Raw genomic sequence first — 57,671 nt, 5'->3', positions numbered from 1 at the left:
CCGGGTCGGAGAGTTTGCCCTGTTCGGCCAGTTTGTACAGTTCGTCGTCGGGCATCGAACTCCACAGGAAGTAGCTCAGTCGGGATGCAAGCTCATAGTTATTAAGTGTGCGCTGCACTTTCAAGTCGGTTGGACGTTCGTCAAGCTCTAATCGAAAGAGGAAGCTTGGTGAAACCAAGACAGCCTGCACCGCGAGCTGAATGCCTTTCTCGAACGGCGCTCCATCACGCTTCGTCATATCGACAAATCGGGTCAGTCGTTCAACCTCTGCTGTTGTCGCCGGTCTTCGCCAGGCTCGAGACGCGAAACGGTTGAGTATCTGAGTTGCGGCTTCTTTCTCCTTGCCGGGAGTGGGCTGCACAAAGATGAGCCGTCGGTGGCTTTCGGGGATCGGCTTCATGTCCTCAATGGGGCCAATGATCTCCAAAGACGCCACATAGAGGTTTCGATCCCGGTTCTTGGGGTCGGGGTCCTGCGGCTGGTAATAGTCGTTGATGAACTCCGCAGAAATCTTGACCTTCCCGGCCTTCATTTCAAGCGGCAATTCATAGGTTGAGGGATTAGCGGGAGTGGCCTTAACGTCGAAAACCGTCAGGCGTTGATTGCCCAGTTTGACCGCCATCTTTGCAGGCTCTGGTCCGGCCTGGTCTCCAAACGCCACGATCTTGATCTTGTACGTGCCCGCTTTCTTAAAGTCGTGATCCGCCGTCACCGAACCAGCTGAATACATCCCGGCAATGGTTTCGCGGACGATGTTCACGCCGCTGGAGGCTGCCAACTCATCGCCCGAATAGCGTCGAGTTTGGACGGGCTGAACGACAATCGCCTTCTCGGTGATCTTCTCCGCCGCGTCTAAGTACTTCTCCATCAGGAGCGGGGAAATAGAAAGGACATCGGCGATGTTGTCGAAGCCGTAGCCGACGTCGTCGGCAGGGAAGTCGTCAGCGGGCGTGAACGGAACTCCAAGCAAGTCGCGGATGGTGTTGTTGTATTCGGTGCGATTGAGGCGTCGGATCGTGACCCGGCCCGGATCGCGTACCACGCAATCGCGAGACAGGAGCTTGTCGATGTATTCGACGATCTTTTGGCGTTCGACCTTGGTGGGTTGGGCAGAGCCCATCGGCGGCATATGACCGGAGCTGACATTGCGGCTGACCTTCTCCCAAGCATCTTTGCCTTTGAGTACTTGAGCTTCTGTTTTGAAACTCGCAAGGTTTAGACCCGCGGCTGGCGTGGCCCCCGTATGACACTTCACGCAGAGCTTGGTGATAAGCGGTTGGATCTCCTTTTCGAAGGAAGGACCTGTCGGGGCTGTCGGTTGCTTTTGTTGAGCTGGTGACTGTAGGGCGAACAGAGTGGCGGAGAGAAGCAGCAGACCTGTGGGCCAGTGTCGGAAAAACTTGAGCGCGGGAAATGTCATCGGCGAAACCACTCGCCCCGGTCGGGGAGACACCCTATTCTACGACAATTCGCTTTATGGAGCCAGAAAGTGAATCCGTACAAAACACAACAAGGGAATAGCCTGTCAAAGATGTCAGTCTTCGCCGTTGCCCAATCCTCCGATTACAATAAGACATGACTGCCAGGGCGCTGATTGTTGCGCTTATCTTGTCTCAGGCTCCGGGCTCCTTTCAGGAGTTGGAGAGGTCTTACGGTGTGTCGGTCGAGGTCTCGCAAGAGGCTTTTTCGACCACTCCGGCGAAATACACCGTGGCGGGGAAGCCCGCTTCGGAGGACCAGGTCAAGAAGTACATGCCGCTCTTCACCAAGGAGTGGAGTCTTTACCCTCATAGTCTTATGAAGAAGGCGAAGGTGACGCGCATTATCATCTGTCGCGATCTCTCGGTGAACGGGCAAGCCCGAGCCGCCGTGCCCGCATTCGAGATTGACACGATGTACTATGATGCCGAGCTGGGCAGCTATGCGCCCAAGTATCAGCGCACCGTGGTCCATCACGAGTTCTTTCACATGATGGATCAGCGGATGGGTGTGATGCGAAAAGACCCCGAATGGTCGGCGTTAAACGCCAAGGATTTTGGCTATGGAACGGGCGGTAAGAACATGCGCAACGGAGATGCAGGCGCGTTGCGTGAAGACCTGCCGGGGTTCCTAACCCAATACGGCACGGCTGCGGTTGAGGAGGATAAGGCGGAGCTATTTGCCCACCTGATCGTGAGCGCCAAATTTGTAGCGGATCGTGCCGCCAAGGATCCAATTTTAGCGAACAAGATCAAGCTGCTTAAGAAGCGATTGGAAAAGTTCGACCCGGAAATGGGGGAGAAGTTTTGGGTGAAGGTTGGAAAGTGATTGCAGATTACCAGCACCTGACTTCTTCTATCTACTCACGATTCACGACTCACGACTCACTACTCACTACTCACTACTCACTACTCACTACTCACTACTTCACCACATTCACCGGACTCCCGTCCAGAAACGCTTGCAAGTTATTCACCGCGGTCTGTAAGAGCCGGGATCGGGCTGTCCTCGCTGCCCATGCAATATGCGGTGTGATGATGCAGTTCTTTGCGGTGAGCAGGGGATTGTCGGCAGGGGGTGGCTCGACAGAAAGCACGTCCAATGCTGCACCGGCAATCTTGCCCGCATTAAGCGCCGAGGCCAGATCGTTTTGGTCAATCAGTGGTCCTCGACTGGTATTGATGAGCAGAGCGCTTGGCTTCATGAAGGCGATGCGCTCGACGTTGATCATGCCCTTATTGCTTTCGGTCAGCGGGCAATGGAGACTGATGACATCCGATTCGTGAAGTAGCTTCTCAAACGAGACGTGTTCGGCGGGAAAGTCAAGACCACTTGCGACTGTCCGCGATGAGTAGGTGACGGTCATCCCAAAAGCGTGCCCCATCCGCCCAACTGCAGAGCCAATCCTTCCCATCCCTATGACCCCCAAAGTGAGGCCGCTTAACTCAAGGATCGGACCATCGTAGTAGCACCAATCTTCAGAATTTGCCCATCTCCCATCTCGTACTGTTTGACTATAGTAACCCACCCGGTTCGTAAGTTCGAGAATCAGGGCAAAGGTCGCCTGAGCGACCGCGTGCGTGCCGTATTCGGGGACATTGGTGACGGGAATCCCCCTCGCTCGGGCTGCCTGAACATCCACGACGTTATAGCCTGTGGCAAGGACGCCAATATATTTGAGCTTGGGGAGCAGCGCGAGGGTCTCGGACGTGAGTGGAGTCTTGTTTGTGAACAGAACATCGGCTTCCAAGGATCGCTCTAAGATCGCATCGGCGGGGGTGCGGTCGTGGACGGTGAGGCTGCCAAGCTGGGAAAGACCTTTCCAAGAAAGGTCGCCGGGGTTCAGTGTATATCCGTCCAAAACTACGATGTTCATGTTCTATTTGGCAATCAGCATTCAGCGATCGGCGATCTGCTATCGGTGGTGAGTTGTTAGATCATTCCAGACGGAGGCGAGGGATTGCCAGGAAAGTTGGTTTGTTCCACCACGAGAACTATGGAAGAGTTCAAGCCCTGGCCACACGCGTAAGCAGATATCCATAGCCCGTTACGATGACACCTCCAACAACCTCAGACCCAACTCCCGAGCTGACCGCCGCATATTATCCTTCGCATTCTTCAACGAATGCTCAAGCGATTCCCCTGGTGTATTGATCGACTGTATTTCAGCAAAAGGCAACTCCGAGGAGCCAGACTGCACTACACCTGCCAGAAGATAGCAAGGCACTCCTGACTGTCTACAGTGCTCCGCCACAACCATTGGCAGCTTGCCCATCCCCGATTGCGCATCGAACGAACCTTCGCCAGTGATGCAGACATCGCATTTCGTGAGGCGAATCGGAAAGTTCACAAGCTTCATCACGATCTCCGCGCCTGACCGAGTTTCGCCACCAAGGAACATCAGCCCAAAGCCTAATCCGCCCGCCGCGCCAGCGCCGGCCGCAAGCGAGTAATCGAATCCGGTGGCCTCGTGCATCTTCTCGGCGAAGTGGCGCAATCCTGCATCAAGCCGCTCGATCATCGCGTCGTCGGCACCCTTTTGTCTTGCGAAAACGTAGGCAGCTCCCTGGGGACCACAGAGAGGATTCGTGACATCAGAGGCCACTGTGATTGGCGTGGATAGAAGTGGACCTTTCTCAATCTTTGCGATCTTATGCAGCGTAGCGCCGGTCGGCACAAAGGTCTTTCCATCCTCATCGAAGAATTGCCACCCCAACGCAGCCAGCATCCCCGCTCCTCCATCGTTGGTTGCCGATCCACCTATACCCATCAGGATCATCGTGCAGGGCTTTTGATCGCAGTATTGGATGAGCTGCCCGACGCCGTAAGTGGTTGTCAGTTCCGGGTTTCTTTCCTCCGGAGAAAGAAGAGATAAACCACACGCGTGAGCCGACTCAATGATGGCCTTCGGGCCAGGATCTGCGAAGAAAACCCTTGCCACTACCGGGTCGCGCTGCGGCCCCAGAACCTTGACAGTCTCCAATGACCCCTCGCAGGCCACGGCCACGGTTTCGACGAAGCCGTCTCCACCATCCGATAGAGGGCACTGAATCGACTCTATCCCGACCTCCGCAAGCCCTTCCGCGGCGGCTTGACACGCTTCGATGGCGGTCATCGATCCGCGGAATTTGTCGAAGGCGAGAAGGAATCGCATTTTGGATTTTAGATTGCCGATTTTGGATTTTGAATTGCCGGATGCAGGTTACTGATCGCGATTCACAGATCCCTCACCAGATTCATCAGTCATCAATCCAGACACGCTTTCCCATGATCACGCTCTTGTAATTCGTGTGCGGATAGTCAAACTCCCCTACGATCTCAAACCCCCAAGCGTTATACATCGCAATCAGATTGTGAGCATGCTCGGGCGTGTCCAGCCCAATCTCTTTGGCCCCGTTAGCCTGAGCGTACTTTTCGCAAGCATCATAGAGCCGTTTGCCAATCCCTTGCCCCCGATACTCCGGCAGCACTCCAAATTGACCGAAGCTCCAGGCATCCGAGCGGCGGTAGTACTCGACGCGATCATCGGGTTTGAGTGGTCGGATCGTCGCCGTACCGACGATCTTGGATTCTAAGTCGGCGACGACGCAGTGCCCTTGCTGAACGCGCTCTCGGGTGACCTCTACATCTTGATGAGTGGCGAAGAACCGAAACCCCTCCTCCAGGCGAATCGCATACGCTTGGTGAAGCAGCTGGGTGAGTTGTTCCAAACAATCGGAATCCAAGATGGGGCGGATTACGACGCTCGTGTGGGGCATGGCCGTAGTTTATTCAACGCGAAAACCCGGTATCTCAACCTCGCGGAAATTGTCTGAGAACGTTACAATAGGAGGACCTCGTCTTTGATTCTTGTGGGATAACGATGTCCATGAAAAAAACCATGCTTTTCGGCGCGCTCATCGCGCTGTCCCTATCCTCAAGCGTAGCCAGTGCGGCTGTCGTCCATCTTCGATTTCTTGAATCTTGTTCGCATTCATCGGAACTGCGTCAACAGTTCAGACAGGGTGCAAAAAAGCCGATCCCGCCCACACCCCCAAAACTCGCGGCGGCATCGGATACCGATGTTCTGCATTGCTTTCTCGACATTGACGTAACGCTCTCGACAAAGACGATCATCGGCTCGAACACGATGACAATTCGCTCGAACGTTGACAATCTCACGACCTTCGAGTTTCGACTGATCAACAATTATTCGATCTCTTCGATCCTTGTCGATGGCGTTTCCAACGCATTTACAAGGTTGGATGTGAATACCGTTCGCTTGACGATCAGCTCACGGATCGTCAATAGCAACGACACCTTCACCGTTAAGATCAACTACGGCGGAGTCGCGCCAAGCGGGTCAGGTTTTGGCTCTATCGTCTTTGGCACACGGTCTAGCGGTGCGGCCTATGTTTCGACGCTTTCTGAGCCTTGGCATTCGCACACATGGTGGCCAGTCAAGGATGAAAACAGCGATAAGGCGACGTTTGATATTTGGGTTACGGTTCCAAGCCCCCTCGTCGTTGCCGCAAACGGAGTTCGCCAAGGTATCGACGCGATGCCTGGCAGCAAGCTACGCTATCGCTATCGCACGGGCTATCCCATGGCACCCTATCTGTTGTGTTTCGCTGCAACGAATTACAACACCTGGACCAACAGCTATACGCACACAGGCGGCACAATGCCGCTCGAATTCTTTATCTATCCCGAGAACGACACCTCTAGCAATCGGACGGCATGGAATCAAACGGTGCAAATGCTTGCCACGTTCAAGCCGCTCTTTGGGCTGTATCCGTTTATCAACGAGAAGTACGGCATTTATCAGTTCACGTTTGGTGGCGGTATGGAGCACCAGACAATGACCGGGCAGGGAACATTTAGCGAGTCGGTGACGGCCCACGAACTGGGCCACCAATGGTGGGGCGACATGGTGACGTGCAAGACTTGGCACGACATCTGGCTCAACGAAGGTTTTGCAACGTACAGCGAAGCGCTTTGGCTTGAGAACAAGCCCGGATCAAGCGGGTTTGCCGCGCTCAAGAGCGCGATGCAGGCGCGAAAACCAAGCAGCGTCAACGGAAGCGTCTATTGCTACGACATCACCAGCGAAAGCCGAATCTTTAGTACAAGCTTTTCCTACCGCAAGGGTGGCTGGGTGCTGCACATGCTCCGCAAGATTCTCGGTGATTCCGCATTCTTTGCCGCACTTGCGAACTATCGCAACCGATTCGAGTACGACTCCGCCATCACCGATGACTTCATTCAAGCTGTCGAGGATTCCTACGGGCAAGACTTGGATTGGTTCTTCCAGCCTTGGGTTTTTCAGAACGGTGCTGCGGCTTACCAATACGGCACTAAAGTTGTGTTGGTGGACACCGTTCCCTACCTGCTTGTGAAGCTCGTGCAAAACCAAAGCGCTAGCTATCCGACTTACACGATGCCAGTGGACTTCCGATACACCGTCAATTCACAGACTTTCACACGATCGTTATGGAACACGGCAAGGACACAGTGGTATGCATTTCAACTGCCAGCAAACGTAACGCCAACCGGAATGGGTGTTGATCCTGATGGTTGGATTTTGACGACCTCGACCGGAACAACCTCCTACACTGAGGGGCCTCCTAAGATCGTCGATATCAGCGTAGAGAATCAGATCGGTCAGAAGAAGATTACGATGAAGATTTTGAAGGCAATTTCGCCGACAAGGGCAGACTTCAAAATATTGTTCAACGGCGAAGAGATGGGCTTCAAACTCAAGTACGACGAAGTTGGAGGTGTATTGCAGATGACCGTTCCGTATTTTGGACCGGCCAATATCGAGATCACGGCTTATGACTCCCTAATCGCGACCGACAACGGGATGGCGCTCGACGGCGAGTACACCGGATCGTTCCCCTCGGGTGACGGATTGCCAGGTGGAAACCTGGTCTTTCATTTGAGCTCCCCGTAGAGTTTTTGAGAAAGACTAAACACTTTGGACCACTCATGACACTGTCTTTGTAGTGGTGAAAATTATGAGGAGATTGGGAAACTTGGGAAGTCGGGTCGTTGCTTGTCATGCAGGGCTCGCGTTGGTTCTGATGGCGGGTCTGGGTTTGCAGTCCAAGCCATCGAAGGACCACTTCATGCGAGTGGCTAACTATCGAGTTGGCTCATTAATGGACGATCCAAATGCGGCGGGTGGGTATGGAAAGTCGGACAATTACGCCATAGCTGGTGTGCCCCCGAATGTGGGTCCTGGGGCAAGAAATCGCCGCCTGTTCCGGATCGTCGCCTCTCGCGACGACAAAGCTGGAAGCTACATCTATCTCATTAGCAAGTCGAGTCAAGTGCTGAGTTTTGACGCTTTCGACAGCGCGCTGAATATGGTGCTGGAGGCCAAGACCGCTGACGGAGAATGGCTTCCTGTAGAGTTTCGGCATCGTATCACCTGTGGCAATAGCCGCCATCAAGTCTTCCTTGCCGGACTTTCCTACTGGAGAATGCCGCTCATCGGGTTTGACTCAGGTCCAACAAAGACGCAGATGCGTGTCCGCATGCTTGTTCCCGACCCGGATATCAAGGACCCTGTAACCTTGAAGCCGGTCTACTCGAACGTGTTCGAAGGCTTTGTTCATCCGGAATCGTTTACGCTTTCTCCTGAAGATGCCAAGGTCTACAAACTTCAGAAAGAGAACGGTTGGTGGGATGTCGTGTGGCGAGGCGCTGCTGACAGCAGCTAAGCAAGTCGGCGACAGCGGATTTCACCTTACACCTCTTGGTTCAGGAATTCTCGGACCAGACGCTCATAACCTAAGGCAAGCCTTTCTGCGAGAGCTGGGTAGGAAGGCTTTAGCCAGCGCGTAAAGCTTTGATTCGAGAGCATCTCTCCCCGATCTGCCTGACGGCAAACACGCTCAACTCCAACCTCAAGCTCCCCGATGTCGACAAGGATGATCCGCGGACCGGTAGGTGAGGGAAGGAATCCGTAGTTGTCGGCAAAGTTGAAGGTGTTCTCCGTGATGTTCTACTTCCAAAGTTTGCCGGTGAAAGTTAGCAGCTCGTCGATGGCCCATTCCCCGGTCCGACTGTCACCGCGCCGGATGGCTTCATGGACGAAGTCCACGAAGAGCTGTACCCTTTGCTGCAGGATGACGAACTGACCGGACCCGTCAGGATGCATCCCAATAAACAACAGGGCGGCCTCGTCTCGCAAGTTTTCCCACGCTACCTCGTAGCTCTCCATGCTCAATCTTCCAAGCGCGTCGGCGGATGCCAAGGCATCTCCTGGGCAAGGCGACCATTCCACTGCCCCGAGATCAATCCCGTAACGCCGGAAAGCTTGTTCAATTTCGACTGCCGTTAGGGGTGTCTTGAGCACATACCGCCCGCATGGCGAAACGGACACTCGCACACGAGTGCTCGCCCCTTGTGGGATGAAGGGTTGCTGCAACAACTGGTGGATATCGATAGGGCTTCCGAGCATAGGGTCTTCGCTTATGATGGCCCAATCGTTAAAATATCTAAAAATTTGGCACAAGCCCTTGGCATTTCAAGAAAAGTATGCCAATATTTTGGCATGGATGCCAAAAAAGCAGATATGAGCTCGGGTCTCAGCCGTCGAGAGCGTCAAATCATGGATGCGCTTTATCGGCTGGGCAAGGCTTCTGCAGCGGAGATTCGAGATGCCATCTCCGACCCGCCAAGCTACACAGCCGTGCGGACCCTACTCACAATTCTTCGGGACAAGGGGCAGATTCGCCACATGCAGGATGGAGTTCGCTACATATACGAGCCCGTCGTGCCACGCGATCAGATGGCGAAGAGCGTCCTCGCCGACGTGATTGAAACGTTTTTCGAGGGTTCGTTAGAACGAGTTGTTGCGACGGTAATCGACTCGCAGGATCAAAAGTTGACGGACGAGCAGATCGCCAGTCTACAGGCCCTAATCGACTCGGCGAAGGCGGAGGAGAGATGAGCTCCTACTTCGAGTTGATACTGCAAGCAACAGTTGTGCTTGGCTTGGCTTTGGGAGCGAGCATCGTTTTGCGCAGGCGTTCAGCATCGGCGCATATCGTTTGGTCGGCGGCTTTCGTTGGTCTGATTCTTCTACCGATCCTCTCGGGGATCGTTGGGCCGAGGCTTTTCTTGGGCATTGGTGCCGGCTCTGAGACTGTAGCGTCAAGCGGGTCGCAGGCTGAGAGGACAACGCTGGGCTATGCGGACGCGGTGCCCACCGCTTCGATGGCTAACGTCTCGTCATATTCTCCGAATGAAGCTGCCATCTCACTAGAGGTCGCTTTGCTGACAGTCTGGGCGGTCGGTTTTCTGCTTGCGCTTAGCCGGACGCTCTTTTGCCTTTGGCGACTGCGTGTGTTGCGACGTAAGGCGTCGCTGCCGGTTGGAGATGACGATTTATCGGTCGATGTTCGGGCACTTGCCCGGCGCGTTGGCCTGAGAAAGAATTGGGAGGTGCGCGTGTGTGTCTCTCCCAAATCGGGAGCGGCGATGACCTGGGGCATTCTGCCCCCGGTCGTCCTGCTGCCGAAAGGAGTTGAGGCTTGGTCGCAAGAGCGGCTGGAAGCCGTTCTGCTCCATGAATTCGCCCACGTGCGCCGCAACGACTTTGCGAGTCAGCTGCTTGCCGAGTTTGCGTGCGCCCTCTACTGGTTCCACCCTCTCGCATGGATCGGCGCGCGTTCGATGCGAGAGAATGCGGAGCTTGCCACGGATGATGCGGTTCTGCGGTTGGGAGTGAAGGCTACCTCCTATGCCGCTGAACTGCTTCATCTTGCGGTCGAGCTTGGCAAACGATCCCCCCATTTTCAATCAGGAGTACATTTCATGTATAAGTCAAAATTCGAATCGAGAATTCGGTCAATCCTCTCCCCGTCGGCGCGCCGTCGCGGGCTTTCCTCTGTCCAACTGCTCGCAATGGTCGCCATTGTTGGCATTTCGGTGACCGCCGTTGCTAGCGTTCGCCTTGGTTCGCAACCGGCCTCAGATTCAGGTCAGACAATGAACCAGGTCGAGCGTGAAGAGCAGGTGGCAATGCGTCGGGCTCGAGACTTGGCGATGGCGACGCAAATTTTTGCGAACGACTATGACGACCGGTTGCCCAGCGTTGCCAACACGCAGCAGGCGAGAGAGGCTATCTCGCCCTATGTTCTGATCGCTGAGACGCTATCCTCACCCGCGAAGGGCGGTAGCTTCGAGTTCAACTTGAACCTATCGGGCGTCCTCTTGTCTCAGATACCTAATCCTTCTGAAGTGCCATTGTGGATCGAAAGGGTTCCGAACGGACGGCGTATCGCGGTGAGTTTCCTCGACGGTCATGCCGAACTGATAAGCCCCGCTAACCGATCTGAGCTTGAGGAGGCAGCGGCCAAGGTGTATGCGCGCTCAACTCAGGAGGAGCTTCATCTCAAGCACGGAAACTGACCGTACGGCCCTGTCATAGCAGAAGCAAAATCGCCCCCGGACCACGCTGTCTGGGGGCGATCTTTACGTTGTCTCCTGACTCTTATGCCTTTGCGCCGGCTTTCTCTTTCTTCTTGCCACCGCCTGTCGTCTTCTTGACGAAGACCACCTGGCGTTCTCCATCCAGTTCAGCGACGATGTTGTCGCCTTCGTGGAACCGGCCCATAAGCATCTCTTCACTTAGTGGATCTTCGATGTACCGCTGAACGGCTCGGCGGAGCGGACGTGCGCCAAGGTTCGGATCGTATCCGGTCTCGACGAGCATATCCTTCACGGCGTCGCTCAATTCAATCGTGATGTTCATCGCAGCTGCCTGCTCGTTGACCCTCTTAAGATAGAGGTCAGCGATCTGCAGAATCTCTTCTCGTTTCAGGTGATGGAAGACGATCAGCTCATCGACACGGTTCAAGAACTCGGGCCGGAAAGTCTTCTTCATCTCGTCCATCATCTTGGTCTTCATGTTCTCGTAAGTCTTCGGATCGTTGATATCCTGTCGGGTATCGCGGAAGCCAAGGCCCTTGTCGAGTTCGATGGGTCGAACACCGACGTTCGAGGTCATGATGATGATCGTGTTGCGGAAGTCCACCGAACGACCCTGAGAGTCGGTAAGGTGTCCATCTTCCATGATCTGCAAAAGGATATTGAAAACGTCTGGGTGAGCCTTCTCGATCTCGTCGAGGAGCACCACACAATACGGGTTGCGTCGAACTTGCTCGGTAAGCTGACCGCCCTCATCGTATCCAACGTATCCAGGAGGTGCGCCAACCAATCGGCTGACCGCAAATCTCTCCATGTACTCGGACATGTCGATTCGGACCATGTTGCTGTCCTTTTCGTACAGGTAGCCCGCAAGCGCCTTGGCAAGCTCGGTCTTTCCGACACCCGTCGGGCCAAGGAAGACGAACGAGCCGAGAGGCCGCTTCGGATCCTTGAGGCCGCTTCGGCTTCTTCGGATAGCGCGGGCAACGGCGGTGACCGCCTCATGCTGCCCGATAATTCGGTAATGGAGGTCCTCCTCCATGCGAAGCAGCTTCTGAGATTCTGATTCGACAATTCGTGTGACGGGAATGCCTGTCCAGCTCTGAACAACCTGAGCGATCTCGTTTTCGCCGACGATCGGCTCAAGCTTCTCTTCAGCCTCCCAAGCCTCTTCACGCTCGACAAGGCTCGCTTCGAGCTGTTCGACTTCTGATTGCAGCTTGAGTAGGGCCTCGTCCGGGTTTGGACGCTTTCGTAGATGCTCCAACTCGGTCTGCATCTTTCGAAGCGTCGCGCGATCGCCTCGCACATCCGAAGGTGGCAAGCTCTGTTGCAGCCGGACTCTGGATGCTGCTTCATCGATCAGGTCAATCGCCTTGTCGGGAAGCGTGCGCTCGGTGATGTAGCGCTGAGAAAGCTGAACGGCGGAGCCGATAGCATCGTCGGTGATTTCGACCTTGTGATGAGCTTCATATCGCTCTCGCAAGCCCTTGAGAATATCGACGGCTTCCTCTTCCGAAGGTTCACGGACCTTGACGCTTTGGAATCTTCGCTCCAGCGCGGCGTCCTTTTCGATGTACTTTCGATATTCGTCTTGGGTCGTCGCGCCGATGCACTGCAACTCACCGCGCGAAAGCGCTGGCTTCATGATGTTGCTGGCGTCGATGGCGCCTTCAGCCGCGCCTGCGCCGACCAAGGTGTGCAGTTCGTCGATGAAGAGAACGACTTGGCCGTCCGACTTTCGGACCTCTTCCATCACTTTCTTCATTCGCTCTTCAAACTCGCCACGATACTTCGTTCCTGCAACAAGACCGGCCAGATCAAGGGCAACGATTCGCTTGTCGCGAAGAAGATCGGGGATGTCGCCGCTGACGATGCGAAGGGCCATGCCCTCTGCAATAGCGGTCTTACCCACGCCGGGTTCGCCGATCAGACACGGATTGTTCTTCGTTCGTCGGCAGAGTATCTGCATCACACGCTCGATTTCGGCATGACGCCCGACCACGGGATCGAGCTTGCCGTCTCGGGCAAGGTCAGTAAGGTCGCGTCCAAATTCGTCGAGAGTGGGGGTTTTTGTGGAATGGCCCTGAGAGCTGCCTCGGCCGCCGTTGCCGGTGGTCCGAGTTTGTGACTCGGTGTCTTGCAGCGACATGACTTCACGCCGGGCACGCTCCAGTTCCACACTGAGCTTCGCTAACACGCGGCCAGCGAGCCCATCGCCTTCTCGGATCAAGCCGAGCAACAGATGTTCGGTGCCAATATAGTTATTGTTAAGGTTCCTCGCCTCATCGTACGCCAAGTCTATGACTCGCTTGGCGCGAGGGGTCAGGGTCATGTCCTGACTCGGTCGGGCATCCCCCCTCGGGAGCTGCTTTTCGACTTCCGCCCGGATGCGGCTCAAACTCACACCCAACTTTTCTAGCACTCGTGCGGCGACACTGTCGGGCTCACGCACGAGCCCAAGCAGAAGGTGCTCGGTGGAGACGTATCCCTCACCGAATTTTTGCGCCTCTTCTTGTGCGTAGAAGACGACTTTTCTTGCACGTTCTGTAAAGCGTTGCCACATAGTTTTATTTTTACCTGTTACTCTGGCTCCGATCCTGTTGGGTCGAAGGCAGACCTACTCTGGTTTTACGTCGGGGATGTTTGCCGCCGCCGTGCTATCCATCGAAGGTCCTTGCTTGTTAGACGAGCGTTTCGATCCTTTGGAATCCAGACTTAGGACCCTTTCGAACCTGCAATCGCTCTTATTTGGGTTATCGGCAGTCTGAGAAGGCATGGTCAGGATGATTTCTTGCGCTGTTCAAAACATCAGACCATACAAAGGACCATCAGCTAAGACCGAACTCGATTAGGGCAATCTGCCCATTTGGCAATCCAGAATAGCCGAAGCTTGGTGTCTGTTCACTACGTCAACAGTAACGGAGGACCAAAAGGTTTCCGTATTCTTGCTGGGAGGGTTAAACTGAAGTCATGCAAGGCGCTTGGAAAGTCGGACTGCTGGTGATTGTCTTTGTCGGACTGCTCTTTGGAGCTTACGAAGTTCTCGGAAAGAGCCTCTTCGCCAAGCCCTCGAAGACCATCTATGCCGAATTCGCCGATGCTAGCGGGCTTCAGATCGGCTCGAATGTGACAATGGCGGGCGTCCGCATTGGCAATGTCACTGCAATCGAGCTCACAGCGCCTGATCGTGCCCGCGTCGCGATGACCCTCCAAGACGAGATCAAGATCCCCGAAGGTACGACCGCCCAGATTGCGAGCTCCCTTATCGGATTTGGAGATTCTCCTGTGGTTTTGGTTCCTCCCGCTGGGGGCTCCACGGGATATCTCGCCAGTGGTGCCACAATCATGGGCTCAAAGCCCTCACCCCTTGGCGACCTGCTTCCCGATATGACGACCACTCTTCAAGAGGTCAACAAAACACTGATCGCTACGCGAGCACTCCTTGAAGACGACAAGATGAAGGGCAACCTGCTCGCACTCTTGGAGACAAGCAACAAAACAATCGAGCAGTTTGGCAAGCTGGCAACGAGCTTAGATTCGACGATCGCAGAGAACCGCTCCTCGGTGCGTGGCCTAATGGCGAGCTTGGGCCAGACCATGACCGATGTTCAGAAGGCCACGCAATACGCGCTCAAGTTGGTCCAAGACCCCAAGTTCAAAGATGAAGCTCAGGCGATTCTTGCAAGCCTAAACCGTACGGCTGCCAGCGCAGAAAAGCTGATTGCCGGGGTGGAGGAGATGGTCAACGATCCAAAGATGCGCGACTCCTTGAACAACACGGTCGGCAACGTCGAAAAGATCACCGACTCCGGGACCCGCATCGCAGAAAACACGGAGAAGATGACCAAGGATGGCACCCTCATCTCTGAGAACGGCGTGAAGATCAGTGAGAACGTCGTGGAACTGACAAAAAAGGCCAACGAGCTTGCCGACGAAGCAAAGGCAGTTCTTGAGAAGCTTCAGAAGTTCTTTGACAAGGTTCCGAGCGGCGGTCCCGTCAAGGGATTGACCACGGACATGAGCCTTTCGAGGGAGCAGGACCCCAACCATTGGCGCACCGACCTCTCGGCGACGCTCCCCGTAGGGGGGGGTGGATCGGTGACCTTAGGCCTATGGGATGCCTTCGAGTCAAACAAGATCACAGCTCAATACGGGCGTCCTTTGAACTCAAGCCTGCAATACAGGTACGGAATTTACGCCAGTAAGCCCGGTGTCGGGGTAGACTACCGTCTTGCGCCAAGGCTCAGTCTGCGGGGCGATCTGTTCGATATCAACGATCCCCGCTTCGACCTTCGCGCCCGAATCGATTTCGGCAATGGCCTATACGGCTGGGTGGGCGCGGACCGCATCTTCGATAAGAGTGCGTTTACCATCGGTGTAGGCATACGCAAATAGAGGTTTGACCGATGAAAGTGATCATGACGCAGACGGTGCCGAAAGTCGGCAAAGAGGGCACGGTAGTGACTGTGGCCGATGGCTTCGCCCGCAACTATCTCTTCCCACGCGGCTACGCGACAATCGCGGCCCGCAACCAGCTCAAAGCGCTTGAGGGTCGACAGGCCCGTATCTCCGCAAAGCTTGCCGAAACCAAGGCGAGCGCGGAAGCTCTTTTCGAGAAGCTTGACGGCAAGACCATCCGAATTGAAGGAAAAGTCGGCGATGCCGGAAAACTCTTTGGCGCGATCACCTCTCTCAACATTCTTGACATGATCAAGTCTGAGTTGAAGGTCGAACTCGACAAGAAGCAGATTGCGATGGTCGAACCGATTAAGAGGCTTGGCGATCACAAGGTTCACCTCGATCTGCACCGTGAAGTCGATGCCTTCATCACGGTGACCGTCTTTGACCCGACCGCACCGGTCGAGACTGAAGAAGCTACCGAAGAGGCAAAGGCAGAGGGCGCTGAAGAAGCACCCGCTGAAGCTCCTGCCGCGACAGAAGAGCCCGTCGAAGCGTAACAATCTTCTCTTCGAGAATCGAAAAGCCCTTTGTCATCGACAAAGGGCTTTTTTTGGTGTTCCGTTTTGGGCTCCAGAAATAGGCTCTGAACGGTAGACTCCCTGAATGCTTGTCGCAGTCATTGTCGGACTCCTCCTCCCTAACGCCCCTATACTCACAAGCCCTGCCAATGGCGAAACTCTGCGCTATCCGTTGGTGATTCTCCGTGGAGAGTCTGAGCAGGAACTTGCGGTACGCAATATCACGGCAAAGACGCCCGCTGTACAAGCGCAGATCCACGATGGCAACTTTGTGGGCCTTGTCGAACTCAAGCCTGGCAACAACGAAGTTGAGCTCAAGGGCAAAGATGGGACGGCAAGCAAAATCCGCCTGAACTACAAGCCGATGACAAGTCCCTACAAAACCAATGTCTGGATGGTTGTGGGCAGTGATGAGCCGATGGGATACGAGTTTGCCGCTGGCGTAATCCAGCGCGACTATGCGGCAAGACTGGATGTCTCCGCCAAGCTGATGCAATCGGTCTGCGCTGAGTTGATGAATGAGGCTGGATATGGACGTATGACCTTTAATCTGGACTTCGATCAGGGCGGGAAGCTCCGCGTACGCGAAGGCCGCCTGGATAAGACGGGCAAGGAGATGCGCGACATGGACCCGAACGCGGCATGGGGGCACATCTATGGCTGGCTTGGAAGACAAGGGATTAAAGGGGAAACCGATAAGAACCTGGTGCTCACGGCATACACGCGCTATATCCCGGCAGAAAAGAAGCTTCTGGGAGGAAGTGCGCTGGGTGGGGGATACCTGGCGGTCTTCTCGGGTGGATGCACTTACACATGGCCCAAGAACCTTCAAGAGGTATTGCCGTGCTTCTCAAATGCAGCGGCGATTGATACGGCTCGGCAGCTTGACGATAGCGCGGGTCGAGGGCGGATGTGGTCGGTGGCTTCAACTACGCTAGGCGCATGGCTGCACGAGCTTGGTCACACGCTGGGTTTGCCGCACATCAATGACCCCTACAGCGTGATGTCTCGTGGCTTCGATCACTTTGGACGTGTGTTTACACTGACCGAGCCACCATCGAACCGCAAGGCGGAGCCGGTTAATTACAAGAAGGAGGAATGGGTTCGATGGAATGCCTACTTCGCCGCTCGCCTTCGCTATAGCCACTGGCTACAAGCCGATGGCAAATCGGGTGGACTCTTTGATGAGAAGGACGCCCCAAAGATCACACTTGATCGCGAAAACGACTTCATCAAAGTTTCCGCTCCAAACGGTTTAAGGGTCTTCGGAGCCCACTTCGAACCCAAGGACCCGTACTTTGTGCATTACGACAAGGAGGCGGTCAAAGAGGCTCAATTTAAGCTTTCTGATCAGCTATCTAAACTTGACGACAAAAGCACGATGTGGCTCGTGGCGATTGATGACGAAGGGAACATCAGTCAGATCGATTTGAAGAAGTAAGTCGTCGACAGTGGTGCAAGCGTCTCGCCTGCTCTGTGGTGGGCAGTCACTCTGATATATGGTCAGGACTGGACATTGAGGACAATGTCCCTTCAGCGCTCGATTCATCAAGAAGACATAGACTCTTTTCCAACCGCCAACACCCACTCTTCAAGCTGTTTCACCGCGCCGTCGCTCTCAAACAGGACAGCCGCTTTTTCAACGATCTGATCCCGGCAATGCTTCTGCCAATCAAGATCATTTGCCAGTCGATACGCCATCTCAACATAAGCCTCTGGGGAATCCGCCAACAGCTCCGTAAAGCCCATCTCCGCATACTCTGCCCGAGTGATCCTTGATCTCAGGAGCTGCCCAGGCATTGTCACAATCGGACGCCCCATCGCAAAAATCTCGAGGCTGGTCGTTCCACCGCCAAAATAGAACGGATCGAGGATGGCATCACACACCATCGTCAACGACAGGTAGTCGTCAAGCGGCATCATCGGCAGGAAAAGGATGCGGTCGGATACGTCAGGATGCGAACGTACGAGCCGTTCCCGCAATAGCTTTCCGTGGTTCGGTTGTTGGGCTTCCACGAACACAACCACGCCATTTGGGTCGCGGCGAAGCAGGTTGGCAACGGCATCGTCAAAGTCAGGATGCAGCTTAAAGAGGCTCTGAGGGCACCCATAGAACTTCTTATTCTCCGGCAAGCCAAGTTCTGCCCGATTCTTTGGATTTGCTGGGATTGGCGGAGGCGTGAAATAGGAGTTTATGAGGGGAAGCCGCACGAGCTTTTCGGTGTATTCCGCGTCCGATTCGGGTGTTTCCAGCGCTTCAGATGACAAGTAGTAATCCATGCTCGGAATCCCCGTCGTAACGGGGTGTCCCCAAGTTGTGAATTGGATGGGAGCTAGTCGTGAGAAGGCGAGGAAGTAGGTCTGTGCGTCCATCCCAATGTCGGGATAGAAAAGCATATCGAGTTCCTCGTTGGCAATCAGTTTTCGTGATGCGAAGTGGTCCATCGGTAGGCGAATTGACTTGTCGGCAAACGCGTCGATTCGATCTGTAAAGGCATCCTTCTTTTGCCCAGTGTGAAACACCACAATCTCAAACTTTTCTTTGTCGAGTTGGGGAATCATCGGCCCGATGACCCGCCCAACCGAATGCTTGTGAAGTGAGCCGGAGCAGATGCCGAGTCGGATACGGCTTCTCGTTGGGGCCGGCCTTTGAAGGTGCGGAGCCTCCCAGTTTAGGTCAGGACAGAGCGCCAAATGCATCTCGGCGATCGCCTTCATATGCTCCGACTCACGGTCTCGATAGTACGAAAGATAAAAGCCTGTGACCCCGATCTCACTACTGGGATCGGCAACCTTGAGCCCGGACTCTGCGAGCACTCGAGTTTCCTGGAGGACCCTTTCACGCGCTGCCTCCATCTCTTCGCGGCTGCCGGCGATCACCGGTAGGCATAACGCACGAATCGCTTGGAGCGACGGAGAGAGTTCGCCGCCGCGTCGCGTGACGTCGTCGAGCGTAGCGCGAGCCTGCTCTGAGAGACCAAGTTCGGTCAGGACAACAGCCTGCAACCGGATCGCGTCTGCATTGTTCGGGTCAAGCTCGATGGTTTTGGTAAGGCTCTCAACCGACCTTTCGAGCCACTTCATCTGGACTTGGGCCTGGGCTAGCGTAAACCAAGCCTTGGCGCTCTTGGGCGCGAGCTGCGTTGCTTCCTCTAAGATAGGCCCTGCTTCGTTCGTCTTCCCGTTGAGTAAGAGTGTTGCCCCGAAGTTTGTCAAAACCTCACCATGCTTGGGTTGGAGTTGGTGCGCGCGCCTGAACACCTCTTCAGCCTCCGCGATCTGCCCAAGGTGGATGAGGGTGTTGCCAAGGTTATTCCACGCCTCGAAGTTATTGCGATCAAGTTCGGTCGCCCGTCGAAAGGCGGGGAGCGCCTCCTCCCACAAACCTTGTGCCGAAAGCGCATTCCCGAGCTGAAACCATGCTCCTGGGTGATGCGCGTTGGACTGCGTGGCAAGTCTTAAAGCGGTTGCGGCCTCGGCTATTCTCCCTAAGGCATTCAGAACAAAACCCTTCATGTGCAGGGCTTCTGCATGGACTGGATCGCGGCGCAGCACCTCATTAAACGCTTCGACCGATTCTTCCAACCGGCCCTCAAACTGAAGCATCACCGCGAAATTGATGCGGGCTTCGATGTTAGCTGGGTCAAGCGTCAATGACTTTTCAAAGCACTCAAACGCCCTTTCCGCCATCTTGCGTTGGTAATACAAAACGCCGAGCATCTGCCACGCTGTCGAATCGTTCGCATTCTCCGAAATGGCTTGCTTATAGGCTCGCTCCGCTCCGTGAAGATCGCCACGCTGATGTAAGCGTTGAGCCTCTTGATAGGATGGCGAGGGTAAAGGGCGCGAATAGGACATCTATCCGTCCAGTTTAGCCGGATCGGATAAGATCGAAGGGTGGAGCAAAGCCAGTTCAATCGAATGCTTGATAAGCGTCTTCGCGACCTTGCCGACCAGCGAGTGCCCGGATCGGCATCTGAACTCAAGGATTGGTCAAAGGATGCGATCATCCGCTTGATGCGGGCCTGCAGTCTTTATCCGCTGCCTCCGAGAACCGATCCGAATGTGGCAATAACGGGAACGATTGAAAGGGACGGCTATCGGATCGAGAAGCTCCGCTTTGAATCTCGCCCCGGCACGATGGTCACCGGACACCTCTATCTTCCCGCAAACGAAGGGAAATCGCCCCTTGTCATCTCAGCGATGACTGAGCCCGCGTTCGGGAAAACGGAATCGTGGGTGCAGGCCAAGGCAATCGGCCTCGTGCTCTACGGCTTTGCCGTCCTTCTTGTCGATCCTCCTGGCAAATGGTTTGAGTCGTCTTTCGACGGTGAAAGGGCTTCGATGGGGGACGCTATGGACCCCCTCCTGTGTATGGGTTCGCCAGCGATGGGCGTTTATGCTTGGGACCTTATTCGAGCGCTTGACGTTGCCGACCGGCGCCCAGAGATGGATTCGACACAAGTGGCGATTGAGGGGTTTGGCTATAGCGGAGTTGCCGCTGCCTTGGCCTTTGCTCTTGACTTTAGGTTCAAGGCGTGCTTGCCGATTGCCGCGGCGGGGAGTTTGGAGGAGATGGAATTGACTCCGCAAATGCTTCTCAACGTTCCTCATTTGAATGCAGTGGGCGACATCGCGCATCTCTTGGCCGTCCGAGCTCCTGCACCCGTTTTCCTTGGTGGTGTTACGCACGATCCGATATCGACGCCTTCCGCGCTGAGGAAGACGTACGACAAGCTTCAGCGGCTCTATAAGTCGCACAACAAGGAAAGTGCGCTGAGGCTCGAAGTGATTGACGCTCCTGTTGATTACAGTCGTCGGGTGCGAGAGTCGGTTTATGCGTTTCTGCTGGAGCATCTAAAAGGTGAAGCCCGACGAACTTATGCTCCTGAATTGCGCCCGATGACCGACGGCATCTCCAACCCTCACGAAGCCGGGACCGAGCCAACACATGCCGCCGACCTCTGGGTTACGCCGGACTGGCAGCGTAACACAAGAACCTTCCGCGAACTGCTGGACCATGCTCTATCGGAGCCCTATCCCGAAGAGTACAACGTTGAGGAGAGGCTTGCACCGTGGGCAAAGTACGGCCGCTGGGAAGTGAAGGTTAATGGCGCAGTCTTGCGCATCCACGATCCAGGAGAGCCAGGCTCGCAGGATTCGATTCAGCTTCCCCTGCTCGAAGTAGAACCGGCAAAGTGCCTTGCCCAGGGGCTGTCCGTCGCGGAGTTTTTCGGGCAGTTATTGCACCTCTCTGTGCCCGGCGGTCCGGAAGGGTGGGAAGCTCGTGCGCACGGGGCGGATGCCCTGTCTGCGATGGTGGCATCGGTGAAGACTCTTGTTGGTGGAGGCTCTGAGACTCAACCAATTACTTCCATCGAAGCTCTCGGTCCGGTTTCAAGCCAAGCCGCACGATTCTTTAAGCTAATCCGTCCCGCCGTTGAATTGAGGGTAAGCCATGAGCTTAGCGGTTGGAAGGACGTCCAGAAGTCGGCGAATCCTTGCCTCATTCAGCCCGGAGCACGGTATATGAAGTGGCCTTTCTGAAACTGATCTCTTGAGAGAATCGTTAGTTCTTCCGTAACTCGATGAATACGAGTACTCTTATCGATAGCTGTGGAGGAACTATGTCTTCGTTAAAATCTTCGTTCACCCTCGTACTTCTGGTGCTCGGCTTGGTTGGGACAGCACACGCTCAATCTGTTGACCAGGTTGATCAGACCCCGTTGCCGAACACGATCAGGCCCAGCGAACTTCCACCCGACTATAAGGCTGTTCGTATTCAGCTTTCCGGTGGTAGCAACAACAACCAGATGATGCAGATGATGAGCCTGCAAATGATGTCGAGTGAGTTGGCATCGTTTTCGAATCGTGGGTATGGCCTTCTGAGCCTCCTGTTCGACGATGTGTACTGGTATCCCCCACCTCCACGAGCCTATGCAACGCCTGGCTACGTGTATGCGTACAAACTTGAGTTTGATTACCTATCGGGGCGGGATTTGACGACTAAACCCGGGCCAGACAGCTTTGTGCTGAGGCTATGCACAATCAGTTCAGAATTCCGGATGGTCACAAGTGAGTTGCCGGAGCTCACCAAAGAGAGGCTGCTAGAGCTCTTAGGCGGCTCGGGGTCAGCAGGTGAAGCGTCCATGCAGGTTCAATCTGCCCAAGCCGACCTCAGCGGCAAGCGGACGGCAACATTGAGCAATATCAAGCAGGTTGGTACGGCGATGATGATCTACATGGCTGACTACGACGACGTTTTCCCCTATGCCCAGTCCACCACAGCCGCCCAATATGTGACCAATCCCTACATGAAGAACACTAGCTTATGGACGACATTAAATCCAAACGGAGGCAGGATTCTATTCAATACCTCGCTTGGCGGGGTTTCTCACGTGGTCCTTGAAGACCCGTCCAAAACGGTGATGTTCTACGAGTCAAACGCCTGGCCAGACGGTCGTCGATGCGTATGTTTCGCTGATACTAGCTCGAGATTTGTAGATCAGTCGGGTTGGAAGGAGCTCGCGAAAACTCTTAAGCTCAAACTAAAGAGACAGGGCAAACCCCTCCCGGCCAACTACGGCGTTGAATGGGCGAAGAAGAATGGGCTCTTACCCGGTCCACCAAAATGAAAGAAGACCGTGCCCCGAGGGACACGGTCTAACATCTTTCGGGAACATGAACCTTAGTCCGTGCGCATTGGCCCGAACGAAGGCTCAAACGGAATCAGTCCTAAACGCGTTGCCGCGCGGAAGGCCTGAACTCGGTTGTTCACCTGGAGCTTATCGTAGATATTCGCCAGGTGGAAATCGACAGTTCGTTTTGACACGAACAGGACGTCAGCTGCTTCCTTGCTGCTGTGACCTTGCGCAATGAGGCTCAACACCTCGATTTCACGCTTGGTTAGCCTTACGCCCTTTTTTGCGACCTCGCTTCTTGCTGTGCTTGCCATTGGCATTCACCCACCCCTCTCTGAATTTATGCTTTTACCGCCTACCAAGTACATTCCACAGAAGTCGTCGGCATTTGAGATTGACCTAGCCGAAAGTTTTAATCCCGGCAATTTCTCCTGCGTGAGATGGGGCGCGTAAGCCAAAAAATATCTCTAAGTTAGGGCCAAGACGTCAAGAAAACAACAGCGTTCTTTGAGCCGCCCAAAACATATTGTCGTCTGTTATGACCGTAAATTTACCAGCCGGGTTCCCGGTCTGTTACTTACGGCCTTGCTCCGGCTCGCGTTCCCAGACCACCCTGGCTCCATCGGCGGCCTCGCACGAGAAGAACTGAGGCTCAGTTCGACATTGGGCGCGGAATCGAGCTTCTACTTGATTGATGAACGAGCTGACTCCCGAGCTGCGCACAAGGGCGACACAAGCTCCGCCAAAACCAGCGCCCGTCAGTCGTGCGCCAATACACTCGGAAGACTTCCAGCACTCCTCTGCCATAGCATTCAATTCCGGCCCGCTCACTTCATAGTCGTCTCGCAGGCTGATATGGCTCTGACGCATCAGCTCGCCAACCTTTTCATTGTCTCCTGCCCTAAGGGCGGTAACGAAGTCAAGACAACGCTGGTTCTCGGTGATTACATGTTTTGCTCTTCGATAAACCGTGTCTCCAAGCTTGTCCTTCATCCTCTCGATAGACTGCATGGTAGCTTCGCGGAGGCTTCTGACTCCCAACACAGAGGCTGCCATTTCGCACTCCGACCGTCTTTCGTTGTACTTCGAGCTAGCGAGGGAGCGAGAAGCCCCGGTATTGCAAATAACGATCTGGATGCCTTCCGGCAAAGGGCCATACTCAATGTCGAGGGTCTTCGTGTCGATGAACATCGCCTGATCGCGCCTTCCTAATGCGCTGGCAAGCTGGTCCATGATGCCACAGTTCAGACCAACGTAGCGGTTCTCCGCAAACTGTCCGATTAGGGCAAGCTCCGCCTCATTGAGATCAAGCCGGGCCAAGGTGTTCCATGCCACACCAAACGCAAGCTCAATTGCGGCGCTGCTGCTCACACCAGCCCCGCGTGGGACATCGCTCATGACAAGAGCATTGAGGTTGGGCAAATCTTCAGCGCCCTCTTGCTGCATCGCCCAGGCGACTCCGGCGACATAACCGCCCCATCCATAGACTGATCCCTTCTTTAGCTGGTTGACGTCGAATGTGGTTCGCTTGTCGATTGTGGTGGAGTAAAGCCTTGTTGGACCTTTTGTCAGACCAATCGCGGCGACGACGTACCGATCGATAGCGGCTGGAAAGACGAATCCGTCGTTGTAGTCAGTATGCTCACCGATGAGGTTGACGCGACCTGGAGCGGCCACGATGATCTCGGGCTCTTCGCCGAATTCACGCTCGAATTCCGCATGAGCCAACTCCCAAAGCATGGGAGAGAGGATAGCTGATTTTGGGTGGTGTGATCCGTGATCCGTAATCGGTAATCCGCCGAATTTTGTGAATGACGGATATTCTTGAAGCTACTGAAGTATCTATGCTGTCTCGATCACGGCTCACGAATCAACCACTCTTTTCAATTCCCCCGCAAAAATACCTGGTATTTAGAACACTATCCAGGGAATGATGTATGTGTAGCGTCCTGTGGGTTCAACCAGCCGCCCGAACTCACTTACGGGCGCTACACTTTTTTCTTCTCAAGCGCTACCCGAAAGGGATTACCTTCTGGCGCGTATTCGATCACTGTTCTTGAAAAGCTGACTTCGTTGGCGAACAGGGTCAAAATCCACATCCGAACGTTTCGATCTTTAGCCTTAACAAGCCAATAGGGAAGTCCTAAGAGATTGATATAACGAGCAGCTTCGATCTCATCCCACGAAAAGCGGATAGGTGTGCCGTAAGAGGTCTGCCCAGCGATCCCATTCTGCCCAACCTTAACTGGAAAGACGCATGTCATGGCCCAGATGAGGAGAACATCAGCGACGATAGCCGTGAGGCAGCCCGCGAGAATCGCGTCCGCCGAAAGCCCAGACGAGGCCAAAGCGACAACAAGCAAGGGCACAGTCACAATGAATGCGACCAAACAGATTCGACCGACCGAGTACCGAAAGACAACTTCGTCCAATTGATGTGTCTACCTACTGCCTTAGAATGACGATTACCACCCATGATGAGGTTCACGGGTAACCTTTTCGGATGTCCGACCCAATAGTAGCCAAACTCCAAGACTGGCTTAACTCCAACCAACAAGCCCTCCTCGACGACACCGTCAAAATGCTCCAATTCCCAAGTTTGGAAGAGGCTGCCCTCCCCAACGCTCCGTTCGGACAGGCGAACCGCGACGCCCTCGATTTTGGTATCTCGATCTGCAAAAGTTGGGGTTGGAACACCAAGGACGGAGAAGGCTACTACGGGTATGGAGAGTTTGGAAAAGGCAAGAAGCTGATCCTCGTTTTGGGTCATTTGGATGTCGTGCCGACCGGACCGGGCTGGAAGCATGCCCCCTTCGGCGCTGAGATCGACGAAGGCTATATATATGCCCGTGGCGCTGAGGACGATAAAGGACCAACGATGGCAGCCCTTTATGCCGCCCGTGCGTTGGAGCAGACTTTTCCCGATTTGGATGCCCGAGTCCGTGTTGTGTTTGGGTGCAACGAAGAGTCAGGGATGGAGTGCGTCAAGAAGTACGGGGAGAGGGAGGAGCATCCCACCTTTGGACTCGCGCCTGACTCCGGGTGGCCTTGCTATCACGCCGAGAAAGGGATCGCCGATCTTTTTATCACTGTCCCTCTCGGTGAATCTGAGTATCAGATACTGGAGGCTTCCGGTGGCCAGCGCCGAAACATTGTCCCGGATTACGCGATGGCGCGTGTCAAGGTCGCTGCGTCGCAAAAGAAGCTCGTCGAGCAAAAACTCGCCGACGCATGGGACAAGAATGTTGCGTGGTCGTGGGAAAGTGGGGAAGTGCTGAAGGTCGAAGCCGCTGGAAAAGCTGCTCACGGCAGCACCCCGTTCAGTGGGGATTCCGCTGTGACTCGCCTGTTCCGATTCCTTTATGAGACCTCTCCCCTGAGCACCGAGTCCTACTATGCAGCTCTTTTGTATGCCAGCCATCCCAGCGGAGTAGGGCTGGGAATCCACGACCGAGACGATGTGAGCAAGGATCTCACAAGCAACCTCGGCGTCTTGAGTTCTGAAAGCGGCCTCCTGCACTTGCTCGTTAACGTTCGCTACCCGGTGACCTGGCAAGGGGACACTCTGCTCAGCCGCTGTCAAGAGTTCTGTGCGGAATCTCCCCACGGGTTCAAGGTCACGGAGTTCGTCGACAGCGCGTCTCTTTACTTCCCAGTGGACAGTCCACTGGTCAAGGCGATCTGCGAAGTTTACAAGCTTGAGACGGGCGAAGATCGCCGGCCCGGGGTGATGGGCGGCGGAACCTATGCAAGGATGCTTCCGAATACCATCAGTATCGGTACTGGCTGGGAGGGGGACGGCAAGGCTCACGAGACCGACGAGCGACTCAAGGTCGAGCACTTGTACAAAATGAGCCGTATCTATGCCCACATCCTGTACCGACTTGCGACAATTTAACCGCGACGGGTGTAATAGAAAGTACGACGGACAACAGTCATGAAAGCAATTATTTTAGGATCAATCTTCGGAATTGGAGTGTTTACCGCGATGGCAATGGGAAGTCAGGAAGCCAAATCCAACCCCGATCCAGAAAAGACGGTTTACGATTTCACGATGGATAGCATCGACAGCAAGCCCGTCAAGCTGGACAAGTATAAGGGTCAAGTTTTACTCGTCGTCAACGTTGCAAGCAAATGCGGACTGACACCGCAATACGAAGGACTTCAGAAGCTCTACACCGATAACAAGGCCAAAGGCTTTGAGATCCTCGGCTTTCCGGCAAATGAGTTTGGTGGACAAGAGCCCGGGACGAACGCAGAAATCCTGGAATTTTGCACCGGCAAGTACAACGTTTCGTTTCCAATGTTTTCAAAGATCGTCGTTAAGGGCGAGGGAACCCATCCACTCTATCAGTGGCTTCTGAACTCGACGGAAAACAAAAAGGATATCGAGTGGAACTTCGCTAAGTTCCTCATCGGACGCGATGGAAAAGTCGTTGCCCGTTTCGCTCCTCAAGTCAAGCCGGATTCTCCTGAGCTGACGAAGGCCATCGCGAAGGCGCTTGAAGCAAAATGAGAGGCCGATTTATGGGCGGTCAATTGAGGCTGCCCAAGATCGCTCAGCTATTTGGCTGATGCCATAATCCTTGCATGTCCAGCCCGCAACTCCGTTACGCCAAGGGCTCTGACCTTTCTTTTCACAGCCTCGAAGGGTCTCCCGCGTTGCGTGTGATATGGCAGGACAACCTCTGCATACCGATGGGCGGCGTACGCTGCGTTTTCCCGCTAAGCCACCCCAACACACACTTCTCCGTTCATGATGCTAACGGAGACGAAGTTTGTCTCTTTGAAGACTTGAATGAGCTCGAAGACGAATCACGTCGTGCTGTTCAGCAGTTTCTCGACCGTCGATATTTCACTCCCAAAATTGAAAAGGTTGAATCTCTTACCCAAGATGGCGGTATGTGGCTTTTCAAAGTCCTGACGTCGAGGGGTATGTCCGAATTCTATGTTCGGAGTTGGCGCGATAGCTCTTATGAGCTAAAGCCTGGGCGCTGGATGATCATGAGCGTCGACGGCAAGCGCTACGAGATCCCTGATTTGGAGGCGCTGGATGTCAGAAGCAGACAGCTGGTGGAACAGCTCTGGTAAATGGGTTGCCGATTTTCTGTATCCATCGCAATGCGCGCTTTGCGGCACGCTTGGGACGCCGGCGATGTGCGCGACCTGTCAGCTTGCTTTCCCGATTGACGATTCGGGTTTGCAGAAATTAGGGGGCGACGATCCCCTGGATGCGCGAATCGCGTTGTATCGCTATCGTGACCGCGCTCGTCAGGCCGTTCAGCGATTAAAGTACGACAGGGTCACCGCACTTGCGAAGCCGATGTCGGAATTGATCGCCGATGCCTACTCACGATTTGGGTTTGATGACTTCGAATGTGTTGTGCCAGTTCCGATCCATTGGACGCGGCGCTTTGAGCGTGGATTCAATCAGTCGGAACTCCTTTGCCGCGCTATAGAATCGCCAATCGCCAGTCATAAGCTGCTCCGGCGGGTCCGTGCCACAGCCGCCCAAGTGAACCTAACACCGGCTCAACGCAGAGAGAATATCCGCAATGCGTTTGTCGCGCACGGTGAGTTTGAGGGAAAGGCGGTTCTCCTCGTTGACGATGTTTTTACGACAGGGCACACCGCCCGAGAATGTGCCCGAGTTCTCAAAAGCGCGGGTGCCTCCGAAGTCGTCAGCCTGACATTCTGCGCAGGCGCTTAAACTCAATTGTTATTAATTGTTTTGTAAAAAATGTTGCATCGAGGCTTCATTTGTTCTAAAATGACGATGGCAAGGATGAAACCTTAAATTCCCGATCTCTGACCTCGAAACACGGGAAGGGACTTCCTGCTACTGCAAAAAATGGGGAGATGAGTAGCCTCCGCCTACAACCGGCGGAGGCATTTTTATGCCCTCCTCAATCTCGGCTCAGTCTTGCCGCCCATCGGTCTGCCCAAGTACCGTCAATGCAAGAATTCGGTTGTGTTAAGGCACCGCCATATAGACTCTGAATCGCTTCTGTGTGAGCCATAATCCGGCCCGGAGAGTGACCATGCCCTACATCAAGCCCGAACAACGCCAAGCCTTGGACCCCCATATCGACCGTCTTGCTGATGAGATTTGCGGTCTTTGCCAGTCCCCGGAGGACAGCGCTGGACTGGTCAATTACTCCTGCACGCGGTTGGTGTTGAGAATTATTAAGAACCGGTTTGGTGGGCTGCGCTACTCCACACTCGCCCTTTTCAGTGGCGTCTTTTCAAACATAAGCTCAGAGTTCTACAGGCGTGTCGGCGTCCCTTATGAAGAGGCAAAGGCCGCCGAGAACGGTGATCTGGATTGGGAGGTTTGAGTATCGGCGACCCCACGTGAGATCGCCGATACCACATAGCCGTACGAGTACCGCCCTTTACCCCTCCGGCTGCATCAAACCGTAACGCCCATTCTTTCGTTTGTACAAAACCTCAATGCCGTTCGTGTCTTGGTTTCGAAACACGAAAAGCGGAAAATCCATCAGTTCGTACTCCAAAATCGCTTCCTCTCGGTTCATGGGCTTGATAGGGAAGCGTCGGATATCGAAAGGTGGTGGCGCGGGCTCTTCGAGATCGGCTTCAAGTCCTGTCGAAGGTGCGACGTAGTGCCCCCTTGAGCGATGGCGGTCTTGTATCCGCCCTTTGAGCCGTCGCATGCGCGTCTCAAGTTTGCTGCTGAGCTTGTCGATAGCCGCTTGAATGCTCTCGTCGTGCTCTTCGCCACGAACCATCAGTCCGTCGGCGAAGACTGTCACCTCCAAGGTGTGCCCGCTCTTGTCTTCGCGGTGAACCATTTCCACCTTTTGGGCTTTGCTAAAGTGACGTTCGAGTTTCGACAGCTTTTTGGCTGCGTATTCTCGGTCGTGAAGGCTAAGATTGCCTTCTGCATTCCTGACTAATAGTTCCACAGATGGAACACCTCCTTAGGTTATCTGGAGATCGTCGCAACGGCATGCGCTGCGATTCCCTCGCCGCGGCCTAGCGAACCAAGCCGCTCGTTGGTTGTTGCTTTGATGGAAACCCGATCGCGCTCGACGCCCATCGCCTCCGCAAGAGCGGAGCACATCTCGGAAACCCTCGGGCCGATTTTTGGAGTCTCGGCTATGACGGCGATATCCATGTGAATGACCGTCCATCCTTTATCTAACAACAATTTGGCGGCATATGCCAAGAAGGTTTTTGAAGGTTCTCCTCTCCAGCGGACATCTGAGTTGGGAAAATGCTGTCCGATATCTCCCAAAGCTGCCGCTCCAAGGAGGGCGTCAACGGCCGCGTGAATGATCGCGTCGGCATCGGAATGACCCTCAAGCGCCCGGTGATTCGGGAAGAGCACTCCACCCAGCCATAACTCCTTCTCGACATCCTGGGTGAAGGGGTGAATGTCGTAACCAATCCCCGTGCGTGTTTCGCGCGGGCCAGCCAAAGCTTGAGCATGTGCCCAATCGTCGGGAGTCGTGATCTTGAAGTTCCTGGCGTCGCCTTCCACCAAGACAGGGCTTACCCCAATCGCTTCAAGCATCGCCAGGTCGTCGGTAAATTCGGTCGTGGCCTCTTGATGGGCTCGAGTAAGTAAATCCACCTTTGCGCCCTGAGGGGTCTGCATTGCACGAAGCATTGAGCGGTCAAGCGTTTGCCAAGAATCTCCGTTCGCTTGTTTGATCGTGTCGGTGACCAGGATGGCGGGCGCAGAGGAACCACTGACCTTTACGGCCTCAATGACCCTGCTGATAACTTCGTAGGTAACGAACGGCCTTGCCGCATCATGCAAAAGCAGGATGTCTGCCTTCCCGGACACAGCGGTAAGGGCTGCCTGCGCGCTGGCTTGGCGAGTTTCACCTCCTGGCACGACAAAAGCCGCATCGGGGGCTGCTGAGTGCAAAGACTCGACATTCTCAGGCGCACTCACGATGCCTACGCCATGAAGGTCGGGGTGGGCACAAAAGGTATCGAATGACCATCTCCAAACTGGCTTTCCGCCAAGATTAAGCATGGTCTTGTCCGCACCAAAGCGCGTACCTCGACCAGCGGCAAGAATGGCGGCATAGACGGTCATAGAACGTCTACAGGATACTCAGGAATGCTCTCTAAAAATGGCGTCGGCCTGGTGTCCGGCGACGCGGCCCATCGGGGTTTTCTTCTTCGGAGTCGATCTCGGCAAAGATCATCTTTCCACGCTCGGTTTGTATGACCTGAGTCACCGAAGTATCGACCGTCTCACCGATGTGATTGCGACCATTCTCTACAACGACCATCGTACCATCGTCGAGGTAGCCCACACCTTGCCCAAACTGGCTGCCTTCACGGGCTACATTGATTGTCAGCGTCTCACCCGGGAGGATGTTGGGTTTGAGGGAAAGCGCGAGGTCGTTGATATTCAGCACCTGCACTTCTTGCACGCTTGCCACTCGATTCAGATTCCAATCGTTGGTGACAATATCACCGCCGATGGCCCGCGCAAGCCGTACGAGCCGAGAATCGACCCCGTCGCCTTGATCCTCGGCAAACTTGTCGTGCGTCCGAATCTCAGTTGGGAAGTCGGCCTGCAGCCGCTTTAGAATCTCAAGTCCGCGGCGGCCTCGCTGTCGTCGAAGAGCATCGTGGCTGTCTGCAATGTACTGCAGCTCTTCAAGTACGAACCCAGGCACATAGATTTGCCCTTCGACAAAACCGGTCTTAGCGATGTCGTAAATGCGCCCGTCAATGAGAACGTTCGTGTCGAGAATCTTGATGCCCGTCTTCTTAGCCTTGACCTTGCCTCGAGTCCACGGAAGGAAATCCGCCATCTGTCCAAGCGCGTACACGGCGAGACATGTAAATCCGAGCGTGAGCCCAACCACAGCGAGAGGGATATAGACGCCAAGGTTCAACGAATTCAGCAAGAAAAGAAACGGCATTGAGGCGATTAGACCGGCAAAGATACCAAGGAAAAGGTTGACTCGGTGTCCACCCTCCATTTCCCCCCACCAATCGTCCATCCGGGCCTTGAAAGCGAGAAGCACACGGGCAAGGCCAAGGCCGAACATGATGCCAAGCAGTCCACCGGCAAGGATATTCGGGGCTGTCGCAAAGTCGTAATTGCGAAGCTCGGGATCGGTCGTCTTTGTGTCGTTCGTAATCTTCGTCTGACGTTTTTCTGGCGGGTCCTTTACAGGGTCTTTAGGCTCGCCGCTCTTCGGAGTCTCGTCCGGCTTTGCCGTCAGAGCACCTTCCGAACCCTCAGTGCCTTGATTGCCGGAAGCAGTGTTCGTTTCTGTTGCTGTAGGCTCGCTTTTGCTTGATCCCGTTCTACTTTTTGGATCACTGCCTTCATCGCTCACTTGGGGTTCAAGTTTTGGGGAGGTCGCTGGCGTGGCGGATTCCTGGAATGAATACGACAGTTCGTAAATCGTCTTGAGGACGTGCGGGGTTTGATACGCGAACAGAGCGCCGAAGAACAGCGCCATGATTATCGGAAACAGATTTCGTTTACGACCCACTTTCATCACTCCCCTTTATCACTAACGTCGAACGATGTCGACCACCTCTATAGTAGCCTTATCCAGGAACGTAAACAAGAATGCGTCTTCAACCGTGCCCTTTGCCAGGGTCAGATGTCCTGCTCTTACTCGCCCGTCGGGACGTGTCGAATCGACTCCAAACCACTTCGCTCCGTCCCAAACTTCGTCCCAAGCATGATAGTAGTATGTGCCGTCTTGGTACACGAGGCCGCTGCACACGCGCGTTGGGATTCCCGCCGCTCGAAGGAGTGTTGCCGACAAAATGGCATAGTCTCGACATACACCCTCTTTCGTCTTCAAGATTTCGTTCGCGTCTCTCAACACGCCGATTCCTGCATTGGGCGTCATCTGGTCGCTCACGTACTTGCGAATCTTTGAGGATGCGTCGGCAACGGTCTTTGAATCGCCAATGATCTGCTTCGCCAAGGCCTTAAACGACTGCTGGTCTGATGGTATGTGCAAGCCCGGTTTGAGCCAGTTTGGCTGCTGCTTGGCTGCTTGAGCGATCGTCGTCTTTGTGTTCACCTCAACGGGGTGAATCGCGATCTGCCATGTTTTTGCCGAACCCTTCACGGTTTGATGATCTGTCGTCGGTACCCGACTCATATCCGGGCCACTGATCTTTAGAGACAAGCTTTTGATTGTGTTGATGCTGCTGAGCGGTTTGTTCGGGCGAAGGCTGGTCGCTTCGGCAAGATCAATTGATCCCGGCTTTACCTCGGCAAGGGCTTCCTCTTTGGTGACAGGGATCATCTCAATCCCCGCCATAGCGTCGATCTTGATGACTTCATTCTTGGAGTCGAGATAGACACTCATCGTCGCTCGGGGATCGATCACTTTCACGAGCGTTGCTTGACGGCTCTTTCCCCGCACATCCACGGTTGCGGGTCCAACAATCTCGACACTGTTCTTGATCAGGCTGATCGCAGTTGTGTCGAGTACGTAAAACTCAGCTTTTGCACCCGGCTTAACCTGATCGGTCAGCAGTGCGGAAACAGGATCGTCCACGACAACGCCGCCTTTGGGGATCTCCAAAACTTTGTTTGATCTTTCGCCGTTATTATCGACGACGACCCGGATCTGATTTCCGATAAAGTTTGCCTCGACATTCTGTGACCGACCCGCGCTGATCGTCGTGAACTTCATCACCAGCGGCTTGCCCGCCTGGTCGGAAAGCGTGTAGGTGAGAATCCGCATGTTCAGAGGGGTACCGAGCATCGACATGTCGATCATCGTCTCCGAAGTGGCGCGATTCATCTTCTTTCCCGTAGATGTGTCCTCATCCACCTTGGAGTGGACGTATCCGATCTTGGAGCCCTGCAAGAAAAGGCCAAGATACGCCTCTTGCGCGAAGCCAGACAAGCTCAGGCAAAAGGCTGACAAGATGAGGATTGATCTGAGAAATCGGTTCGAATTCATTCTAATATCCAAAAACCGCCACTGATAGGACGTCACGAAGCGCCGCCATACCAGTGGCAGTGGGCATTTTTGCAGTTCGATGCCGTATATAGTGTAATGGACGAACGCCCTTATGCCCGGCAAAACTTACTTGTCCGCGGAAAAATGCCCAATCTTTGCTAGGATGGGTGCGCGAATCATTGAAACCTTGCCATCGTCGCCGGTAGCATCGCGAGCGGCCTCACTCTGATCGCACAATCAATTTTGGGGAATTTTCGACCTGACGGAACGCAATCGATCATGGTCATCGTCTGACTCACGCAGGAGAGCATGGAATGCCAAAGAAGCTTGTTATCGTCGAATCGCCAGCCAAAGCCAAAACTATCAGTCGCTTCTTGGGCAGCGATTACGTCGTCCAGGCGAGCCTTGGCCATGTCCGCGATCTCCCCGATAACAGGAAGGGCCTTCCTACCGAGCATCAGAAGAAGTGGTGGGCCGACTACGCCGTCGATGTCGATAACAACTTTGAGCCGTTCTACCAAGTGTCGTCGGGCAAGCAAAAGACGATTGACAGCTTGAAGAGCGCCCTTAAAGGAGCTGACGAGCTTATCCTCGCTACAGACGAAGACCGCGAAGGCGAGTCGATAAGCTGGCACTTGCTTGAGATTCTAAAGCCCAGTTCCAAAGTCAAGGTCAGCCGTATTGCTTTCCACGAGATCACCCGTGAGGCAATCCAAGAAGCTCTCCAGCATCCACGTCAGATCGACAGTCAACTTGTCGAGGCACAGGAGGCGCGGCGTATTCTCGACCGCTTGTATGGCTACACGCTGTCCCCTGTGCTCTGGTCGAAGGTTGCCAAGGAGCTTAGCGCGGGAAGGGTTCAAAGCCCCGCCGTCAAGCTGATCGTTGAGCGTGAGAAGCGGCGTCGCGATTTCAAGGTCTCGGTCTATTGGGACCTCAAGGCCGGACTGTCGGCAAGAGACAAGGGATTCGATGCGATTCTCCGCAAAGTCGATGGCACACGCATCGCACAGGGCAAAGATTTCGACGACGAAAGCGGTCAACTCGTGGGCAAAAACGTAAGACTGCTCAACGAAGAGGAGACAGGACGTCTCGCCGAAGCAGCCCGAGAGGCAAAGCCGTGGACCGTAACTTCGGTCGAGAAGAACCCCGGCATCGAGAAGCCCCCAGCGCCCTTCCGCACAACAACGCTTCAGCAGGAAGCGAACCGAAAGTTTGGGATGAGCGCCGATCGCACGATGAGGATCGCTCAAGACCTTTATGAGGGTGTCGATATCGGTGGTGGCGAGCGCGTCGGCCTTATCACCTACATGCGTACCGACTCGCTGTCACTCGCGGAGCAGGCAGTCCGAGAGATTCGCACCGAGATTGAGAATAAGTTTGGCGAGAAGTTCATCCCCGCAAAGCCGAACCGCTACGAGTCCAAGGTCGCCAATGCCCAAGAAGCTCACGAAGCAATTCGCCCGACAGACATCCACCGCACGGCTGAATCGCTCCGAAGTCAGCTCATGGCTCTGAGCGAATCCCACTACAAGCTTTACGATCTTATCTACAAACGAACCCTCGCTTGCCAAATGCGCAACGCCGAGGTCATGCGCACAAGCGCCGAGATTGAAGTTGCGACTTCAGCAGGGAAGTTGACTTTTGGAGCAACCGGCAAGGAGATCACTTTCCCAGGGTTCCTTCTCGCGTATGTCGAAGATTTGGACGATGCCGACGCCGCTATCGAAGAAAAAGAGCGAATCCTTCCGGAACTAAACAAGGGCGACGAAACCAAGCTCGTTAAGCTGGATACGCTCCGACATGAAACCAAAGCGCCAGCCCGGTATACCGAAGCCACCCTTATCAAAGCCTTGGAAGAGTTGGGCATTGGGCGTCCCTCAACCTATGCGTCCATCATGAGCGTGATCGTGGATCGTGGCTACGTCCGCAAAAAGGGAAGGGAACTAATCCCCACATTTGTCGCATTCATGACCGTCGAACTCCTCGACAACTTCTTTGCCGAATTCATGGACCTGCGCTTTACGGCGCAAATGGACGAGCGTCTTGACCAGATCGCTCGAGGCGAAGTCGACGGCCCCACCTATTTAAAGCGCTTTTTCCTCGGGGCAGACGGACAAGTTGGGTTGCGTGAAGCCGTGTCGGAACGCAAGACGACTATCCCCTTCGCCAACTATAATTTGGGAGCGGAGCCGGAATCGGGCAAGCCGATTATCGTTAGGATTGGAAAGGGCGGTGATCCGTTCTTACAGATTGGCGATGGGGACGAAAAGCGATACGCGAATGTGCCTGAAGATGTCTCTCCTGCCGAACTGAGCATCGAAAAGGCGCTCGCGCTCTTTGATGAGAAGAGGCCGGAAGCTGAGAGCATCGGCGTCGATCCCGCGTCGGGCAAACGTCTTCTTGTCAAGTTCAGAACGGGGTACTACCTTGAGTTGGAGAGGACTCCCGAAGAGCTTGAAGCAAAGGTAAAGCCAACGTGGATTAGTCTGCCCCCGAACACTGACCCCAGAACACTCAGCCCCGAAGATCTCGCCTATCTTTGTGAACTTCCGAAGCAGATCGGGCTTCACCCCGAAACCAAAGAGCCCGTCATCTTCCGCATCGGCAAGTTTGGACCCTACCTCCAATGCGGCGCGGAGATTCGCAACGTTGAAGATTGGCGAGCCGCACAAAGCCTCAGCCTCGATCAGGCGGTTGAGATTCTCAAGCAGCCGAAGACATTCGGAAGGGCGAAAGCGTCGACCGGACCGATCCAGGAGTTTGGCGCACTTGAGGGTGCTGCCGGACCTGTACGTGTGTTGGCTGGGCGGTTTGGTCCGTACGTGACCGACGGTACAACCAACGCAACTTTGCCAAAGGGTACTGACCCTGCAACGATCACCCCCGAAGCTGCGCTCGAACTCCTTAAAGCAAAGGCAGCTGCTGGCCCCAGCACCAAGAAGTTCTCAGGCCGACGTGGAAAGGCATCCGCTGCCAAGGGCAAGAGCGCCGGTTCTAAAGCGAAGACAAAGGGCGGTAAGAAGTCGGCTTAAGCATTCCTACATCATCCCGCCAGCAAACATCGCCATCGCATAGAATATCCCGCTAACGACCCCAACTCCGATCGACCAATAAGCCCAAGTTCTTGAGGTCGCGTCGAGTCGGTTCGCCTCGGCAATATTGCCCTGACTAACAGCCGAATTCGCTTGGACCGCATACACAAGCGATACGATTCCTAGGGGCATACACCCACAGCAAAGCATCGTAAAGATAGCTAGCCCGATGGAAAGGCCGGTGTTGGGAACCGGCCCCGAATACTGCGGCGCTCCCGACATGGGAGACGTATAGCCGGGCCTGTGGTAATACTGCCCGCCTTGCTGCGATTGTTGGGGTTGCTGTTGAGCAGTGGGTTGGGAGAAGTGAAGCCCCTGAACAACATTCGCTGCGTACTGCACGCCACTGGCCTCTTCGACAACCATCGTTGTGCGTGTAACCCGGCCCTCTCCAACCCATTGCTGCAGCTGGCCCATATCCACAGGGCCATACCTTTTCCCATCAGCCCCAATGACGTAGTAACGCATTCGCTTCTAATTCTCCCAGGCTTCCCACGAATCCTTTATCTATGAACGGTTTAGTCGAAGTTGTAGTTGCGCGTGTGTGCCTCTTCGATATACCGAGCGAGCAGAGCGACGCAGGCGTCCACATCATCTTCGTGGACCGTCTCGTTGACGGTGTGGATATAGCGGGTTGGAATACTGAGCGTGAACGAAGGAACTCCGCCATGTAAACGCTGCACACCACCAGCGTCGGTGCCACCCATGGTCAGCAGCTCCATTTGGTGTTTGATGTTGTGCTTCACCGCGACATCCTTGAAGTGCTGGACCATCTTTGGCGAGCAGATCAGAGAGCTGTCCATGATCTTGATCGCCGCACCCTCTCCGAGCTTTGTAATGTGGTCCTCTTCGGGGATGGCCGGGATGTCATTTGCAAGAGTAACGTCCATCGCGACGCAGATATCGGGCACGATGCCAAAACCACTTGCCGCGGCACCGCGCAAACCAATCTCCTCCTGAGTCGTTGCAACCGCGTAGATATCGACGTCGTGAAGGCCTACGCTTCGAAGGGCTTCAATCATCACATAAACCGCCGCCCGATCATCCATCGCCTTGCACGTCAGGAGCTTGCCCATCCGTTGCAACGTTCGGTTCATCGTCACCATAGTGCCGATGGGAACCTGTGTTTTAGCTTCCTCGCCCGTCATCCCGAGATCGACAAAGAACTGGTGGGCTTGGATTGGTCTACCCGCCTCCTCAGCCGATAAGAGGTGCTTTGGTTTAACGCCGGCCATCAAGACTCCTGGGAGTTTGCCTTGGGGCGTATGCACGAAAACACGCTGGCTTGCCATCTGTCGAGGGTCCCAACCTCCGAGTGTATGCAAACGCAGAAAGCCTTTATCGTCAATGAACTTCACGACGAAGCCGATCTCATCCATATGCGCCGCAAGCATGAGCTTCTTCCGAGGCTCGGGGCCAGAGCCACGCTTAAGACATATGAGATTCCCCATGGGGTCACTAGAGAACTCGACAAGTCCATTGAGCTCCTCTTTGACGATCTCGCGAATAAGGTCTTCTTGGCCGGGGACGCCGTGTGCCTCCGTAAGGCGCTTCAGTAACGGTTCATTCATTGCGTTGCCAGTTTAACCGACCCGTGGAAACTTGCGCTCCACCAAAAAGCGTCAGATAAGTTGTAGATCAGACCTTAAGGTGAAACCGGCTACACAGACCTGTGCGTATCAGCACTTAAGAGATTGAAATGTTGCAAACCACTTCCTTGTCCATCTTTAATCAACTGAACGCCCACGACTGCCCGCTCAGCCATGTGGTCTTCTCTCAAAAAGGCGAGTTCTTGGTAACTGCCGATGTCGAGCACAACGTCGTGGTTTGGAAGGCAGGGAAGGTGCATTATCGCCTCAACTTTAGGAGCCTGCTTGAGCGGCTTTGGGGAATCGACCGAGTTCGCTCCATTGCCATCGACGACATGCGCAATATGCTCTACGTCGCCGCTGGCGGACGTTTGCACGCTCTCGACCTGGAGACAGGAGTTCGGAGATGGATCTATGCTCCTCCTTATGCCTTCTGCTTCCTCATCACCTCGCCTGTGTCAATGATGATCCGCGATGACGGCAATCTTGTCGCCGCATTCGACGACGGGGCAATGGAGATTTGGACACCCGATGGAAAGCGTCTATTCAGGTTTCACGATAACGACGTCCCAACCAAGCTCATCCAACTTCATCGCGACGATGCGATCATCGGTACTGACGGTTTCTCCGTCACGATCTGGGACCCACAGACTCAAGCCAAGGTGGGCAAGCTCCACACAGGGGAGAGGATTTTTGGATTTGCCGGCTCCGCATCGGATGGTCTTTGCGCCACCCGAACCTTCGACAGTGTGACCATTTGGGCCCTGGATACCGGTTCTCCAATCGCCCGAATTCCCGTCGGGATTGGTCTTCCGTGTATGGCCTTTACCGGACTCCGCAAGCTCTTGGCGGTGTCGGAAGAGCACCGAATTAGGCTGTACGATTACACAGGCAATCCGATCGCCCAGTGTGAACTTGGTGACCGTCGAACGATCTGCATCAGCGCCTCCGAAGACGGCACGGCGCTCGCCGTTGGGTGCGATGACGGCACGGCTAAACTTTTCGACCTTACGAAGTTGAGTTAGCCTCTACGATGACGACGCAGATGCCGCGATCGTCAATCGGGACAATGCTCCAAAAAATGTAATTAATCGAACAATTGCTGTCCAAAGGCGTCTCTACGCGTAGGTGATCCTATGACTATTTGGACGGCAGTAGCGGCAATCTTTACGTTTTCAGGCGGTTCTCCAAGCGAGTTCGCCAATCAGCTTTTTGAGGAGTCTAAGCAGCCCGTTATGGTGTCTCAGGCTGTCAGTGTTCGATTGCCCGCAATGGAGTTTGACGCCACTGATGTCAACTCCATTTATGCTGCCTTCAGGTCGTCGCCAACCATGACGAAAACACCGGGCGTTGAAATGACCTATACAGACGGCATGATCCCGCCCGAGGTATTGGGACTCAACCTTCGTCTGCCAGGCTCGTACTCGGCACGTACCGCCAGACTGGATGCGGATGCCGTAAACGATGGCAAGATCACGATCCAACTGAAAGAGAATGAGGTCATCCGCGTCGAAGACCTTGCAAATCTTGAACTGTCACGCCCGCTCCGTATCCATCCCGTCCTTGGCAACCTACAGCTTGCAATTCGTGTTGAAGAGATGGAGGAACGGGAGTTTCTAATCAAGGTAGCCAAGTTGATTGGAGGGCACCTTCTCTCCACTGAGCAACAGTTGACGATCATGCCCTATGTTGCCGAGTTCGGCAAGCGAGCGGAAACCACACTTCGCACATCAGTTCGAGACATTAATCCAAACGGCAACGAACTGATGCTCCAAGGAGTCGAGGCGCGCATCGCGATGATTCGAGAAATGAATCCCCAAGAACTACTTCACGCACTCGACGGATCAGTTAGAACCGAGTTCTGGATATCGACGAAGCAAAGAACCGCCTCAGTGTTTGTACGATGGGTTCAGATGGCTATGCAAGAGGCGCAAACTTCGGGCAGACGCAGCCGAACGCGAATCGTTGATCTCCGGTATGTCGATTGGCAGCGCTCAACCTTCCGAGTGGACAGTCGGCTGAATCTTTCGGCTGAACTTGTGCTCGTCGATCCGGTTTCACGGCGCGAAAACGAAGTGCGCTACACCGTGACGCAGTCCCGAACGTCGCGTCGTGGGCGAGGATAGTCGCCCTCTGAGAGGATTCTAAGCCTTTGTCATAACTCATGGCATCTGTCTTCGTCTAAAGCACAGATGCCATCGAGGACACTATGATTGTTGCCACTGCGGCGCTCGCCGCTTTTACTTTTTCGGGGGGCGCTCCCAACGCCTTTGCGAATAAGCTTTTCGACGAAACAAAGCAAGCTGTGATGGTCTGCCAAGCCACGCCTGCGAGAATTCCAAAAGTCGAATTTGACCCTGCTGACATTAACACGATTGTCTCTGCTTTCCGGTCGTCGGAAACGATGCTGAAGATGCCTGGGGTAGAGATGACTTTCCTCGACAGCATGATTCAGCCCGAGGCCTTGAGCGTGTATGTTCAGTTGAAGACCACCTATCCTATTTCCGATATACGCCTTCCCGCTGAAACGGTACAGGATGGGAAAGTCACGATAAAGATGCTTGACACTCAGACCGTTAAGCTGGAATCGCTGACGTCGTTACCGTTCTCCAAGAAGCTCGTGATCCACCCAGTGTTAGGCTCGCTCCGACTTTCTTTGAGAATTGAGGAGATGCCTGAACGTGATTTCCTCGTGAAGCTTGCCAAACTGGTTGGCGGACACCTAAAGACAACACTCAAAGAGTCCACCATCTTGCCCTACGGTCCCGAGTTTGGCAAGCGGGCGGAGCGGACGCTTCGAATGACGATAGCGAACGTTGATAAACAAAAGCAGGCCTCTTTTGTACAGGCGGTGGAGACCAGGATCGCTCTCATCAAAGAGTTGACCGAACCCGAACTGCTAGAGGCGCTTGATCCCGCCAGCAAGAAACGCGACTTTTCGATGGTCAGCAAAAATCAGGCTGCGGCTGCATTTGTGGCCTGGCTTCGCATTCAACAGCAAGATAAACCCAGCCCAGGCGCACCACCAACCGGAGCAGTACAGATCGATCCAAGGTCGGTGGTTTGGGCGAAATCGACCTTCCGAGTAGACACACAGCTTAACGTGACCGCCCTGCTCACAATCTATGACAGCAACACACGCCAAGAGCGAAATCAGACCGTGGTGATAACCCGCTCAGGGCCTGGAAGCCCCGGACGCCCGCCCGAATTGGCTCGTTACGGCGAATAACATTGCTAAACTAAATGTCGCGTATGGAACTTCGCGACTTACCTAAAGTTGATGCCCTCAGCCGGGAATCCGCCTTGAGCGGTTACCCTGTTGCCGTTCGCACGGCCGCGGCTCGCGGAGCCGTCGCAAAAATGCGAGCGATGGTGCAGGCAGGAAAAAGCCCCCAAAACGGAGTAGCTATCGAACTCGCGGTCAACGAAGCCGAATCGCTGGTCGCATCCTCACTGGTCGAAGTTATCAACGCATCCGGGGTGATCTTGCACACAGGGATCGGACGTGCCCGACTTGCACCCAGCGTTCAGAGAAGGCTCTCCGAAGTTGCCGGGAGCCACGTCGCCACCGAGATTGACCTTGCCTCTGGGGAGAGAGGTGACCGCCAAGACCACGTTCGAGCCCTCTTATTGGCCCTTACAAGCGCGGAGGATGCTCATGTGGTCAACAATTGCGCCGCCGCAGTCCTCCTCGCTCTATGCGCGCTGTGTGCGCAAAAAGAGGTGATCTTGAGCCGTGGGCAGATGATCGAGATAGGCGGATCGTTTCGTATGCCGGACATTGTGCGGCAGAGCGGTTGCAGACTTGTGGAGGTTGGCTGCACAAACAAGACTCATGTCTTTGACTACGAAGATGCGATCACCGAAGAAACCGCCGCCATTCTACGCTGTCATCCCAGCAACTACCGCGTCGTAGGTTTTACGCAAGGGGTTTCCGCAGAGAGTTTGCGGAAGATCGCTGACGAAAAAGGGCTTCTCATCATAGACGATATGGGCAACGGTTGCCTCATCGATATCGCCGAGTATGGGCTGCCGCACGAAACGACTTTGCCAGAAGCGGTGGCTGCAGGAGCTGATGTCGTCACGGCGAGCGCCGATAAGCTTTTGGGCGGCCCACAGGCCGGAATCATCCTTGGACGGAAAGAAGCCATCGCAAAGATTCGCAAGCACCCGTTGGCGCGAGCAGTTCGCGTCGACAAGCTCACGCTTACCGCCCTTGAGGAGACGCTTCGGCTCTATTCAACAGGACGACAGAATGAGATTCCCACACTTGCTTACCTTTCAAAACCCCTCGATTCCGTCAAACGAGATGCTCAGCGGCTTAAAAGGGCTTTCAAGGGTGAGAGCCTAGTTTCACAGGGTTTCACCGAAGTCGGCGGTGGCTCTGCACCCGGAGCGGGAATCCCGACGTGGAGGCTCGGTCTCAAAACCGCCGATCCTATTGCAACGGCTCGCAAATTGAGAACGGGAAGACCTGCAATTTTAACCCGAATCGAACGCGATATCGTCTGGCTTGACCCTCGAACGATAGATCGTAGTGAACTTTTGAGGGTCGAAAAAGCGTTATCCCTTTTGTGACCCCTGATTCTCAAGATATTGATCGTCTGATTACAGACGCGATGCAGAAGTCTCAGAACGACGCCATTCGCAGCCTGCTGCGGGCGCTGGATATGCACTCGTCTGGAGAGGGCGATCACGCCGAGCGTGTTTCCGTTTACGCGACAGCGACGGCAGAGAAGATGGGGATGAGCGATGAAGAACTCATCAACGTTCGACGAGCTTCCGAACTCCACGACGTGGGCAAGGTTCACATCGACTCGGCGCTTCTCGATAAAGCCGGAAAGCTGACCGAAGAAGAGATTGCGACCCTTCACCTACATTCGATCTTGGCTCTCCGTGTGATTGAGTCTTTCGAGTATCTCGCTCCGTGTGTGCCGATGATCAAACATCACCATGAGCGCTGGGATGGCGGGGGATATCCCGATTCACTCAAAGGCGAAGACATTCCGTTGGGCGCTCGCATCATCGCGGTTTCGGAAGCCTTTGATGTGATGTGCTTTGTCGGGCCCAATCGAAAATCGGACAGCGAAGCGCTTGATGAACTTGAGCGATGCTCGGGAACACAGTTCGACCCCGCAGTTGTCACCGCTTTTCGACAAGTCCAACCGCTGATCCAGCCGCTCGTTAAACTTTGAGGTCGATTCTGCCTCGCAGGATCCACCGGAGCATCCCAAACCAACTGACAAGGCCGCGCCTTTTGCGCTTTGTTGGGATCGTTAGCACAACCTCGGCGAGGTCTGGACACTTGTCAAAGAGTTCGGTCAGGCCCATTTCAATCGACTCATGGTCGTGATCGAATTCTCCATGCCAGCGACACATCACACACTCGTGAGTCTGTGTTGAATTGACGGTGCCGCACACCGGGCAACGCTTGAGGTGCCCGAGAGAGATTCGGCGTCCGATATCGGTCATATTGTGGATTCGCTGCCCAAGTTTCATTTCATCGTGTCCTGACAGTTAAGTCTTCGGTTGGGATCGATTTGTTCCGCACGATAGGACCGGCAAATCCTGACCTTTTGGACGGTTTCATGCCGTCAAGACGGCGGGGTTTCCCTTGAGCGCGAACTTAATAGGGCAAGAACTCGTTATACTTCTCTGTCGTGAAGGCGATCCGTCTTAACCAAGCAATCATCATCCTGTCGAGTATCGGCATGTTCATCGCTGGCGTTCTAACGCTGGCGCACTATTCGAACGCCCTTGCCCCATGCTCAATGACTGTAAGTTGCGCCAAAGTGACTGACTCTGTAGTGGCAATGATCGGCCCAGTGCCCCTCGCCGCGATCGGTCTGCTGGCTTACATCGTTTTCTTGGCGTTTGCCGTCGCTCGGATCTTTGTCGGCTTTAAGGAAAGCCAAGCCTATACAAAGCTCACGTTCGGCATGGCGGCGTTTGGTGCACTCACAAGCCTCGGCCTCATCATTTATTCGAGGGTCATTGTTGAGGCCATGTGTGAATGGTGCGTCGGCTCTGCGTTTATAATGTTCTTCCTGTTCGTGACGCACTATCTGCTCATGGGTGCGGAGGCTCCAGAAACCAAGGGCGCAAGTATGCCTGACATTGGGATCATAGGCGGTTCCCTATTTGCGGCAGCCATCTCGGTTATGATGGTTGGCTCGATGATGAAGCCAAAGTCGATGATGCGCGATATCGAACCGAGTCTATTGCCCACGATCATCGGTCAAAACCCCCACGTTGCCGGCAATCCCAATGGCATCGTCACCCTCGTCGAGTTTGCCGACCTCTCGTGTCCAAGTTGTCGCCGAAGCTATCCGAAGATGAAGGGCCTGACCAAGAAATACCCGCAGTTAAAATTCGTCTTCAGACACTATCCACTCTGGGAAATGCCGGGTCACGAGAAGGGGCTCCCTGCCGCACTCGTGAGCGAGGTTGCCGCAGGAGAAGGGAAGTTCTGGGAGTTCATGGATATCATCATGGACCCATCGAAGAAGCTTGTTGCTGACGAGCAAATCACTGCAGCCGCCGGTTTAGTCGGGCTCAAGGATTCCCTCATCACTCAGGCAATGAACGGCGATCAGGGCCCGTGGTTTGATAAGGTTTGGTCCGACAGAAATGATGCAGACAAGCTTGGATTGAACGCCACGCCGACGTATTTTGTGATCTGGCCAGACGGAAAAATCGTCGTTCTTGGGCAGGCAGACCTAGACACCCTCGTCGAAAGTAAGAAGTGGCAGGATATCTTAGGGGGTAAGTGAACCTCAAGAACAAAGGACCGATCCTCGTTGCGATGAGCGGCGGGGTGGACAGCAGCGTTGCCGCTGCGCTCATGGTGAAGCGTGGCTATGACGTTGTCGGCATGACGATGCAGATCTGGCAGGAGAGCCAGACCGATCCCCGTCACGCGGGATGCTGCTCTCTCGGGGCCGTCGAAGACGCCCGTCGCGTGGCGCGGATGCTCGGCATCCCCCATTACGTCATCAACTTCAAGGAGGAGTTCAAGCAGGCCGTCATCAAGAACTTCATGGACGAATATGCCGAGGGACGAACCCCGAACCCCTGCGTGCAGTGCAACAAGAAGGTGAAGTTCCATTCGCTGATGGAGAAGATGCACGAGCTGGGGTGCAAGACTTTGGTGACCGGGCACTATGCGCGAATCCGGCGCGATGCGGCTTCGGGCCGGTATCGGCTGATGAAGGCGCGGGGCAGCGAGAAGGACCAGAGCTACGTGCTTTATATGCTTGGGCAGGAGGAGCTGAGCCAGAGCTGGTTCCCGCTGGGCGAGCTTCCCGACAAGTCCGTGACGCGGGCGATGGCGGCAGAGCTTGGCTTGCACGTGGCAGGGAAGCCGGATTCGCAGGAGATCTGTTTTGTAAGCGAGGCCGGGGGCTATCGGGAGTTCTTGCGCAAGAACCGTCCTGACACGTTCAAAGAGGGTGAGATTGTCGATGCCGATGGAAAGGTGCTTGGCAAGCATGAGGGCGTTGCCGATTACACCGTGGGCCAGCGCAAAGGGCTGGGGTTGACCGTGCGTTCGGGCAAGCCGCTCTATGTCCTGGGCGTTGATCCTGCCTCGAACCGAGTAACGGTCTCCGACGACGACAGAATGCTCTTGCAGACCGACGTTCTCGTTGGCGAGCCTTACTGGGGCGTAGCCGATCCTGACGGCGAATCCCTCAGGGTGGTGGCGAAGATTCGCTACAACATGGACCCGCAGCCCGCGACGCTGGTCACAGGACCTGTGCCTAAGTTGGTGTTTGATAAGCCGGTCCGAGCGGTAAGCCCCGGACAGATCGCAGTGGCGTATCGGGGCCAGAGCGTGGCGATGGGTGGAACAATCCTGCGAGACGGTCCGCAGATGATCTGAGGACGACACATTAAGATGTCATTAAGACACCTGTCCTATTCACAACTGTACGCAAAGTAGGGGCTGTATTAGTTCCCATCGCAACTAAGGGGGATCATAAGCCCCAGCGATGTGCACGATGTCCCACATTGTTAAGAATCTTTCCAGGACAATGCGCCTATTTCTCAAAAGTTGGTGACCCTGCATACCAATAGATGCGTTTAAGCGAGTGAAAGTGGAGGAAGACCCATGAACTCGGCACTACACATGATTTTAGGCGAGCAAGAAAAATATAAAACAATCTGGCACCGCACATATGCACCGCTCAGGAAAGCCCTCGCTGGTACGTGGGTGGTCCAAGACGAGCATAAGGGCTTTGAACTGACCATCGATCTTGACGGCGGATTCAAACTGGTCTGCTTCGAGAAGAATCTGGCGCTGAAGGGCAGGTACGCGGTGGTACCCGTGAACGGCGCATACTATCTGACGCTAGACACTCAAGGCGGTGAGATTTGGGCGCTCAAGCTTGAAGAGGTCGATATGTGGCATCTCAAGCTCCGATGGGTCGATGAGACGGGAAGTCTGATCGAACTCACACGCCGGGCATCACCTACCGGGGCAATGCCCCGACCCACCCACGCGGTTATCGCGATTTAAAAAGGCCGTAAGGGTTATGGGTAAATAGAAAGGCGCAGGCATATGCCTGCGCCTTTCTATTTACTTATGGCTTTGGAAACTGGCTGTTTCAGCAGCTGTAAAATCGTCTACAGCCCCGCGCCGCTCAGCCGAAGTATCCAACCCGCCACAACTGCAAGCAAGCAGACCCCGGCAAAAACAAGCCCAAACACGCCGTACTTGCTGCCCCTGGATTGCAGACGCACAGCGTTGTACATGGCAAACCCGGCGAAGATGATTCCAAGCCTGTGCAAGACAAAGAAGAAAACAATGCCGAGAATGGCCTCACCGATCACCCACAAGAACGGCCAGACCGATTCCTCGGTCGGATACTTGTAGGCTTGGCCCGATTGAAGATTTGGTCCGTACGTCGTGCCCGGGATCTGTGAAGTCGGCGCGGCATTAGGGAAGAGGGTGGGGATGTTGCGGGCGGGCTTGATTTCGTTGGTATGGTAGTCCCTAAGTTGGGTGTCGGGATGAACCCGGTTCTCGGTGACCCATTGCTTGAGCTGGTCAATGCTCACAGGGCCGTAGTCCTGCCCATCTGTGCCTTTAACGTAGTACTGCATTAAAACTCCTAGAATCAGCTGTTCCCGAGACTCTGTGCCATTTTGCATGTCTGCAGGTCATGGTGTCGAGGGTAGAAGGTGGATTTCTGCCGTTAACGATCCATCTCCCGAAGTAGCGGATTCATGATTCCGGTTGATGCGTAGGCAGGACTAACTGCCATCGAGGTTTTCTGCTATAGCTTTGCACCTTGGCGAAAAACGAACAACTCTCGTGCAGAGACACAAAGTTTACATAGGCGCATTCCAAAACTCTGCATCCTCTGCGAACTCTGCGCGAAATAGACTCTGCAATCGCCAATCCAAAATCGTCAATCTAAAATCTATTGACCCTCCACGGCAAGCGGTTGGAGAAATGGATCGCCCGACGCCCCAACGCCCCAACGCCCGCTCACTCCTCCTTCGGCTTCATCATCGGGAAGAACATCACTTCCCGGATGTGGTCGGCGCCGGTGAGGATCATCGCTAATCGCTCCATTCCGATCCCGCAACCGCCTGTCGGAGGCATGCCACCTTCCAAGGCATAAAGGAACTCCTCATCGTAGGGGTGTGCCTCTTCGTCGCCCTTGGCCAGCTCCTTGCCTTGCTGCTCAAACCGCTCCTTCTGATCGACCGGGTCGTTGATCTCGCTAAAAGCGTTGCAGATCTCACGTCCTAAAACGTAGCCCTCGAACCGCCGGGTCATGCGTGGATTGCCGGGCTCCTTCTTGGCAAGGGGCGAAGTCTCGATGGGATAGCCGACGACGAAGGTCGGCTCCTGAAGAGTTGGCTCAACGAAGACCTCAAGCAGCTTCTCAATCAAGCCGCCTAAGTTGTCCTCTTTCTCCAGGCTGATGTGCCCGCCGACTTCGTGGGCCTTGTCCACCACGCTCTTGGCGACCATCGCCTTCTTGGCTAGCTCCAGATCGGAAAGCTCTTCCGCCGTGAGGTCGGTGTGACGTTCGATCTCTTCGAGCAGGCTGACCCGCTTCCAGGGCTTCGAAAAGTCGTATGTGAACTCGGAGCAGGGTTCGTCCTCGTGTCCGAGTTGAACGTGTGCCGAACCATAAACCTCTATCGCGACAAACGCAAACAGCTCCTCGACCCGCCGCATCATCCCTTCGAGGTTCGTGTACGACTCGTAAAACTCCAGCAGCGTGAACTCCGGGTTGTGGCGGTTCGACACGCCCTCATTTCTAAACACGCGCCCGATCTCATAGACCGCCGGAATATCGCCGCAGATGAGCCTCTTTAGATACAGCTCAAGCGAGATACGAAGCTTGACTTCCAGATCGTAGGCGTTGTAGTGCGTCTTGAACGGACGTGCGGCAGCGCCACCCGCCACAACCTGCAACAAGGGAGTCTCCACCTCCAGATAGCCGTTCTGATCGAAGTATCGGCGCACCGCCGAGACGATACGGGCACGGTTGATCAGCGCCTTACGTGCATCGGGATTGACGATGAGGTCGAGATGCCGATGGCGGTATCGCTGCTCAACGTCTTCAAGCTCGTACCAAGTCTTCGTGCCGATGACGTTGCCTTCGTCGTCCTTGACCTCCTGCGTCTTGCCGAGCGGGAGCACCTGCAACGACTTGCTGAGGGGGATCAGCTCGCTGACGTGGATCGACTTCTCGCCCGTCTTCGTGACGAAAAGATAACCCTTCACGCCAACGTGATCGCCGATGTCCAGCAGGTGATAAAGCTCCCAGCCCACTTCGCCGACGTCGTCCTTTCGGCAGTAGATCTGAATCTTGCCGTCTCCGTCGCTGAGGTGAGCAAACCCCGCCTTACCCATCAAACGGTAGCTCACCACACGACCTGCAAAGGCGACCTGTTTGTTCTCCTCGAAGTTTTCGAGAAGACCTTGGGCCGAATCCGTGCGCTCAAATTTCTCAATCGCGTACGGATCGTGGCCCAGCTCGCGCATTCGGGCGAGCTTTTGGAGTCGCAATTCGCGCAGGGATAGCTCTTCTGACATGATAGGGAGTTGATTGTACTTGGGCGTGAGGCGTGAGGCGTGAGGCGTGGGGCGTTGGGCGTTGGGCGTTGGGCGTGAGGCATTGGGGCGTTCAGGCGTTCAGGCATTCGGGCGTGGGGGGCCCTTTGAATAGGTCTTAGATGTCCTATAGGTCGTATTAGACACCTCGGACGAATCTTGGCAGGACAAAGCGGCACTGAGGTGCCGCACTCCACACCGGAACCGAGAGAGCGGTTCCTCCAGCCTGTGTAAAGTGTGTGAGAGCTTGTACAGATTCAAGCTGGTGTGTGGCTATACTCCATTCGGTATGTTCCGAACTCCCGTCGCCATTCTTGCCTGTCTTTGCGTCTGTGCAATAAGCGCTGCCCAGAGAAACCCCTTCCAGCCTCCGACAGCGAAGATCCACTACGCCCCGGACCGCACGTTCGACCTCAAGCATGTCGCCGTCACACTGGATATCGACTATCCGAACCGGGTGTACAGCGGCGTGGTCAAGAACACATACGCGCCGCTGAGGAGCGGGCTCACGTCGGTGATGCTCCATGCGTGGGAGGGGCTGACGATCAGCTCGGTCACGCTAGACGGGGCGACCGTCAACTACCGCCGCGACAAGGACGATCTACATGTCTCGTGCCCACCGACGGTACGCGGCAAGGCAAGCACGATCGTCATCAAGTACTCGTCGAAGGATCAGAAGGGAGGCCACTTTGCCGAAGGGGGCGGGTGGCATTGGATCGAGCCGAACGACTCGCACCCTAGCCATGTCGGCTTTTGGACGCAGGGCGAGACGCTGACCAACCGCCAGTGGTGCCCCACCTGGGACTATCCCAACGACTTTGCAACTTCGGAATCGGTAGTGACGGTGGATGCGGGCTGGTCGGTGATCGGGAACGGCAGTCTGGTGAGCGACACGGTCAAGAGCGGGCGGCGGACGTGGCACTGGAAGATGAGCCAGCCGCATGCCACCTATCTGATTTCACTGGTCGGCGGTCCGTTCGATATCGGGCGCGACACTTGGCAAGGGATCGACCTTTGGTACGTCGTGCCGAAAGGGAAGGGGCATCTCATCCCCGGCTCGTTCGACGACACAAAGGACATGCTCAGCTTCTTCTCCAAGGTGACTGGGCTGAAATATCCGTGGCCCAAATATGCACAGAACGCGATGTACGACTTTGGCGGAGGCATGGAGAACGTGAGCGCGACGACCCTGGGCGAGGGTGCGCTGACCGATCCGAGAGCCGGCTTCATGACCATGTCTGGCCTCAACGCCCACGAACTCGCGCATCAGTGGTTTGGCGATTATGTGACGTGCAAAGACTGGTCGCACATCTGGCTGAACGAGAGCTTTGCCACCTTCTTCCAAGCGCTCTACTTTGAACATGCTCGGGGTGCGGTGGGTTACGCCGAGTCGGTCGAAGGGAATATGCAGGGCTACTTCAACGAGGCGAGACGCTACAAGCGCCCGTTGGTCACGAAGATGTACGCCAATCCCGATTCAGTCTTCGACAGCCACGCCTATCCCAAAGGAGCGTCGGTTCTGCATACCCTGAGGCGAATGATCGGCGATCAAGCTTTCTTCGTTGGGATTAAAGCCTATCTGCTCAAGCACGCCAACCAGCCGGTCGTCAGCGACGATCTTTGCCAGGCCATGACGGATGCTTGCGGGTTCAGCCTGGAATGGTTCTGGGATCAATGGGTTTACAAGCCAGGACATCCCGTAATCGAATACGAGTGGAGCTACAACGATACGAACGAAGTGGTTCTGAAAGTCAGACAGATGCAGGGCACCGAAGACGGAACGCCGATCTATCGCATTCCGACCAAGGTTGGCTTCATTTCCGGCTCAAAAGTGACGAGTCAGGCGCTCACGTTATCCGATGCAGAACAGGAGTTCAAGTTCAAAACCACGCAAAAACCGGACGCGGTTATTCTGGACCCCGATCACGACTTCCTCCGCGAGATGAAGCATTCCTTCGCCGCCGATGAGGCTGAGTCCATTGCTCGCTATGCGCCTAATCCAATCGATCGCCGTGCTGCGCTGAACTTGATGCTCGCCGACTCCCCCGATGCGACAATGATCAGCGCTGCGCTTAGACTTTTGGAGTCGGACCGGGGGCAGTTTCCAGTGTTCAATTCTACTTCCGCGCTCGCCAAAGCGGCGGCCCCTGCGACCCTGTTGTTCTTCCGAAGCGAACTCACCCATCCCGACTTCGGAAGGAGAACGGAAGCGGTGCGAGTGTTAGGACAACCTGGAATGCCGGTATCGGACCGTAGCGCTATTCGTGCGTTGGTTTCGGATGCCCAGCCGTACAGCGTTGTTCTTGCGGCGCTTGGGGTACTCGACCCGAAGGAGGACACCCAGACATTCCTGAAGGCTGCGGCGATGTCAAGCCTAAGAGAGCAGATTCGTGCGCGGGCGCTGGGCGCCTTGACGACGGTAGACAAGCCAGAGGCAACAGCCGCCGTCATGAACGCCGCCAAGAGCGCCAATCCCGCCGTGCGGGTCGTCGGAATTCGGGCCATGGCGAGTCTGAAACTGAATGGCGAAATCAGAGGCATCCTCCGTGCCACTCTGAAACTCAAGGAGTGGGATGCCGTTTCAGCGGCGCTTGGGGCGATAAGAACCTATTCCGACAAGGAGATGATTGGTGACGTCGAAGCTCTCAGCAAACAAAAACTGCCTGCCAACATGCAGCAGCTCGTGGACAGAACGCTCCGAGATTTGAAAGGATAGAAGCCCCTGTGTAGGGCTGACATTCAGCGCCTGACAATCGGTATCTTTTGCGCATCTTCCTGCGCGATTGGTCCGTACTGACAAGGGAACAACTGCAACGGTCGGACGCAATGCGTCCTGTTATCAGGCCGAAGGACCCTCCATTTGGGTCCGTCCACTTGACACGCCCGAGTCTGCTGGGGCATACTTCCCCCTGGATTTTTCCGCCTTTGCGGAAAGATAATAGTCACGTCTAAGGAGGCGCATGGCGAGTCGCCAAAGGTTGCGGAACGAGTTCGAAAACGAGCAAAAACGAGCCTGAGGCCCCTGTCCGGCGCAAACGATAGGGACCTTTTTTGTTGCCAAAACAGAGCCCTGATTCTCCAGATGGGTCGTGACGGAACGGTTAAGTGAATTATGCCGACAGTAAACCAATTGGTCCGAAAAGGACGAAGAGTGCCGAAGGTCAAGAGTAAATCCCCGGCATTGAAATCAAATCCGCAGAAGCGCGGAGTGTGCACCGTTGTGCGAACGATGACCCCGAAGAAGCCGAACTCGGCTCTGCGGAAGGTTGCCCGTGTTCGCTTGGTGAACGGTATCGAGGTCACGGCATATATTCCCGGTGTTGGACACAACCTGCAAGAGCACTCTGTGGTGCTCGTTCGCGGTGGCCGCGTCAAGGACCTTCCCGGCGTTCGCTACCATATCGTCCGTGGAACCCAGCAGACAGCGGGAACGAACAACCGTATGCAGGGCCGATCCAAGTACGGCACGAAACGACCCAAGGCCGGAGCGAAGAAGTAAGGATTTAAGTTATGCCGAGAAAAGGTGCAGTTCCTAAGAGAATCGTCCTCCCCGATCCCGTTTACGGGTCGGAGATGGCCCAACGCTTTATCAACCGCATGATGCTGGGTGGTAAGAAAACCGTCGCCGAGAAGATTTTCTACGGCGCGCTCAGCCTCGTCGAGGAGCGCACGGGTGCGTCCGGAATCGACGTGTTCGAGAAGGCTTTGCACAATGTGATGCCGACTGTCGAAGTACGTCCCCGACGTGTTGGTGGACAGACGTATCAGGTTCCGATGGAGGTCCGCCCGGACCGTCGCCGAACCCTCGCTCTGCGTTGGCTCGTCCAAAACACGCGAAAGCGCGCTGGCAAAACCATGGTTGAAAAATTGGCCGGAGAGCTTATAGATGCCTCGAACGGGCAGGGAAGCTCGGTCAAGAAGCGTGAGGATACGCACCGCATGGCAGACGCGAACAAGGCGTTCTCCCACTACCGATTCTAAGTTTTCATTTTTTGTTTTTTGAAAAAGAGTTACTATGCCTCGAAGCCACCCTTTAAATCTGGTTCGCAACATCGGTATCGCCGCGCATATTGATGCGGGCAAGACGACCACAACCGAACGCATCCTCTATTACACTGGGCGATCCCACAAGATCGGCGAGGTGCACGACGGTGCGGCAACCATGGACTGGATGGTTCAGGAGCAGGAGCGAGGGATTACCATCACCTCGGCGGCAACCTCATGTTTCTGGTCAGGCTCCGACAAGGACAAGCCCGAGCATAAGATCAACATCATCGACACACCCGGACACGTTGACTTCACCGTTGAAGTCGAGCGTTCGCTCCGCGTCCTCGATGGGCTTGTAGCTGTCTATTGTGCGGTCGGTGGCGTTCAGCCGCAGTCCGAAACGGTCTGGCGTCAGGCGAATAAGTATAAGGTTCCCCGAATCGCTTTCGTCAACAAGATGGACCGTCTCGGCGCTGACTTCTTCCAGGTTGTGGAGAAGCTCCGGGCACGCCTTGGCGCAAACGCCGCCCCAATTCAGATTCCCATCGGCGCAGAGAGCCAGTACAAAGGCTACATCGACCTCATTACGATGAAGGCGACGATGTATATGTCCGATGACGGCAAGACCTCTGAGATCGTGGAGATCCCTGACGACCTCCGTGCCTCGGCGGTCGAATGGCGCGAGAAGATGATTGAGTCGATCTCCGATTTCGACGACTCCATCATGGAGCGCTTCCTCGAAGGTGAAGAGATTTCGGAAGCGGATATTCGCACAGCCTTGCGAACGGGCACACTGGCGAACAAAGTCGTCCCCATTCTTTCGGGCTCAGCGTTCAAGAACAAGGGCGTCCAGGCAATGCTCGACGCTGTTGTCGAGTTTCTCCCGTCGCCGGTTGACGTTGGCGAAGTGAAGGGCGTTCATCCGCGATCGGAAGAAGTGCTCGTCCGCCAGGCCGACGATAAAGAGCCGTTCTCAGCTCTGGTCTTTAAGATCATGAGCGACAAGCACGTAGGACGTCTTAGCTACATCCGCGTGTATTCGGGAACCCTCAAGAAGGGATCACCGGTTGCCATCGCGTATCGCGACCCGCAAACCAATGAATTCCGAATCCGCAACGAGCGCATCGGCCGTATCCTTGAGATGCATGCCAACAGCCGCAACGACCTCGATGAGGTGTGTGCCGGCGAAATCGTAGGCGTCATCGGTCTTGGTGATGTCAGTACGGGCTATACGGTTTGTGCCGAGAACGATCTGATCGCTTTGGAGAGCATCAAGTTCCCCGAACCGGTTATCCAGATCGCGATTGAGCCAAAGAGCAAGGCCGACCAAGAGAAGCTTTCGACTTCGTTGATTCGACTTGCCCAAGAGGACCCGACTTTCCGAATGTACACCGACGCGGAGAGCGGTCAAACGATCATCTCAGGAATGGGTGAGCTTCACCTTGAGATCATCGTCGACCGTCTCAACCGAGAGTTCGGTGTTCAGGCAAACCAGGGCAAGCCGCAGGTTGCCTACCGCGAGACGGTTCGCGTGAAGGCGAAGGCCGAAGGCCGGTTCATCCGTCAGACTGGCGGTTCAGGCCAGTACGGTCACTGCTGGCTGGAGATTGAGCCTTTGCCCGCAGGCGGTGGCTTTGTCTTCGAGAACAAGGTTGTCGGCGGATCAATCCCCAAGGAGTACATCCCCGCAATCGAAAAGGGCGTCCGGGAAGGATTGCTCGCAGGCGTTATGGCGGGCTATCCGGTCGTAGATGTGAAGGTCACAGTCTTGGAAGGCAGCTACCACGAAGTTGACTCGAACGAGAACGCCTTTAAGCAGGCGGCGGTCATCGGTTTCAAAGAGGCCATGAGAAAGGCCAATCCGGTGATCAAAGAGCCGATTATGCACGTCGAAGTCACGACGCCGGAAGGCAACGTCGGCGACGTGGTTGGCGACATCAACGGACGACGCGGACGCATCGAAGGCATGGAATCCGCGCTCGGTGGCACGAGCATCGTGAATGCACACGTTCCGCTGTCAGAAATGTTTGGCTACGTGACGACCCTGCGTTCGCTTACGCAAGGCCGAGCAATGCCGAACGTCACGCCGTCGCACTATGAAGAGGTTCCGCAAGGAATTGCGAACGAAATCATGGCGAAGGCTCAGGGCGGTCGGTAACAACACCCCGTTATCACCATAAAACCTCCAAGTGTTACGCTTGGAGGTATTCCTTTGTGCGATGCCTCTTAGTGTGCTCAACCGACTTCGCGCGAGCATATCGCACGCACTTTTTTTGACGATAGACTCGGTTGAAGGGGACATTCGCCCTTAGAAGGCCTATGACGTTGCGGTTAGCAGGGGTGAGCCGGTAAAATACCCGATTGTCGTTAACCCCTCCGTGTGGTTGGGGTGAGACCGAAGTCGGGCGACGGGTCGCCCTCCCAAACCACAAAGGAACAAGGAAATAAATGGCACGAGCTAAATTTGAGAGAAATAAGCCGCACGTCAACATCGGCACAATCGGCCACGTCGACCACGGCAAGACATCGCTGACCGCAGCTATTACCGGCGCCCTCGCATTCAAGGGCTTCGCCAAGAAGGTTGCGTACGCAGAGATCGACAACGCGCCGGAAGAGAAGGCACGAGGTATCACGATCAACATCTCCCACCAGGAGTACGAGACCGATACCCGCCACTATGCGCACGTTGACTGTCCGGGACACGCCGACTTTATCAAGAACATGATCACCGGCGCGGCTCAGATGGACGGCGCGATCCTCGTCGTTTCGGCTACCGACGGTCCGATGCCCCAGACACGCGAGCACATCCTGCTTGCCCGTCAGGTTGGCGTTCCTTACATCGTTGTTTTCATCAACAAGGTTGACCTCGTTGACGACGAAGAGCTGATCGAACTCGTCGAGATGGAAGTTCGAGATCTGCTGAGCAAGTACGGATTCCCAGGCGACGACACCCCCATCATCAAGGGTTCGGCGGTTAAGGCCATCGACGCGCTTGAGAAGGGCGCTGGCGTTGACGATCCTGCGTTCAAGCCGGTTTTCGACTTGATGGAAGCTGTCGACAGCTACATCCCGACCCCGCAGCGCGAAACCGAGAAGCCGTTCCTTATGGCTGTCGAGGACGTTTTCACGATCACGGGTCGCGGTACGGTTGCCACCGGCCGTGTCGAGCGCGGTTCGCTCTTGGTCAACACAGAAGTTGAAATCGTCGGCCTTATGGAAGCGCCCAAGAAGACGGTTTGTACAGGAATTGAAATGTTCCGCAAACTTCTGGATTCGGCTCAGGCGGGCGACAACGTTGGTCTGCTCCTTCGCGGTGTAGACCGAAAGGACATTGAGCGAGGCATGGTTGTATGTAAGCCAGGCTCGATCAAGCCGCACACCAAGTTCGACTCCGAGGTTTACGTTCTGTCGAAGGAAGAGGGCGGACGCCACACCCCGTTCGTAACGGGTTACCGACCGCAGTTCTACTTCCGCACGACGGACGTTACCGGTACGCTGAACCTTCCGACGGGCGTCGAAATGGTTATGCCCGGAGACAACATCACCATGACGATCGAGCTTATCTCGCCGATTGCTATGGAAATCGGCTCCAAGTTCGCTATCCGTGAGGGTGGTCGAACCGTTGGCGCTGGCACCATCTCGAAGGTTTACGAATAAGTAAGACTTCTGGAAAGTGTAAAAGAACCCCAATGCATGTGCATTGGGGTTCTCTTTTTTTGAGAGGCTGCTGTATCCTATCCAAGCCCTTGGACCCGGTTACAAAACTTGCAGTTTCGGTACACCGTTTTGACAGTTCAATTGGAAAGCAAGGAAGGATGGAATGGCAAAGAGTTTTGATGAGTTAGGAAAGCGTGGTCAGGTCAGCCGCCTGAAGTCAACAGCGTTGGATCTGCTTGCTCAGTATCCCGTCGACATCCGAGAATTGAAACTCATCAATCACGGCTTTAACACCACCTTCGCTGTCTCGGCAAGCGACGGCAGCAAGTACGCGCTGCGCATCAACACCAACTCCCTTCGAGACGAGGCGGAGATGAATGCCGAAGTGGCTTGGGTAAGCGCCCTGAGCGCCGAGACCGATCTGCGCGTGCCAACTCCCCAAACGACCAAGGGAGGCGCTCAGATCGCCGAAGCGTGGTCAGAGCCACTCAACCGTAAAGCCCGAGGGGTCTTGTACTCGTGGCTGCCAGGAAAGAACGCGGGAATCCCCCTTGCGCCGGCAACCGCCGAGGCGATGGGCAGGGCCACCAGAACAATGCACGAGCACGCAGCAGGCTTTCAAATGCCGGCTGGAGCCGGTTTAAAGCCCATCAAAGACGTGATGTTTGGCTATGAATACCAGATCGACCGGCACATGCCTGACCTGGATCATTCGCTCTTTCACAAGGTTGTGAACGAAGGGAACAGGCTCGTCAAGAAGCTAAACTCAGCAGCGCTCATCCCCATCCACTACGACCTGCACATGTG

49 protein-coding genes (2 of these 49 running past the window's edge) are annotated in these 57,671 nt (G+C 55.0%); 30 read left to right on the top strand and 19 right to left on the bottom strand.

Annotation, left to right across the window (positions count from 1 at the left end; translation table 11 throughout):
• Positions 1-1,420, bottom strand: partial view of a DUF1592 domain-containing protein gene (locus KF784_11295; GenBank protein MBX3119642.1) — the 5' portion only. It extends 917 nt beyond the left edge of the window; the window shows 1,420 of its 2,337 coding nt (coding positions 1-1,420); it begins with the start codon at positions 1,418-1,420; its stop codon lies off the left edge, out of view.
• Positions 1,421-1,575: 155 nt separating this feature from the next.
• Between KF784_11295 and KF784_11290 the strand changes: the two genes are divergently transcribed.
• Positions 1,576-2,307 carry a hypothetical protein gene (locus KF784_11290; protein ID MBX3119641.1) on the top strand — a complete coding sequence of 244 codons (732 nt, stop codon included), beginning with the start codon at positions 1,576-1,578 and terminating at the stop codon, positions 2,305-2,307.
• Between the two features lie 94 nt (positions 2,308-2,401).
• On the opposite strand, the gene KF784_11285 is transcribed toward KF784_11290, so the two are convergent.
• From KF784_11285 to KF784_11275, 3 genes are all read right to left on the bottom strand, one after another.
• On the bottom strand, positions 2,402-3,355 hold the full coding sequence (locus tag KF784_11285) for a D-2-hydroxyacid dehydrogenase (protein MBX3119640.1): 954 nt from the start codon (positions 3,353-3,355) through the stop codon (positions 2,402-2,404).
• 171 nt (positions 3,356-3,526) lie between these two features.
• Positions 3,527-4,633 (bottom strand): glycerate kinase, encoded by a 1,107-nt coding sequence (locus KF784_11280; GenBank protein ID MBX3119639.1) that lies wholly within the window; start codon positions 4,631-4,633, stop codon positions 3,527-3,529.
• An 85-nt stretch (positions 4,634-4,718) separates the two neighbouring features.
• A complete protein-coding gene (locus KF784_11275) occupies positions 4,719-5,237 on the bottom strand; it encodes a GNAT family N-acetyltransferase (protein ID MBX3119638.1) in 519 nt (172 codons plus the stop codon).
• A gap of 110 nt (positions 5,238-5,347) precedes the next feature.
• On the opposite strand from KF784_11275, the gene KF784_11270 reads away from it, so the two are divergent.
• Entirely contained in the window at positions 5,348-7,414 is a 2,067-nt protein-coding gene (locus KF784_11270; GenBank protein ID MBX3119637.1) for a M1 family metallopeptidase, read from the top strand.
• An 82-nt stretch (positions 7,415-7,496) separates the two neighbouring features.
• Positions 7,497-8,186, top strand: coding sequence for a hypothetical protein (locus KF784_11265; GenBank protein ID MBX3119636.1), 690 nt, complete (start codon positions 7,497-7,499; stop codon positions 8,184-8,186).
• Between the two features lie 284 nt (positions 8,187-8,470).
• Here KF784_11265 and KF784_11260 read toward each other — a convergent pair whose 3' ends face one another.
• Positions 8,471-8,929, bottom strand: a complete 459-nt coding sequence (locus KF784_11260; protein MBX3119635.1) for a hypothetical protein — start codon at positions 8,927-8,929, stop codon at positions 8,471-8,473.
• A 93-nt stretch (positions 8,930-9,022) separates the two neighbouring features.
• On the opposite strand from KF784_11260, the gene KF784_11255 reads away from it, so the two are divergent.
• Positions 9,023-9,421 carry a BlaI/MecI/CopY family transcriptional regulator gene (locus tag KF784_11255; GenBank protein MBX3119634.1) on the top strand — a complete coding sequence of 133 codons (399 nt, stop codon included), beginning with the start codon at positions 9,023-9,025 and terminating at the stop codon, positions 9,419-9,421.
• Positions 9,418-10,884 (top strand): M56 family metallopeptidase, encoded by a 1,467-nt coding sequence (locus tag KF784_11250; GenBank protein ID MBX3119633.1) that lies wholly within the window; start codon positions 9,418-9,420, stop codon positions 10,882-10,884. The genes KF784_11255 and KF784_11250 overlap by 4 nt, the downstream gene beginning before the upstream one ends.
• 82 nt (positions 10,885-10,966) lie before the next feature.
• Here the strand turns inward: KF784_11250 and KF784_11245 are convergent, their stop codons facing one another.
• Positions 10,967-13,468, bottom strand: a complete 2,502-nt coding sequence (locus KF784_11245; protein MBX3119632.1) for an ATP-dependent Clp protease ATP-binding subunit — start codon at positions 13,466-13,468, stop codon at positions 10,967-10,969.
• 407 nt (positions 13,469-13,875) lie between these two features.
• On the opposite strand from KF784_11245, the gene KF784_11240 reads away from it, so the two are divergent.
• The 3 genes from KF784_11240 to KF784_11230 all read left to right on the top strand — a co-directional run bounded on the left by KF784_11240 (position 13,876) and on the right by KF784_11230 (position 17,325).
• Complete coding sequence (locus KF784_11240; GenBank protein ID MBX3119631.1) at positions 13,876-15,300, top strand: MCE family protein; 1,425 nt, start codon at positions 13,876-13,878, stop codon at positions 15,298-15,300.
• Positions 15,301-15,311: 11 nt separating this feature from the next.
• Positions 15,312-15,863, top strand: a complete 552-nt coding sequence (gene rplI / locus KF784_11235) for a 50S ribosomal protein L9 (protein ID MBX3119630.1) — start codon at positions 15,312-15,314, stop codon at positions 15,861-15,863.
• Positions 15,864-15,969: 106 nt separating this feature from the next.
• A complete protein-coding gene (locus tag KF784_11230) occupies positions 15,970-17,325 on the top strand; it encodes a hypothetical protein (protein MBX3119629.1) in 1,356 nt (451 codons plus the stop codon).
• Positions 17,326-17,432: 107 nt separating this feature from the next.
• Here the strand turns inward: KF784_11230 and KF784_11225 are convergent, their stop codons facing one another.
• Positions 17,433-19,742 carry a tetratricopeptide repeat protein gene (locus tag KF784_11225; protein ID MBX3119628.1) on the bottom strand — a complete coding sequence of 770 codons (2,310 nt, stop codon included), beginning with the start codon at positions 19,740-19,742 and terminating at the stop codon, positions 17,433-17,435.
• Between the two features lie 39 nt (positions 19,743-19,781).
• Here KF784_11225 and KF784_11220 point away from each other — a divergent pair, with 39 nt between their 5' ends.
• Together KF784_11220 and KF784_11215 are read left to right on the top strand one after the other, a co-directional pair.
• Complete coding sequence (locus tag KF784_11220) at positions 19,782-21,431, top strand: hypothetical protein (GenBank protein MBX3119627.1); 1,650 nt, start codon at positions 19,782-19,784, stop codon at positions 21,429-21,431.
• A gap of 80 nt (positions 21,432-21,511) precedes the next feature.
• The gene (locus KF784_11215; protein ID MBX3119626.1) at positions 21,512-22,519 is read left to right on the top strand and encodes a hypothetical protein; all 1,008 of its coding nucleotides are present in this window, start codon (positions 21,512-21,514) and stop codon (positions 22,517-22,519) included.
• Positions 22,520-22,572: 53 nt separating this feature from the next.
• Here the strand turns inward: KF784_11215 and KF784_11210 are convergent, their stop codons facing one another.
• The 3 genes from KF784_11210 to KF784_11200 form a co-directional block, all read right to left on the bottom strand.
• Positions 22,573-22,839, bottom strand: a complete 267-nt coding sequence (locus KF784_11210; protein MBX3119625.1) for a response regulator transcription factor — start codon at positions 22,837-22,839, stop codon at positions 22,573-22,575.
• Positions 22,840-23,098: 259 nt separating this feature from the next.
• Positions 23,099-24,265: a galactokinase gene (gene galK / locus KF784_11205; protein ID MBX3119624.1), complete on the bottom strand. Its 1,167-nt coding sequence runs from the start codon at positions 24,263-24,265 to the stop codon at positions 23,099-23,101.
• 248 nt (positions 24,266-24,513) lie between these two features.
• Positions 24,514-24,957, bottom strand: a complete 444-nt coding sequence (locus KF784_11200) for a hypothetical protein (protein ID MBX3119623.1) — start codon at positions 24,955-24,957, stop codon at positions 24,514-24,516.
• 71 nt (positions 24,958-25,028) lie between these two features.
• Between KF784_11200 and KF784_11195 the strand changes: the two genes are divergently transcribed.
• The 5 genes from KF784_11195 (at position 25,029) to KF784_11175 (ending at position 28,863) form a co-directional block, all read left to right on the top strand.
• Positions 25,029-26,423, top strand: coding sequence for a Sapep family Mn(2+)-dependent dipeptidase (locus tag KF784_11195; GenBank protein MBX3119622.1), 1,395 nt, complete (start codon positions 25,029-25,031; stop codon positions 26,421-26,423).
• 96 nt (positions 26,424-26,519) lie between these two features.
• Complete coding sequence (locus KF784_11190) at positions 26,520-27,041, top strand: glutathione peroxidase (protein MBX3119621.1); 522 nt, start codon at positions 26,520-26,522, stop codon at positions 27,039-27,041.
• 74 nt (positions 27,042-27,115) lie between these two features.
• Positions 27,116-27,616: a DUF1854 domain-containing protein gene (locus KF784_11185; protein ID MBX3119620.1), complete on the top strand. Its 501-nt coding sequence runs from the start codon at positions 27,116-27,118 to the stop codon at positions 27,614-27,616.
• Entirely contained in the window at positions 27,579-28,235 is a 657-nt protein-coding gene (locus KF784_11180; protein ID MBX3119619.1) for a ComF family protein, read from the top strand. Before KF784_11185 ends, KF784_11180 begins: the two co-directional genes overlap by 38 nt.
• Positions 28,236-28,566: 331 nt before the next feature.
• Positions 28,567-28,863 (top strand): hypothetical protein, encoded by a 297-nt coding sequence (locus KF784_11175; GenBank protein ID MBX3119618.1) that lies wholly within the window; start codon positions 28,567-28,569, stop codon positions 28,861-28,863.
• Positions 28,864-28,920: 57 nt separating this feature from the next.
• Here KF784_11175 and raiA read toward each other — a convergent pair whose 3' ends face one another.
• Genes raiA through KF784_11155 form a run of 4 tightly spaced genes read right to left on the bottom strand, consistent with a single transcriptional unit; the run spans position 28,921 to position 33,459 of the window.
• Entirely contained in the window at positions 28,921-29,451 is a 531-nt protein-coding gene (raiA, locus tag KF784_11170) for a ribosome-associated translation inhibitor RaiA (GenBank protein MBX3119617.1), read from the bottom strand.
• 20 nt (positions 29,452-29,471) lie between these two features.
• Positions 29,472-30,596, bottom strand: coding sequence for a 2-C-methyl-D-erythritol 4-phosphate cytidylyltransferase (gene ispD / locus KF784_11165; protein MBX3119616.1), 1,125 nt, complete (start codon positions 30,594-30,596; stop codon positions 29,472-29,474).
• 31 nt (positions 30,597-30,627) lie between these two features.
• Entirely contained in the window at positions 30,628-32,019 is a 1,392-nt protein-coding gene (locus KF784_11160; GenBank protein ID MBX3119615.1) for a TRAM domain-containing protein, read from the bottom strand.
• 21 nt (positions 32,020-32,040) lie between these two features.
• Positions 32,041-33,459, bottom strand: a complete 1,419-nt coding sequence (locus KF784_11155) for a lasso peptide biosynthesis protein (protein MBX3119614.1) — start codon at positions 33,457-33,459, stop codon at positions 32,041-32,043.
• Positions 33,460-33,773: 314 nt separating this feature from the next.
• On the opposite strand from KF784_11155, the gene topA reads away from it, so the two are divergent.
• Positions 33,774-36,494: a type I DNA topoisomerase gene (topA, locus tag KF784_11150; protein MBX3119613.1), complete on the top strand. Its 2,721-nt coding sequence runs from the start codon at positions 33,774-33,776 to the stop codon at positions 36,492-36,494.
• A gap of 6 nt (positions 36,495-36,500) precedes the next feature.
• Here topA and KF784_11145 read toward each other — a convergent pair whose 3' ends face one another.
• On the bottom strand, positions 36,501-37,022 hold the full coding sequence (locus KF784_11145) for a CD225/dispanin family protein (protein ID MBX3119612.1): 522 nt from the start codon (positions 37,020-37,022) through the stop codon (positions 36,501-36,503).
• 50 nt (positions 37,023-37,072) lie between these two features.
• Positions 37,073-38,125 carry a M42 family metallopeptidase gene (locus tag KF784_11140; protein ID MBX3119611.1) on the bottom strand — a complete coding sequence of 351 codons (1,053 nt, stop codon included), beginning with the start codon at positions 38,123-38,125 and terminating at the stop codon, positions 37,073-37,075.
• A gap of 128 nt (positions 38,126-38,253) precedes the next feature.
• Between KF784_11140 and KF784_11135 the strand changes: the two genes are divergently transcribed.
• The 5 genes from KF784_11135 (at position 38,254) to KF784_11115 (ending at position 43,338) form a co-directional block, all read left to right on the top strand.
• Complete coding sequence (locus KF784_11135; protein ID MBX3119610.1) at positions 38,254-39,168, top strand: hypothetical protein; 915 nt, start codon at positions 38,254-38,256, stop codon at positions 39,166-39,168.
• Between the two features lie 111 nt (positions 39,169-39,279).
• Positions 39,280-40,269 carry a hypothetical protein gene (locus KF784_11130; protein MBX3119609.1) on the top strand — a complete coding sequence of 330 codons (990 nt, stop codon included), beginning with the start codon at positions 39,280-39,282 and terminating at the stop codon, positions 40,267-40,269.
• Between the two features lie 83 nt (positions 40,270-40,352).
• A complete protein-coding gene (locus KF784_11125; protein ID MBX3119608.1) occupies positions 40,353-41,372 on the top strand; it encodes a hypothetical protein in 1,020 nt (339 codons plus the stop codon).
• Between the two features lie 23 nt (positions 41,373-41,395).
• Positions 41,396-42,721, top strand: coding sequence for an L-seryl-tRNA(Sec) selenium transferase (gene selA, locus KF784_11120; GenBank protein MBX3119607.1), 1,326 nt, complete (start codon positions 41,396-41,398; stop codon positions 42,719-42,721).
• Between the two features lie 41 nt (positions 42,722-42,762).
• Positions 42,763-43,338, top strand: a complete 576-nt coding sequence (locus KF784_11115; protein ID MBX3119606.1) for an HD domain-containing protein — start codon at positions 42,763-42,765, stop codon at positions 43,336-43,338.
• Here KF784_11115 and KF784_11110 read toward each other — a convergent pair.
• Entirely contained in the window at positions 43,328-43,642 is a 315-nt protein-coding gene (locus KF784_11110) for a hypothetical protein (GenBank protein ID MBX3119605.1), read from the bottom strand. The genes KF784_11115 and KF784_11110 overlap by 11 nt on opposite strands.
• 161 nt (positions 43,643-43,803) lie before the next feature.
• Here KF784_11110 and KF784_11105 point away from each other — a divergent pair, with 161 nt between their 5' ends.
• The 3 genes from KF784_11105 (at position 43,804) to KF784_11095 (ending at position 46,661) form a co-directional block, all read left to right on the top strand.
• Complete coding sequence (locus KF784_11105; GenBank protein ID MBX3119604.1) at positions 43,804-44,916, top strand: vitamin K epoxide reductase family protein; 1,113 nt, start codon at positions 43,804-43,806, stop codon at positions 44,914-44,916.
• Entirely contained in the window at positions 44,913-46,025 is a 1,113-nt protein-coding gene (gene mnmA, locus KF784_11100; protein MBX3119603.1) for a tRNA 2-thiouridine(34) synthase MnmA, read from the top strand. Before KF784_11105 ends, mnmA begins: the two co-directional genes overlap by 4 nt.
• Positions 46,026-46,253: 228 nt before the next feature.
• Positions 46,254-46,661 (top strand): hypothetical protein, encoded by a 408-nt coding sequence (locus tag KF784_11095; protein MBX3119602.1) that lies wholly within the window; start codon positions 46,254-46,256, stop codon positions 46,659-46,661.
• 107 nt (positions 46,662-46,768) lie between these two features.
• Here the strand turns inward: KF784_11095 and KF784_11090 are convergent, their stop codons facing one another.
• A complete protein-coding gene (locus KF784_11090) occupies positions 46,769-47,248 on the bottom strand; it encodes a DUF4339 domain-containing protein (GenBank protein MBX3119601.1) in 480 nt (159 codons plus the stop codon).
• 388 nt (positions 47,249-47,636) lie between these two features.
• Positions 47,637-49,202 (bottom strand): lysine--tRNA ligase, encoded by a 1,566-nt coding sequence (lysS, locus tag KF784_11085; protein MBX3119600.1) that lies wholly within the window; start codon positions 49,200-49,202, stop codon positions 47,637-47,639.
• A gap of 307 nt (positions 49,203-49,509) precedes the next feature.
• On the opposite strand from lysS, the gene KF784_11080 reads away from it, so the two are divergent.
• The 6 genes from KF784_11080 to KF784_11055 form a co-directional block, all read left to right on the top strand.
• Positions 49,510-51,936 carry a hypothetical protein gene (locus tag KF784_11080; protein ID MBX3119599.1) on the top strand — a complete coding sequence of 809 codons (2,427 nt, stop codon included), beginning with the start codon at positions 49,510-49,512 and terminating at the stop codon, positions 51,934-51,936.
• Positions 51,937-52,332: 396 nt separating this feature from the next.
• Positions 52,333-52,719: a 30S ribosomal protein S12 gene (gene rpsL, locus KF784_11075; protein ID MBX3119598.1), complete on the top strand. Its 387-nt coding sequence runs from the start codon at positions 52,333-52,335 to the stop codon at positions 52,717-52,719.
• Between the two features lie 11 nt (positions 52,720-52,730).
• Positions 52,731-53,201 carry a 30S ribosomal protein S7 gene (gene rpsG / locus KF784_11070; protein ID MBX3119597.1) on the top strand — a complete coding sequence of 157 codons (471 nt, stop codon included), beginning with the start codon at positions 52,731-52,733 and terminating at the stop codon, positions 53,199-53,201.
• 34 nt (positions 53,202-53,235) lie between these two features.
• Entirely contained in the window at positions 53,236-55,365 is a 2,130-nt protein-coding gene (gene fusA / locus KF784_11065) for an elongation factor G (protein ID MBX3119596.1), read from the top strand.
• A gap of 290 nt (positions 55,366-55,655) precedes the next feature.
• Positions 55,656-56,864 carry an elongation factor Tu gene (gene tuf / locus KF784_11060; protein ID MBX3119595.1) on the top strand — a complete coding sequence of 403 codons (1,209 nt, stop codon included), beginning with the start codon at positions 55,656-55,658 and terminating at the stop codon, positions 56,862-56,864.
• Between the two features lie 163 nt (positions 56,865-57,027).
• Positions 57,028-57,671: the 5' portion of a phosphotransferase gene (locus KF784_11055; protein ID MBX3119594.1), read on the top strand. The gene runs 364 nt beyond the window's last position; the window shows 644 of its 1,008 coding nt (coding positions 1-644); its start codon is at positions 57,028-57,030; the stop codon falls past the right edge of the window.

The sequence above is a fragment of the Fimbriimonadaceae bacterium genome (assembly GCA_019638775.1).
Classification (GTDB): domain Bacteria; phylum Armatimonadota; class Fimbriimonadia; order Fimbriimonadales; family Fimbriimonadaceae; genus JAHBTD01.
The sequence above is the reverse complement of the archived record's forward strand: the minus strand, read 5'-3'. Positions and strand labels throughout refer to the sequence as shown.

Excerpts from the sequence above, each read along its gene's own strand:
- topA (MBX3119613.1), top strand. The coding sequence starts at position 33,774 with ATGCCAAAGAAGCTTGTTATCGTCGAATCGCCAGCCAAAGCCAAAACT.
- KF784_11110 (MBX3119605.1), bottom strand. The coding sequence starts at position 43,642 with ATGAAACTTGGGCAGCGAATCCACAATATGACCGATATCGGACGCCGA.
- KF784_11280 (MBX3119639.1), bottom strand. The coding sequence starts at position 4,633 with ATGCGATTCCTTCTCGCCTTCGACAAATTCCGCGGATCGATGACCGCC.
- KF784_11190 (MBX3119621.1), top strand. The coding sequence starts at position 26,520 with ATGGGAAGTCAGGAAGCCAAATCCAACCCCGATCCAGAAAAGACGGTT.
- KF784_11145 (MBX3119612.1), bottom strand. The coding sequence starts at position 37,022 with ATGCGTTACTACGTCATTGGGGCTGATGGGAAAAGGTATGGCCCTGTG.
- KF784_11270 (MBX3119637.1), top strand. The coding sequence starts at position 5,348 with ATGAAAAAAACCATGCTTTTCGGCGCGCTCATCGCGCTGTCCCTATCC.
- rpsL (MBX3119598.1), top strand. The coding sequence starts at position 52,333 with ATGCCGACAGTAAACCAATTGGTCCGAAAAGGACGAAGAGTGCCGAAG.
- ispD (MBX3119616.1), bottom strand. The coding sequence starts at position 30,596 with ATGACCGTCTATGCCGCCATTCTTGCCGCTGGTCGAGGTACGCGCTTT.
- KF784_11185 (MBX3119620.1), top strand. The coding sequence starts at position 27,116 with ATGTCCAGCCCGCAACTCCGTTACGCCAAGGGCTCTGACCTTTCTTTT.
- lysS (MBX3119600.1), bottom strand. The coding sequence starts at position 49,202 with ATGTCAGAAGAGCTATCCCTGCGCGAATTGCGACTCCAAAAGCTCGCC.
- KF784_11290 (MBX3119641.1), top strand. The coding sequence starts at position 1,576 with ATGACTGCCAGGGCGCTGATTGTTGCGCTTATCTTGTCTCAGGCTCCG.
- KF784_11215 (MBX3119626.1), top strand. The coding sequence starts at position 21,512 with ATGTCTTCGTTAAAATCTTCGTTCACCCTCGTACTTCTGGTGCTCGGC.
- KF784_11140 (MBX3119611.1), bottom strand. The coding sequence starts at position 38,125 with ATGAATGAACCGTTACTGAAGCGCCTTACGGAGGCACACGGCGTCCCC.
- KF784_11155 (MBX3119614.1), bottom strand. The coding sequence starts at position 33,459 with ATGAATTCGAACCGATTTCTCAGATCAATCCTCATCTTGTCAGCCTTT.
- KF784_11180 (MBX3119619.1), top strand. The coding sequence starts at position 27,579 with ATGTCAGAAGCAGACAGCTGGTGGAACAGCTCTGGTAAATGGGTTGCC.
- KF784_11095 (MBX3119602.1), top strand. The coding sequence starts at position 46,254 with ATGAACTCGGCACTACACATGATTTTAGGCGAGCAAGAAAAATATAAA.
- KF784_11250 (MBX3119633.1), top strand. The coding sequence starts at position 9,418 with ATGAGCTCCTACTTCGAGTTGATACTGCAAGCAACAGTTGTGCTTGGC.
- KF784_11285 (MBX3119640.1), bottom strand. The coding sequence starts at position 3,355 with ATGAACATCGTAGTTTTGGACGGATATACACTGAACCCCGGCGACCTT.
- KF784_11080 (MBX3119599.1), top strand. The coding sequence starts at position 49,510 with ATGTTCCGAACTCCCGTCGCCATTCTTGCCTGTCTTTGCGTCTGTGCA.
- KF784_11260 (MBX3119635.1), bottom strand. The coding sequence starts at position 8,929 with ATGCTCGGAAGCCCTATCGATATCCACCAGTTGTTGCAGCAACCCTTC.
- KF784_11240 (MBX3119631.1), top strand. The coding sequence starts at position 13,876 with ATGCAAGGCGCTTGGAAAGTCGGACTGCTGGTGATTGTCTTTGTCGGA.
- KF784_11255 (MBX3119634.1), top strand. The coding sequence starts at position 9,023 with ATGGATGCCAAAAAAGCAGATATGAGCTCGGGTCTCAGCCGTCGAGAG.
- galK (MBX3119624.1), bottom strand. The coding sequence starts at position 24,265 with ATGCTTTGGGAGTTGGCTCATGCGGAATTCGAGCGTGAATTCGGCGAA.
- tuf (MBX3119595.1), top strand. The coding sequence starts at position 55,656 with ATGGCACGAGCTAAATTTGAGAGAAATAAGCCGCACGTCAACATCGGC.
- rplI (MBX3119630.1), top strand. The coding sequence starts at position 15,312 with ATGAAAGTGATCATGACGCAGACGGTGCCGAAAGTCGGCAAAGAGGGC.
- fusA (MBX3119596.1), top strand. The coding sequence starts at position 53,236 with ATGCCTCGAAGCCACCCTTTAAATCTGGTTCGCAACATCGGTATCGCC.
- rpsG (MBX3119597.1), top strand. The coding sequence starts at position 52,731 with ATGCCGAGAAAAGGTGCAGTTCCTAAGAGAATCGTCCTCCCCGATCCC.
- KF784_11225 (MBX3119628.1), bottom strand. The coding sequence starts at position 19,742 with ATGTCCTATTCGCGCCCTTTACCCTCGCCATCCTATCAAGAGGCTCAA.
- selA (MBX3119607.1), top strand. The coding sequence starts at position 41,396 with ATGGAACTTCGCGACTTACCTAAAGTTGATGCCCTCAGCCGGGAATCC.
- KF784_11135 (MBX3119610.1), top strand. The coding sequence starts at position 38,254 with ATGTTGCAAACCACTTCCTTGTCCATCTTTAATCAACTGAACGCCCAC.
- KF784_11115 (MBX3119606.1), top strand. The coding sequence starts at position 42,763 with ATGCAGAAGTCTCAGAACGACGCCATTCGCAGCCTGCTGCGGGCGCTG.
- KF784_11245 (MBX3119632.1), bottom strand. The coding sequence starts at position 13,468 with ATGTGGCAACGCTTTACAGAACGTGCAAGAAAAGTCGTCTTCTACGCA.
- KF784_11090 (MBX3119601.1), bottom strand. The coding sequence starts at position 47,248 with ATGCAGTACTACGTTAAAGGCACAGATGGGCAGGACTACGGCCCTGTG.
- KF784_11230 (MBX3119629.1), top strand. The coding sequence starts at position 15,970 with ATGCTTGTCGCAGTCATTGTCGGACTCCTCCTCCCTAACGCCCCTATA.
- KF784_11175 (MBX3119618.1), top strand. The coding sequence starts at position 28,567 with ATGCCCTACATCAAGCCCGAACAACGCCAAGCCTTGGACCCCCATATC.
- KF784_11210 (MBX3119625.1), bottom strand. The coding sequence starts at position 22,839 with ATGGCAAGCACAGCAAGAAGCGAGGTCGCAAAAAAGGGCGTAAGGCTA.
- KF784_11130 (MBX3119609.1), top strand. The coding sequence starts at position 39,280 with ATGACTATTTGGACGGCAGTAGCGGCAATCTTTACGTTTTCAGGCGGT.
- KF784_11275 (MBX3119638.1), bottom strand. The coding sequence starts at position 5,237 with ATGCCCCACACGAGCGTCGTAATCCGCCCCATCTTGGATTCCGATTGT.
- KF784_11195 (MBX3119622.1), top strand. The coding sequence starts at position 25,029 with ATGTCCGACCCAATAGTAGCCAAACTCCAAGACTGGCTTAACTCCAAC.
- KF784_11125 (MBX3119608.1), top strand. The coding sequence starts at position 40,353 with ATGATTGTTGCCACTGCGGCGCTCGCCGCTTTTACTTTTTCGGGGGGC.